The sequence below is a fragment of the Pontivivens nitratireducens genome (assembly GCF_011290545.1).
Taxonomy (GTDB): Bacteria; Pseudomonadota; Alphaproteobacteria; order Rhodobacterales; family Rhodobacteraceae; genus Pontivivens; species Pontivivens nitratireducens.
Map to the genome: position 1 here is coordinate 2,591,399 of NZ_CP049811.1, position 55,260 is coordinate 2,646,658.

The 55,260-nt window shown below is 59.6% G+C and carries 59 protein-coding genes, 1 tRNA gene, 1 pseudogene, 1 riboswitch and 1 other annotated feature (2 of these 63 only partly in view); of the genes and pseudogenes, 14 read left to right on the forward strand and 47 right to left on the reverse strand.

What is annotated here, in order from left to right; translation table 11 throughout:
• Together G8E03_RS12715 and G8E03_RS12720 are read left to right on the forward strand one after the other, a co-directional pair.
• Positions 1 to 345, forward strand: partial view of an HlyD family secretion protein gene (locus G8E03_RS12715; RefSeq protein WP_240910353.1) — the end only. The gene continues 708 nt to the left of window position 1, outside the view; 345 of the gene's 1,053 nt are visible here — the last part of the coding sequence; its start codon lies beyond the left edge, outside the window; it ends in the stop codon at positions 343 to 345.
• Positions 332 to 1,882 (forward strand): DHA2 family efflux MFS transporter permease subunit, encoded by a 1,551-nt coding sequence (locus G8E03_RS12720; protein ID WP_240910354.1) that lies wholly within the window; start codon positions 332 to 334, stop codon positions 1,880 to 1,882. The genes G8E03_RS12715 and G8E03_RS12720 overlap by 14 nt, the downstream gene beginning before the upstream one ends.
• A 7-nt stretch (positions 1,883 to 1,889) precedes the next feature.
• Here the strand turns inward: G8E03_RS12720 and G8E03_RS12725 are convergent, their stop codons facing one another.
• Entirely contained in the window at positions 1,890 to 2,633 is a 744-nt protein-coding gene (locus G8E03_RS12725; protein ID WP_166192535.1) for an alpha/beta hydrolase, read from the reverse strand.
• A gap of 110 nt (positions 2,634 to 2,743) precedes the next feature.
• On the opposite strand from G8E03_RS12725, the gene G8E03_RS17340 reads away from it, so the two are divergent.
• The 5 genes from G8E03_RS17340 to G8E03_RS12740 all read left to right on the forward strand — a co-directional run bounded on the left by G8E03_RS17340 (position 2,744) and on the right by G8E03_RS12740 (position 5,187).
• On the forward strand, positions 2,744 to 3,010 hold the full coding sequence (locus G8E03_RS17340; RefSeq protein ID WP_205793116.1) for a hypothetical protein: 267 nt from the start codon (positions 2,744 to 2,746) through the stop codon (positions 3,008 to 3,010).
• A gap of 114 nt (positions 3,011 to 3,124) precedes the next feature.
• Complete coding sequence (locus G8E03_RS17595; protein WP_283811443.1) at positions 3,125 to 3,256, forward strand: hypothetical protein; 132 nt, start codon at positions 3,125 to 3,127, stop codon at positions 3,254 to 3,256.
• Positions 3,256 to 3,813 carry an ABC transporter substrate-binding protein gene (locus G8E03_RS17345; RefSeq protein WP_240910355.1) on the forward strand — a complete coding sequence of 186 codons (558 nt, stop codon included), beginning with the start codon at positions 3,256 to 3,258 and terminating at the stop codon, positions 3,811 to 3,813. Before G8E03_RS17595 ends, G8E03_RS17345 begins: the two co-directional genes overlap by 1 nt.
• The gene (locus G8E03_RS12735) at positions 3,701 to 4,561 is read left to right on the forward strand and encodes a FecCD family ABC transporter permease (RefSeq protein WP_240910356.1); all 861 of its coding nucleotides are present in this window, start codon (positions 3,701 to 3,703) and stop codon (positions 4,559 to 4,561) included. The genes G8E03_RS17345 and G8E03_RS12735 overlap by 113 nt, the downstream gene beginning before the upstream one ends.
• The gene (locus tag G8E03_RS12740) at positions 4,558 to 5,187 is read left to right on the forward strand and encodes an ABC transporter ATP-binding protein (RefSeq protein ID WP_205793126.1); all 630 of its coding nucleotides are present in this window, start codon (positions 4,558 to 4,560) and stop codon (positions 5,185 to 5,187) included. The genes G8E03_RS12735 and G8E03_RS12740 overlap by 4 nt, the downstream gene beginning before the upstream one ends.
• A 204-nt stretch (positions 5,188 to 5,391) precedes the next feature.
• On the opposite strand, the gene G8E03_RS12745 is transcribed toward G8E03_RS12740, so the two are convergent.
• The 29 genes from G8E03_RS12745 to G8E03_RS12885 form a co-directional block, all read right to left on the reverse strand.
• Positions 5,392 to 6,123 carry an ABC transporter permease gene (locus G8E03_RS12745; protein ID WP_166192538.1) on the reverse strand — a complete coding sequence of 244 codons (732 nt, stop codon included), beginning with the start codon at positions 6,121 to 6,123 and terminating at the stop codon, positions 5,392 to 5,394.
• Entirely contained in the window at positions 6,120 to 6,845 is a 726-nt protein-coding gene (locus tag G8E03_RS12750) for an ABC transporter ATP-binding protein (protein ID WP_166192541.1), read from the reverse strand. Before G8E03_RS12750 ends, G8E03_RS12745 begins: the two co-directional genes overlap by 4 nt.
• Positions 6,842 to 7,513, reverse strand: coding sequence for a thiaminase II (gene tenA, locus G8E03_RS12755; protein ID WP_166192544.1), 672 nt, complete (start codon positions 7,511 to 7,513; stop codon positions 6,842 to 6,844). Before tenA ends, G8E03_RS12750 begins: the two co-directional genes overlap by 4 nt.
• Entirely contained in the window at positions 7,510 to 8,445 is a 936-nt protein-coding gene (locus G8E03_RS12760; RefSeq protein WP_166192547.1) for an ABC transporter substrate-binding protein, read from the reverse strand. The genes tenA and G8E03_RS12760 overlap by 4 nt, the downstream gene beginning before the upstream one ends.
• Positions 8,442 to 9,425, reverse strand: a complete 984-nt coding sequence (locus G8E03_RS12765) for a HesA/MoeB/ThiF family protein (RefSeq protein WP_166192550.1) — start codon at positions 9,423 to 9,425, stop codon at positions 8,442 to 8,444. The genes G8E03_RS12760 and G8E03_RS12765 overlap by 4 nt, the downstream gene beginning before the upstream one ends.
• Positions 9,422 to 10,018 (reverse strand): thiamine phosphate synthase, encoded by a 597-nt coding sequence (locus G8E03_RS12770; RefSeq protein ID WP_166192553.1) that lies wholly within the window; start codon positions 10,016 to 10,018, stop codon positions 9,422 to 9,424. The genes G8E03_RS12765 and G8E03_RS12770 overlap by 4 nt, the downstream gene beginning before the upstream one ends.
• Positions 10,015 to 10,785: a thiazole synthase gene (locus tag G8E03_RS12775; protein WP_166192556.1), complete on the reverse strand. Its 771-nt coding sequence runs from the start codon at positions 10,783 to 10,785 to the stop codon at positions 10,015 to 10,017. The genes G8E03_RS12770 and G8E03_RS12775 overlap by 4 nt, the downstream gene beginning before the upstream one ends.
• 1 nt (position 10,786) lies before the next feature.
• Positions 10,787 to 10,984 carry a sulfur carrier protein ThiS gene (gene thiS / locus G8E03_RS12780; RefSeq protein WP_166192559.1) on the reverse strand — a complete coding sequence of 66 codons (198 nt, stop codon included), beginning with the start codon at positions 10,982 to 10,984 and terminating at the stop codon, positions 10,787 to 10,789.
• Positions 10,968 to 11,942 carry an FAD-dependent oxidoreductase gene (locus tag G8E03_RS12785; RefSeq protein WP_166192562.1) on the reverse strand — a complete coding sequence of 325 codons (975 nt, stop codon included), beginning with the start codon at positions 11,940 to 11,942 and terminating at the stop codon, positions 10,968 to 10,970. Before G8E03_RS12785 ends, thiS begins: the two co-directional genes overlap by 17 nt.
• The gene (gene thiD / locus G8E03_RS12790) at positions 11,942 to 12,742 is read right to left on the reverse strand and encodes a bifunctional hydroxymethylpyrimidine kinase/phosphomethylpyrimidine kinase (RefSeq protein ID WP_166192565.1); all 801 of its coding nucleotides are present in this window, start codon (positions 12,740 to 12,742) and stop codon (positions 11,942 to 11,944) included. The genes G8E03_RS12785 and thiD overlap by 1 nt, the downstream gene beginning before the upstream one ends.
• A 59-nt stretch (positions 12,743 to 12,801) precedes the next feature.
• Positions 12,802 to 12,902, reverse strand: a riboswitch (TPP riboswitch).
• A gap of 498 nt (positions 12,903 to 13,400) precedes the next feature.
• Complete coding sequence (locus tag G8E03_RS12795; RefSeq protein ID WP_166192568.1) at positions 13,401 to 14,048, reverse strand: TetR/AcrR family transcriptional regulator; 648 nt, start codon at positions 14,046 to 14,048, stop codon at positions 13,401 to 13,403.
• Positions 14,049 to 14,151: 103 nt separating this feature from the next.
• Positions 14,152 to 15,240 carry a CaiB/BaiF CoA transferase family protein gene (locus G8E03_RS12800; RefSeq protein ID WP_166192571.1) on the reverse strand — a complete coding sequence of 363 codons (1,089 nt, stop codon included), beginning with the start codon at positions 15,238 to 15,240 and terminating at the stop codon, positions 14,152 to 14,154.
• A 124-nt stretch (positions 15,241 to 15,364) separates the two neighbouring features.
• A complete protein-coding gene (fabG, locus tag G8E03_RS12805) occupies positions 15,365 to 16,138 on the reverse strand; it encodes a 3-oxoacyl-ACP reductase FabG (RefSeq protein WP_166192574.1) in 774 nt (257 codons plus the stop codon).
• On the reverse strand, positions 16,135 to 17,085 hold the full coding sequence (locus G8E03_RS12810; protein ID WP_205793128.1) for a branched-chain amino acid ABC transporter permease: 951 nt from the start codon (positions 17,083 to 17,085) through the stop codon (positions 16,135 to 16,137). The genes fabG and G8E03_RS12810 overlap by 4 nt, the downstream gene beginning before the upstream one ends.
• Before the next feature lie 23 nt (positions 17,086 to 17,108).
• Entirely contained in the window at positions 17,109 to 17,969 is an 861-nt protein-coding gene (locus G8E03_RS12815) for a branched-chain amino acid ABC transporter permease (RefSeq protein ID WP_166192580.1), read from the reverse strand.
• A gap of 18 nt (positions 17,970 to 17,987) precedes the next feature.
• Positions 17,988 to 18,692, reverse strand: a complete 705-nt coding sequence (locus G8E03_RS12820; RefSeq protein WP_166192583.1) for an ABC transporter ATP-binding protein — start codon at positions 18,690 to 18,692, stop codon at positions 17,988 to 17,990.
• Complete coding sequence (locus G8E03_RS12825) at positions 18,685 to 19,419, reverse strand: ABC transporter ATP-binding protein (RefSeq protein WP_166192586.1); 735 nt, start codon at positions 19,417 to 19,419, stop codon at positions 18,685 to 18,687. The genes G8E03_RS12820 and G8E03_RS12825 overlap by 8 nt, the downstream gene beginning before the upstream one ends.
• A 91-nt stretch (positions 19,420 to 19,510) precedes the next feature.
• Positions 19,511 to 20,806, reverse strand: a complete 1,296-nt coding sequence (locus tag G8E03_RS12830; RefSeq protein WP_166192590.1) for an ABC transporter substrate-binding protein — start codon at positions 20,804 to 20,806, stop codon at positions 19,511 to 19,513.
• Between the two features lie 37 nt (positions 20,807 to 20,843).
• A complete protein-coding gene (locus G8E03_RS12835) occupies positions 20,844 to 21,986 on the reverse strand; it encodes an acyl-CoA dehydrogenase family protein (RefSeq protein ID WP_166192593.1) in 1,143 nt (380 codons plus the stop codon).
• Positions 21,987 to 21,992: 6 nt separating this feature from the next.
• Positions 21,993 to 23,189, reverse strand: a complete 1,197-nt coding sequence (locus G8E03_RS12840) for an acyl-CoA dehydrogenase family protein (RefSeq protein ID WP_166192596.1) — start codon at positions 23,187 to 23,189, stop codon at positions 21,993 to 21,995.
• On the reverse strand, positions 23,179 to 23,970 hold the full coding sequence (locus tag G8E03_RS12845) for an enoyl-CoA hydratase/isomerase family protein (protein WP_166192599.1): 792 nt from the start codon (positions 23,968 to 23,970) through the stop codon (positions 23,179 to 23,181). Before G8E03_RS12845 ends, G8E03_RS12840 begins: the two co-directional genes overlap by 11 nt.
• A gap of 12 nt (positions 23,971 to 23,982) precedes the next feature.
• Entirely contained in the window at positions 23,983 to 25,047 is a 1,065-nt protein-coding gene (locus G8E03_RS12850; RefSeq protein WP_166192602.1) for an acyl-CoA dehydrogenase family protein, read from the reverse strand.
• Positions 25,044 to 26,204, reverse strand: a complete 1,161-nt coding sequence (locus tag G8E03_RS12855; protein ID WP_166192605.1) for an acyl-CoA dehydrogenase family protein — start codon at positions 26,202 to 26,204, stop codon at positions 25,044 to 25,046. Before G8E03_RS12855 ends, G8E03_RS12850 begins: the two co-directional genes overlap by 4 nt.
• A gap of 61 nt (positions 26,205 to 26,265) precedes the next feature.
• Positions 26,266 to 27,348 (reverse strand): acyl-CoA dehydrogenase family protein, encoded by a 1,083-nt coding sequence (locus G8E03_RS12860; protein ID WP_166192608.1) that lies wholly within the window; start codon positions 27,346 to 27,348, stop codon positions 26,266 to 26,268.
• Between the two features lie 10 nt (positions 27,349 to 27,358).
• Positions 27,359 to 28,540: an acyl-CoA dehydrogenase family protein gene (locus G8E03_RS12865; protein WP_166192611.1), complete on the reverse strand. Its 1,182-nt coding sequence runs from the start codon at positions 28,538 to 28,540 to the stop codon at positions 27,359 to 27,361.
• An 11-nt stretch (positions 28,541 to 28,551) separates the two neighbouring features.
• Positions 28,552 to 29,349: an enoyl-CoA hydratase-related protein gene (locus G8E03_RS12870; RefSeq protein ID WP_166192614.1), complete on the reverse strand. Its 798-nt coding sequence runs from the start codon at positions 29,347 to 29,349 to the stop codon at positions 28,552 to 28,554.
• A gap of 34 nt (positions 29,350 to 29,383) precedes the next feature.
• A complete protein-coding gene (locus G8E03_RS12875) occupies positions 29,384 to 31,069 on the reverse strand; it encodes an AMP-binding protein (protein WP_166192617.1) in 1,686 nt (561 codons plus the stop codon).
• A 30-nt stretch (positions 31,070 to 31,099) separates the two neighbouring features.
• The gene (locus G8E03_RS12880) at positions 31,100 to 31,879 is read right to left on the reverse strand and encodes an SDR family NAD(P)-dependent oxidoreductase (RefSeq protein ID WP_166192620.1); all 780 of its coding nucleotides are present in this window, start codon (positions 31,877 to 31,879) and stop codon (positions 31,100 to 31,102) included.
• A gap of 169 nt (positions 31,880 to 32,048) precedes the next feature.
• Complete coding sequence (locus tag G8E03_RS12885; RefSeq protein ID WP_166192623.1) at positions 32,049 to 32,495, reverse strand: MaoC/PaaZ C-terminal domain-containing protein; 447 nt, start codon at positions 32,493 to 32,495, stop codon at positions 32,049 to 32,051.
• A gap of 278 nt (positions 32,496 to 32,773) precedes the next feature.
• Between G8E03_RS12885 and G8E03_RS12890 the strand changes: the two genes are divergently transcribed.
• Positions 32,774 to 33,625 carry an IclR family transcriptional regulator gene (locus G8E03_RS12890; protein WP_166192626.1) on the forward strand — a complete coding sequence of 284 codons (852 nt, stop codon included), beginning with the start codon at positions 32,774 to 32,776 and terminating at the stop codon, positions 33,623 to 33,625.
• Positions 33,626 to 33,757: 132 nt separating this feature from the next.
• On the opposite strand, the gene G8E03_RS12895 is transcribed toward G8E03_RS12890, so the two are convergent.
• The 3 genes from G8E03_RS12895 to G8E03_RS12905 form a co-directional block, all read right to left on the reverse strand.
• Positions 33,758 to 34,084 (reverse strand): PaaI family thioesterase, encoded by a 327-nt coding sequence (locus G8E03_RS12895; protein WP_240910357.1) that lies wholly within the window; start codon positions 34,082 to 34,084, stop codon positions 33,758 to 33,760.
• 207 nt (positions 34,085 to 34,291) lie between these two features.
• Entirely contained in the window at positions 34,292 to 35,494 is a 1,203-nt protein-coding gene (locus tag G8E03_RS12900) for an acetyl-CoA C-acyltransferase (protein ID WP_166192631.1), read from the reverse strand.
• A gap of 469 nt (positions 35,495 to 35,963) precedes the next feature.
• On the reverse strand, positions 35,964 to 36,827 hold the full coding sequence (locus G8E03_RS12905; RefSeq protein ID WP_240910358.1) for a MaoC family dehydratase: 864 nt from the start codon (positions 36,825 to 36,827) through the stop codon (positions 35,964 to 35,966).
• Between the two features lie 348 nt (positions 36,828 to 37,175).
• Here G8E03_RS12905 and G8E03_RS12910 point away from each other — a divergent pair.
• A pseudogene (locus G8E03_RS12910) lies at positions 37,176 to 38,430 on the forward strand (IS3 family transposase).
• Positions 37,505 to 37,611: a sequence feature (AL1L pseudoknot), on the forward strand. Its footprint overlaps the pseudogene before it by 107 nt.
• A gap of 306 nt (positions 38,431 to 38,736) precedes the next feature.
• A complete protein-coding gene (locus G8E03_RS12915; protein ID WP_240910359.1) occupies positions 38,737 to 39,618 on the forward strand; it encodes an SDR family NAD(P)-dependent oxidoreductase in 882 nt (293 codons plus the stop codon).
• A gap of 196 nt (positions 39,619 to 39,814) precedes the next feature.
• On the opposite strand, the gene G8E03_RS12920 is transcribed toward G8E03_RS12915, so the two are convergent.
• Positions 39,815 to 39,889: transfer RNA gene (locus G8E03_RS12920), tRNA-Asn, on the reverse strand.
• Positions 39,890 to 39,969: 80 nt separating this feature from the next.
• The gene (locus tag G8E03_RS12925; RefSeq protein WP_166192635.1) at positions 39,970 to 40,770 is read right to left on the reverse strand and encodes an IclR family transcriptional regulator; all 801 of its coding nucleotides are present in this window, start codon (positions 40,768 to 40,770) and stop codon (positions 39,970 to 39,972) included.
• A 100-nt stretch (positions 40,771 to 40,870) separates the two neighbouring features.
• Between G8E03_RS12925 and G8E03_RS12930 the strand changes: the two genes are divergently transcribed.
• The 4 genes from G8E03_RS12930 to G8E03_RS12945 are packed head-to-tail and all read left to right on the forward strand — an operon-like array spanning position 40,871 to position 44,118.
• The gene (locus G8E03_RS12930; protein ID WP_166192637.1) at positions 40,871 to 41,671 is read left to right on the forward strand and encodes an alpha/beta fold hydrolase; all 801 of its coding nucleotides are present in this window, start codon (positions 40,871 to 40,873) and stop codon (positions 41,669 to 41,671) included.
• A complete protein-coding gene (locus G8E03_RS12935) occupies positions 41,671 to 43,005 on the forward strand; it encodes a lyase family protein (RefSeq protein WP_166192639.1) in 1,335 nt (444 codons plus the stop codon). Before G8E03_RS12930 ends, G8E03_RS12935 begins: the two co-directional genes overlap by 1 nt.
• Entirely contained in the window at positions 42,992 to 43,438 is a 447-nt protein-coding gene (locus tag G8E03_RS12940; RefSeq protein WP_166192641.1) for a cupin domain-containing protein, read from the forward strand. Before G8E03_RS12935 ends, G8E03_RS12940 begins: the two co-directional genes overlap by 14 nt.
• A gap of 50 nt (positions 43,439 to 43,488) precedes the next feature.
• Positions 43,489 to 44,118 carry a thiamine phosphate synthase gene (locus G8E03_RS12945; RefSeq protein WP_166192643.1) on the forward strand — a complete coding sequence of 210 codons (630 nt, stop codon included), beginning with the start codon at positions 43,489 to 43,491 and terminating at the stop codon, positions 44,116 to 44,118.
• A gap of 3 nt (positions 44,119 to 44,121) precedes the next feature.
• Here G8E03_RS12945 and G8E03_RS12950 read toward each other — a convergent pair whose 3' ends face one another.
• From G8E03_RS12950 to glcF, 12 genes are all read right to left on the reverse strand, one after another.
• A complete protein-coding gene (locus tag G8E03_RS12950; protein ID WP_166192645.1) occupies positions 44,122 to 45,327 on the reverse strand; it encodes a phenylacetate--CoA ligase family protein in 1,206 nt (401 codons plus the stop codon).
• A 15-nt stretch (positions 45,328 to 45,342) separates the two neighbouring features.
• A complete protein-coding gene (locus tag G8E03_RS12955; RefSeq protein ID WP_166192647.1) occupies positions 45,343 to 45,579 on the reverse strand; it encodes a hypothetical protein in 237 nt (78 codons plus the stop codon).
• A gap of 60 nt (positions 45,580 to 45,639) precedes the next feature.
• The gene (locus tag G8E03_RS12960) at positions 45,640 to 46,458 is read right to left on the reverse strand and encodes an ABC transporter ATP-binding protein (protein ID WP_166192650.1); all 819 of its coding nucleotides are present in this window, start codon (positions 46,456 to 46,458) and stop codon (positions 45,640 to 45,642) included.
• 56 nt (positions 46,459 to 46,514) lie between these two features.
• Positions 46,515 to 47,804, reverse strand: a complete 1,290-nt coding sequence (locus G8E03_RS12965) for an ABC transporter substrate-binding protein (RefSeq protein WP_166192653.1) — start codon at positions 47,802 to 47,804, stop codon at positions 46,515 to 46,517.
• 61 nt (positions 47,805 to 47,865) lie between these two features.
• Positions 47,866 to 48,942 (reverse strand): branched-chain amino acid ABC transporter permease, encoded by a 1,077-nt coding sequence (locus tag G8E03_RS12970; protein ID WP_166192656.1) that lies wholly within the window; start codon positions 48,940 to 48,942, stop codon positions 47,866 to 47,868.
• A 1-nt stretch (position 48,943) separates the two neighbouring features.
• Positions 48,944 to 49,171 carry a hypothetical protein gene (locus G8E03_RS12975; protein WP_205793130.1) on the reverse strand — a complete coding sequence of 76 codons (228 nt, stop codon included), beginning with the start codon at positions 49,169 to 49,171 and terminating at the stop codon, positions 48,944 to 48,946.
• An 11-nt stretch (positions 49,172 to 49,182) separates the two neighbouring features.
• The gene (locus G8E03_RS12980; protein ID WP_166192662.1) at positions 49,183 to 50,187 is read right to left on the reverse strand and encodes a branched-chain amino acid ABC transporter permease; all 1,005 of its coding nucleotides are present in this window, start codon (positions 50,185 to 50,187) and stop codon (positions 49,183 to 49,185) included.
• Between the two features lie 189 nt (positions 50,188 to 50,376).
• Complete coding sequence (locus tag G8E03_RS12985) at positions 50,377 to 51,201, reverse strand: ABC transporter ATP-binding protein (protein ID WP_166194236.1); 825 nt, start codon at positions 51,199 to 51,201, stop codon at positions 50,377 to 50,379.
• 85 nt (positions 51,202 to 51,286) lie between these two features.
• Positions 51,287 to 53,254, reverse strand: coding sequence for an AMP-binding protein (locus G8E03_RS12990; RefSeq protein WP_166192665.1), 1,968 nt, complete (start codon positions 53,252 to 53,254; stop codon positions 51,287 to 51,289).
• A gap of 368 nt (positions 53,255 to 53,622) precedes the next feature.
• Positions 53,623 to 54,072: an Hsp20 family protein gene (locus G8E03_RS12995; RefSeq protein WP_166192668.1), complete on the reverse strand. Its 450-nt coding sequence runs from the start codon at positions 54,070 to 54,072 to the stop codon at positions 53,623 to 53,625.
• A 133-nt stretch (positions 54,073 to 54,205) separates the two neighbouring features.
• Positions 54,206 to 54,973 carry a trypsin-like serine peptidase gene (locus G8E03_RS13000; RefSeq protein WP_166192672.1) on the reverse strand — a complete coding sequence of 256 codons (768 nt, stop codon included), beginning with the start codon at positions 54,971 to 54,973 and terminating at the stop codon, positions 54,206 to 54,208.
• 42 nt (positions 54,974 to 55,015) lie between these two features.
• Positions 55,016 to 55,260 carry the 3' end of a glycolate oxidase subunit GlcF gene (gene glcF / locus G8E03_RS13005; protein ID WP_166192676.1) on the reverse strand. It continues 1,045 nt past the right edge of the window, so the window shows 245 of its 1,290 coding nt (coding positions 1,046–1,290); its start codon lies beyond the right edge, outside the window; its stop codon occupies positions 55,016 to 55,018.

Sequence of the window (55,260 nt, forward strand, 5' to 3'; positions counted from 1 at the left end):
GATGTCGGTGAGTATGTGACGCCCGGCACGCGCATCGCGATGTATCACGCGCCGAATGACGTCTGGATCGACGCAAACGTCAAGGAGACCGATTACGGCAGGATCCATGTCGGATCGCCCGCGACCATCACCGTTGATGCCATTCCAGACCGGACATTCGAGGGGGAGGTGATCGGCATGGGCGGCGCGGCGACGAGCCAGCTTGCGCTTCTGCCCAGCCCCAACCCCTCGGGCAACTTCACGAAAGTGACCCAGCGCCTGCCGATCCGTGTGTCGATCGACGCTGACGGCATCGAACTCAGGCCCGGCATGATGGTTGAGGTCTATGTCGATGTCACAGATTGATCGTTACTTCGAACGTTACGGCTCCGCCTACAAGTGGTTCGCGACCGGAACGATCATGATCGCAACCATCTCGGTCGTGCTGTCCACCACGATCGTCAACGTCGCCATTCCGGCTGTCATGGGGGCATTCGGCATCAGCGCGGTACAGGCGCAATGGATCTCCACCGGTTTTCTGGCCGCCATGACCGCCACGATGCTGCTGGCCGATTGGGCCAACCGTGCCTTCGGAATGCGGCTGACGTTGAGCGCGTCGATGGGCGTGTTTCTGGCGGGGTCCGTCCTTGGGGGCGTCGCGCCGAACGAGACGGTTTTGACGCTGGCGCGCGTGGTGCAGGGGGCTGCGGCGGGTGTCGTTCAACCGTTGGCCATGATCATGCTGTTCAAGGTCTTTCCGCCTGACAAGCGCGGCGCAGCCATGGGGATCTACGGCGTTGGCGTCGTTCTGGCACCGGCGCTGGGTCCGTGGATCGGGGGCGTGCTTATGGATGCGTTCGATTGGCGTTTCGTCTTCTACCTTGGCCTGCCCTTCGCCGGCCTGGCCATCTTGCTGTCAAACATATTCCTGCCCACGCGTGAGGAAAGCGGGCCGATGCCGCCCTTCGACTTTGTCGGGGTGTCGATCCTGTCGATCTTTCTGGCGGTGCTGCTCAGCACGCTGACGAACGCTCAGCGTCTGGGATGGGATTCCAATGTCATCCTGTCCGGCTTCACGATTTCCGTGGTTTCGGCCATCTCCTTCATCGCCTGGGAGATGTATACCGCCAAGCCGATGCTCGACATGCGGCTTTTCAAGAATTTCGCCTTCTCCTCCGCTTCGGTCATTGCCTTTATTATGGGGGCGGGGCTGTTCGGGTCCACCTATCTGCTGCCGGTCTTCGTACAGCAGATTCAGGGCATGACACCGACGCAGGCGGGCCTTCTTCTGATGCCCTCGGGCTTTGCGATGCTGCTGGTTTTCCCGATTGCGGGCCGGTTGTCAGACAAGGTGTCTGCGCCGATCATGATCGCTATCGGGATGGCGGTCTTTGCCGGGTCCTCCTGGTTGATGGCAAGCGCAAATGTCCATACGGCGTTCTGGACGCTGGCGTGGTGGACGGTCCTGTCGCGGGTGGGGCTGGGGCTGGTGTTTCCCGCCATTTCGTCAGGCGCGCTCAAGGTTTTGCCGGTGCATCTTCTGGGTCAGGGTTCGGGGGCGTCCAACTTCATCCGGCAACTTGGCGGTGCCTTCGGGGTGAACCTTCTGAGCGTGTTCATCGAACGGCGCACGATCATGCACGCGGATGCCTTTGCCGCGACCCAGACCAGCGACAACTTCACGACGATGGAGCTGTTGGGCAAGGTGGCCGGTCTCCTTCACACCTCGGGATTGCCGGACTCCCAGCTTATGCCGGCCGCGGCATCGTTCCTGGGCCAGACGGTGATGATCCAGTCCTCGAACGCGGCATTCCAGGACGGATTCCTGGTCGTATGCGGTATATTCCTGCTCGCGCTGATCCCGACATGGTTCATGTGGCGCGCGCCTTCCTCCGGCGGATAGCTGCGATTCAAGGGTTTTCGATGAACCTTGCGACCTCCTCCGACAGCGACATCAGATAGGTGGAACGGTCAGGATGCGTGTCCACCATACCCGGCGGAAGTTCATTCATGTACGTGAAGTGCCCGGCTTCATCATCAATGTGGACGTTAATAGCCACCTGACCGTTCAACGCCGACTTCAGGAACAGCGCCTGGTCGGGTGGCGTAATGGTATCCTTCGCACCGATCCATACCTCAATCGGTGTGCGGACATCATGAACCGCGCCAGGTCTGCGGAAAAAGTCCGTTGGCGGTGCAAACAGCGCTAGGCCACGAAACGCGACCAGTCGTTTTGCCGCAAACCGTTCACCGGCGAGCGTTTCCCCCCTGCCCCCGGCCATGGCGAGCAAGACCACAGCCCCTATGGAGTGACCAATTCCCATGAGAGGAAGCGTTCCGAGAGCATGACGCTGGATCGCGGCATCCATAATCTCGATCCGCGCGTCCAGCTCCGCCTTGCCGGGCACAGCAGTCTTGAGCATTTCAAAATGAGGCGCGACAATCCTGTTTCCACGACGGGCCAGAGCGGTCAAGAAAGGCAGGTGGCGCATCGGATGACCACCGCGCCCGGCCGCGAACATAACTATGCTCTTTGGATTATCCGCCTCAATGACGGTCGCGATCGGACTGTTTTGCATCGGCGGATCAATCTTCAATCTTTCAGAATGATAGAAGTCGAACCGGCTTGGCACAACACAGCCATCGGTCAACATTTGCGTAGCATCGTTCAGACGGGGCCTGCACTTCTTTAGTTGACTAAATTTGTCAGGTAACAGACACAGACGTGGTTGCGACATGCAACATTGAACAATAGGAGAGACCCATGCAGCTCATCAAGCGCGCACAGGGCCTCTGCCTCGCCTCCGCAGCCATCGCGATCGCTATCGCGTCAGCAACGCCCGCCACAGCAGAGACCATCAGCGTAACCGACGTAGCCGGACGCAAAGTCACAGTTGAAAGCAATCCCGAACGGATCGTTCTGGGTGAAGGGCGGATGATCTATTCGCTGGCACTGCTGGACAGTGAAAACCCATTTGAACGGGTCGTCGGCTGGAAAGACGACATGATCAACTATGACCCGGATGCCTAGCGTAAATACGAAGCTGCTTTCCCGGAAGCCGCCGATATCGCCCGTCTGGGCAGCCCCTACGCGGATGAATGGAACCTGGAATCGGTTATTTCGCTTGGAACCGAGGTGGTCTTCATGAATCTTGGCAACCTGTTGAAAGCACAGGAAAGTGGCATCATCGGCAAGCTGGATGAGGCCGGTATCGCAACGGTTTCATCGATTTCCGTCAGGATCCAACGGCAAATACCGTGCCCAGCCTGCAATTGATGGGCCGTATTCTGGATCGGCGTGACGAAGCAGACGAATTTACGGATTTCTACACCGCGCAGATGGCCAGCATCTATCAAGTCGTTGACCAAATCCCCATCGAAGACCGCCCAGTCGTCTTTATCGAACGTGCAGCTGGATACAGTCCGAACGAGTGCTGCAATACCTTTGGTGCCACGAATCTCGGACGACTTGTCGATCTGGCGGGTGGGCTGAACTGGGGCTCGCAAAGATTCCCCGGCTTCGGAGGCGATGTCAGCCTCGAAGCGGTTTTCGCAGAGGATCCCGATGTAATCATCGGTACCGGCGCGAACTGGGCCGAGGCGAACCCGGCAACCCAGGCTGTTCTGTTCGGCTATGATGCGACACCCGAAGCGGTTCAGGAGCGGCTGGCGGCCCTTGCAGCCCGTCCCGGTTGGCCCGAATTATCGGCGGTGAAGAAAGGTGATTATCTGGGACTACCGTCTGCCTGTTGCCCTGACCGCCGTGATCGTCGGCGGACTGCTGGCCGTGGCGGGGGCGCAGATGCAAACCATCCTGAACAACCCGCTTGCTGAACCGTTCACGCTGGGCGTGTCATCCGCCGCCAGCTTCGGTGCCGCGCTGGCCATCGTGTTGGGGTGGAGCATCCTGCCGGTTGTCGGATCGCTCGTGGTTACCGCAAACGCATTCATGTTTGCACTGATGACCTGCGGCATCATTCTGTTCGCAACCCGGCTCAAGGGCGTGGGGTCTGAAACCATGATTCTGTTCGGGATAGCGATCTTCTTCTCGTTTTCGGCGTTGCTCGGCCTGATGCAATACATGGCGCCGGAGGATCAGATCTCGCGGATCGTGTTTTGGATGATGGGATCATTGGGCCGCGCAAGTTGGGAGAAAATCGCCTTGGGTGCGCTGTTGCTGGCGGTTGTCATCCCGTTCGGCCTGATTCGCAGCTGGCAGATGACCGCGCTACGCATGGGCGAGGATACGGCCCGCAGCATGGGCGTTGATGTCGCGCGCCTGCGGATCGAAATGCTGGTCATGGTGTCTATATTGGCCGCAACCGCAGTGGCTTTCGTCGGCACCGTGGGTTTCGTCGGGCTGGTCGGACCCCATATCGCCCGCATGATCGTGGGAGAGGACCAACGGTTCTTCCTGCCGCTTTCCGCGATGGTCGGCGCGCTGGTGTTGTCACTGACATCAATCATATCGAAATCCATCACGCCTGGGGTGATTTACCCTATCGGCATCATTACCGCGCTGATCGGGGTGCCGGTGTTCCTGTCGATCATCCTGTCAACACACAAGAGGAGCCTGTCATGAGACTGATAATAGAGAACATATCCGCAGGGTACGGGCGCGTTGAGGTATTGCATGACGTGACTGTGGCGCCGATTCCACCGGGTCAGTTTGTCGGATTGATCGGCCCGAATGCGTCAGGAAAATCGACCCTGTTCAAGGCGCTGGCCGGGGTGCTGCGGCCCAGCGCCGGCACGATCCGTTTTGATGGTATCGACCTTTGCAGCCTAAACCGACGCGACCGTGCCCGTCAGATCGCGTACATGCCGCAAGCCTACGGATGCAACGCCATCCTGACAGTCTATGAAAGCGTGCTGCTGGCCTTCAAACAAACGACGGGCTGGCGCGTGCACGCTGATAACCTCGATCGCGTTTCGCACACATTGTCGGTCCTGAACCTGTCGCATCTGGCAAGCCGGGGTCTGAGAAATCTAAGCGGTGGACAGGCCCAGATGGTTGCGGTGGCCCAGACCCTCGTTCGAGATCCCGACATCGTGCTGCTGACGAACCCACAAGCGCGCTTGATCTGCATCATCAGCTTTCCATTCTGTCTTCGGTGCGGCACGAAATGCAGCGGCGTGGCACCATCGTCATGGCGGCGTTGCATGACCTCAACCTTGCCGCTGAGTTCTGTGATCGTATCATCCTGATCCGCAACGGCAAAATCGTGGCTGACTGCGCTCCATGTGAAATTCTTGCGTTGCCCGAGATCGGACAGACCTACAGAGTTGAAACCACATTGGAGCATACGAACCGCGGCTCTCTATATGTGGATGCCATGCTTGCCGACCAGATCGAAGTCTGCGACCGTTGAACAGATCTTTGCTACAGAATAGCAGCCATGCGGGCGGGTTTCATCCATCCCAAAGCCGCCGGCAAGCGGTATCGACGGCTGCGTGCAGCGCCAGCGTCAACACCGCCAGGACAATCAGCGCGGCGAACATCAGGTCGATTTTCGCACGTCCGTTCGCCAACAGCATCAGATAGCCCAGCCCTTGGGATGCCCCGACCCATTCGCCGATGATCGCGCCGATGGGGGCATAGACAGCGGCGAGCCGCAGACCCGAGGCGAAGCCCGGCATCGCCGCAGGCACACGGACACGCCAGAGTATACGACCCGGCGTGGCGTTCATCACATGGGCAAGCTCCAGCCAGCCGCGCGGCGTTCGCATCAGCGCATCAAAGAAAGCCGAGGTGACCGGAAAATAAATGATGAGGAGCGCCATCGCGACCTTGGACCAGAGTCCGTAGCCCAGCCACAACGTCAGGATCGGGGCGAGAGCGAAGACCGGTATCGCCTGACTGAAGACGAGCATCGGGCGCAGCAGGGACCGCGCCAGCGGTGAGGCCGCCAGCGCGATAGCCGAGGCAAAGCCAGCCGCTGCACCCAGCCCGAGGCCGAGGAGAACCTCGATGGCCGTGACGATCGCGTGCTCGGCAATCAGCGCGCGGCTGGTCCACAACGTCGAAAAGACGAGACGCGGGCCGGGCAGGATGAACCGGGGCAGTTCACCCCACGTGACGACGGCCTGCCAACCCGCCAATGCCAATAGCGTTACCGCCAGAATGCGAAGGGTTGATTTCACTCTGCCTCCATCAGCATTCGCAGCAGACGCCCCTGAAATTCGAGTGTTTCTGGCGCGTCGTAGCGGCGCGGGATCGGACTGTCCGGCGGGGGTACGGAGGCGACGCCGCCCCGCGTCATCAGCAGCACATGATGGCCAAGGCGCGCGGCCTCGGCTGTGTCGTGGGTGACGTGAAGGACAGTGCGCCCAGCCAGCACTTCGGCAGACAGGTCCTGCATAAGGGCCCGCGATCTGGCGTCGAGAGACGAGAACGGCTCATCCAGCAGCACGACCGGGCGATCCTCCATCAGCGTGCGGGCCAGCGCCACACGCTGCCGCTGTCCCCCCGATAGCGCATTCGGCCGCTTGCCCGCGTGACCGGCCAGCCCGACGCGTTCCAGCACCTGCCGCGCGCGATCCTGCTGAGTTTTTTGCCCTCGCAAGCGCGTGCCTAAAGTGACATTTGCGGTGAGGTCCAGCCACGGCATCAGCAAGTCGCTCTGCGCCATCAATGCCACGCGGCCAGACAACGGTGCACCGTCACCGGCTGAGGCCTCACCCAGAAAGAGGAGCTCATCGCCAAGTCCCGCGAGCAAACGCAAGACGGTCGATTTTCCCACGCCCGAGGGGCCGAGCAGGCAGGTCCATTCCCCGGCAGGCGCCACGAACGAAAGCGGCCCGAAGATCGCCGTGCCGTCGATCGTTGCGCGACCGGCCATGTTCAGCGCGGGCGCGGTGCTCATGCGCTGAGGCCCATGCCCCAGAAATCGACCTCAAGCCGGGTCGCCATCTCGAAACGAGCGCACAGCCGGGGCCAGCGCGGACTGCTTTCCGGCTCCTCCCCCAGACGCCGCGCGGTCGCCGCGTCGATCAGCGCACCCACCTCGCGGCACGTGTGCTGATATTCGGCGCCCGCATAGGTCGTGATCCAGTCGGCATACGGGGTCTCGCCCGCCTGCGCCGCCAGCCGCGTGCCGATCTCGCCATATCCCAGCACGCACACAGCCAGCGCCGCCATCAGGTCGAGGAAATCGCCCGAATGGCCGGCATCGAGCACATAGCGTGTATAGGCCAGGTTCTGCGGTGCCTCGCGGGCTGCGAAAAGCTGGGCCTCAGAGATACCCTCGGCTGCGCAAGTCTCGATATGCAGCTGCAATTCCCCGTCCAGCAGCGCGTGAACCGTGGCGGCGCAAGCCCGCATTTCCTCCGGCGTCTCCGCCTTGGTCACGGCCAGCGCCCACGCGCGGGAGAAGTGGATGAGGAACAGGTAATCCTGCACCAGATAGCGCAGGAACGCCTCACGCGGAAGCGTGCCGTTCCCCAACCCCTTCACAAAGGCATGGCGGGTGTAATCGTCCCATGTCTGGCCCGCCGCCGCGCGCCAGAGGGGAAAAATCGCACCGTAACTCATTGCGCGCCCAGATCGATCGCCAGATCGGAGACGGGGCGCGTGCCCTCAATCAGGCCAGCCTCAGCCAGGAAGGCCTCAAAGCGGGCATAACGCCCCGCGTCCAGCGCCTCGGGGCGCAGGGCAAAGCGGGGCAGCGTGTCGCCCCAGGCCCGCTCGTTCAACTCGTCCTGCAATTCGGCCGAGGTCGAGGAGAAGACCTCCCAGCTTTCCTGCGGATAATTGACGATAAACTGCGTCGCCTTCTCCGTCGCGGCGAGGAAACGGCGGATCATTTCCGCATCCATCGTGTCAGGGTTGGCGACATAGATCAGCTCATCATAGGTCGGCACGCCTTCGGATTCGGGATAGAAGCAACGACCCGACACACCCTCGATATCCATCTGATTGAGCTCGAAATTGCGAAACGCACCGATCACCGCATCGACCTGACCCGACATAAGCGCGGGTGAGAGCGACCAGTTGACGTTGATCAGTTCGACATCGTCCATCCCGAGGTCCGCCTGCCCCAGCATCGTCGACAGCAGCGCCTCCTCAAACCCCGAGACGGAGAATCCGATCTTGCGACCTTCGAGATTCGCGATCTGCTCGATGGGGCCGTCCTCCAGCACCAGAAGACAGTTGAGCGGTGTCGCGACCAGAGTGCCCACCCGGATCAGCGGCATGCCCTCGGCCACCTGAAGGTGCAGTTGCGGCTGATAGGAAATGGCGAGGTCGGCGGCACCGGCTGCAACCATCTTGGGCGGATCGGCGGGGTTGGCGGGGGCGATGATCTCGACCTCCAGCCCCATATCGTCAAAGTAGCCACGTTCCTGCGCGACGACGATAGGCCCGTGATCGGGGTTCACGAACCAGTCGAGCATGACGGTCATCCGGTCCTGCGCGACCGTCGGCGTGGCCGCAAGAAGGAGGAGAGTGGTCAGTAAGGTCTTCATGGAGTTTCTCCGGTAGGGTCGCCAAGGGCGACAAGGCATATTTCTCCGTCCCAGACGGAGGCGAGCCGTTCGGCGGCAGCCCAGGCTCGCAGGCCCGAACGGCAGCACAGCACCGCGCGTTGGCCGACGGCGGGAACAGGCCCGCCCGCGCCCAGAGCGGTTGTGGTCAGGCGATGGGCGGCGGGGCGAACCAGCGGGGCCTCCTCCTCGGAACGCAGGTCAACGAGGAAATCGCCCTCGGCAATCTCGGACGGGGCGAGAAAACGCGGCTGTCGATCCGGCTCAGGCGCGCCGGAAAACTGAAAGCCGCCGAAGCGGAACGAGCGTGCGTCGAAGGTGACGAGCCTGCCCAGGGGCGCGGGTTCCATACGCCCCAAAAGCGCCAGCGCCATCTGCGCCTGAAGCCCGCCGATAACCCCCACGATTGGGCCCAGCACACCGTCCTCGGCGCAGGAACCCATGTGTCGCGGCATATCCGGGAAGACGGCACGCAAGCTGGGCGCCCCCCCGCAAAAGGCACCGGCATAGCCATCCAGACCGATCACCGATCCGCTGACCAACGGCAACCCGGAGGCGTGGCACCTGTCGGACAGGATATAGCTCGCCGCAAAATTGTCGGCGCAGTCGATAACCAGATCGACACCCTCGCAAAGCATGCCGTCATTGGCCGGATCCAGCGTCGTGACGATCGGCTCGACAACGCAATCCGGATTGAGCGCCCTGACCGCCGCCGCCGCCGCATCGGCCTTGGGCCGGCCGATATCGGATTGCGCAAACAGCGTCTGCCGGTGCAGGTTCGTCACCTCCACCCGGTCGGGATCGACCAGACGAATGCGCCCGACACCAGCACCGCCGAGATATTGCAGCACGGGCGCGGCCAACCCCCCGGCCCCTATGATCAGCACGTGCGCCTGCCGCAGGAGGCTGTCACCCCCCTTGCCGAGTTCGGGGACCGCGATCTGACGGGCATAACGGCTCATCTTGTCGCCTCGATCCACTGCCGCAGGCGGCGCTCGGGATCCTTGTTCAGGGTGATGTCCGTGACCGCCGAGACGATGTCGGCGCCCGCCTTGTAGGCACCCGCCGTTCGCTCAACACTCATCCCGCCGATGGCCACGAGGGGCAGATCACCGATACGGCGCTTCCATTCCGTGACGCGGTCCAGGCCCTGACGCTCCCACTTCATCTTCTTGAGGATCGTCGGATAGACCGGGCCGAGCGCGATATAATTGGGCTCCAATGAAAGCGCGCGGTCGAGTTCGGCATGATCATGCGTGCTGATGCCCAGCTTCAGCCCGGCCCGGCGGATGGCGGGAAGATCGGCAATATCGAGATCTTCCTGCCCCAGATGCACCCAGTCGCAGCCTTCGTCGATGGCAAGTCGCCAATGGTCGTTGACCACCATCACCGCGCCATGTGCCCGGCACAGCGCCTGCGACCGCGCCAATGCGGCCCTCAGATCAGGCTCCGCCATGTCCTTGATCCGCAGTTGCACCAACTTCACGCCGAGCGGCAACATGCGCTCCAGCCAGTCGGGGCCATCGAAAATCGGGTAAAAACGGTCGAGTGTCATTCCAGAAACGCCATTCCAATCACCGGGGTTGAAGGTGCCGCCATGTCGCGCGGCTCCATCGGGTCGGCCTCGAACGCCAGCCGTCCGGCCTGAACCGCGCGGGCGAACCCCTCCGCCATACGGGCGGGATCGCCGGCCTTGGCGACCGCAGTGTTCAACAACACCGCGTCGAACCCCATCTCCATCGCCATCGCCGCCTGGCTGGGCAGGCCGAGGCCCGCGTCCACGACCATCGGCACTTGCGGAAACTGGGCACGAAGCGTGCGCAGACCGTAGATATTGGTCAGCCCCAGACCGGTGCCGATCGGTGCGCCCCAGGGCATCAACACCTCGCACCCCGCGTCGAGCAGGCGCCCAGCGAGCACCACATCCTCGGTCGTGTAGGGAAAGACCTGGAATCCCTCATCGGTCAGGATGCGCGCAGCCTCGACCAGTCCGAACGGGTCGGGTTGAAGCGTGTCGGCGTGGCCGATCACCTCAAGCTTGATCCAAGGCGTATCGAACAGTTCGCGCGCCATCTGCGCCGTTGTGACGGCCTCTCGCACGGAATGGCAACCTGCGGTGTTCGGCAAAAGCGTCACCCCCAAATCGCGCACCAGATCCCAGAAGGCCGCGCCCGCCCTTTCGTGCCCCGCCTCACGCCGAACAGAAACGGTCGCGATCCCGGCGGCGGAGCGGCGGAACGCCTCCGTCAGAACGGCGGGTGAGGGATACTGCGCGGTGCCCAGCATCAGGCGCGACGCGATCTCGGTTTCATAAAGTCGCATTTCAGCCCCCCTGCCGGGGTGTGACGATCTCCACCCGGTCGCCGGGTGCCAGCGCCGTTTGCCCACGCAGCGAGGCTGGAACGAAATCCTCGTTGACGGCTGTTGCCACCTTGGCATCGCCAAAGCCGAGTTCCTCCAGAACCGCGTCAAGCATCTCTGCCCGCGTCTCGGTCGGTGTGCCGTTAATCATGATCTTCATGCCAGAACTCCGGTTTGCTGCCGTCACAGGCTGCCTCCACCGCTTCGCGCGCCAATTCGGGGGCGAGCAGAAAGCCGTGTCGGAACAGACCGTTGACGTAAATCGTCTCACCCCGCCGCACCAGGCGAGGCAGGTTGTCAGGAAAGGCGGGGCGAGCATCAACGCCGACTTCGACCAGCTCAGCCTCACCGAAGGCCGGATGCAACGCATAGGCCGCCGATAACAGTTCGAGGGTCGAGCGCACGGTCCGCCTTACGTCGTCGCTTTCGATCTGGGTGGCGCCCAGCATGAACAGGCCGTCCGCGCGAGGCACTACATAAAGCGGATAGCGCGGATGCAGCAGCCGGACCGGGCGCGTCAAGCGAATATCGGCGCTGCGCAGAACGGCCATTTCACCCTTTACCCCGCGCAGATCCTTGAGGTTATCGCGCGCGGCGAGGCCGCGACAATCGAAGGTCAGCCCTTTCGCGTGGCCCGGCTCAGCCACGAAGGCAACGCCAGCGTGCTCCAACCGGGCGCGAAGATGGCGCAACGCCGCGCGCGGGTCGAGATGCGCCTCATCCGCCACGTGCAAGGCGCGATCGAAGCGTCCCTCAAGGTCAGGTTCCAGCGCTGCCAGCCCGGCGCTGTCGAGCGTCTCATGCTGCGCCACGCGCCGGGCGAAGCGGTCCAGTTCCCGCCGATCGCGCCGCAGGGTCAGCACCAGCGTGCCCCGCCGCTCCACGCTCACGCCCTGCCGCGCCCACCAATCCGCCGCGCTCTGGCCGAGGCGCACGACAGGCTCCTCGGCGGTTTCACCCTCGCAGAAAGGGGCCAGCATTCCCCCTGCCCACCACGAACAGGCATGTGGCCCGGGCCGTGGCGAAGGGTCGAAGACCGTCACCTCGCAACCGCGCGCGACCAGTTCCGTCGCGACGCAAAGCCCTGCAACCCCGGCACCGATGACACGCGCCTGCATCACGGCCAGACCTCATGGAAATGATGCACAGGGCCGTGGCCACTGCCAATATCCAGTCGGTCAGCCGCGCGGATCGCGCCATGGAGCCAGACCTGAGCCCGCCGCACGGCGGCCTCGACATTCGCCCCCTTTGCCAGTTCGGCCGCAATCGCCGACGACAGGCTGCATCCTGTCCCGTGCGTGTTGCGGGTCATGCAGCGCGGCTGCTCCATCGTGATGACCCCCGATGCGGTCACCAGCCGGTCGATGCAGGTCGCCCCCTCGGCATGGCCGCCCTTCATCACCACCGCCCGCGCGCCAAGGTCAAGCAGCGCCCTGCCCTGACGCACCACCTCCGCCGCGTCCTGCGCGGGGGCGCTGCCCAGCAGACGCGCGGCCTCGGGCAGGTTCGGCGTCAGAACATCCGCACGTGGAAGCAGCAGCTCAACCAGCGCCGCCTCCCCCTCTTGGGACAAAAGCGCGTCCCCCGACTTCGCAACCATGACGGGATCGAGGATGACAGGGCCATCATAGCCTTCGATCGCGGCGGCAACGGCGGCCACAATGTCCGGCGATCCGAGCATCCCGATCTTGATCGCCATCGGCGGAATGTCGTCGAGCACGGCGGCGATCTGCGCCGAAACCGTCCGGGGGGAAACAGGCTCGATAGCGATGACACCGCGCGTATTCTGTGCCGTGATCGCGGTTATGGCGCTGGTCCCGTAAACCCCGAGGGCGCAAAACGTCTTGAGGTCGGCCTGAATCCCGGCGCCTCCACCACTGTCGGAGCCTGCTATCGTCATTGCGGATGGGTGTGACATCTTCATTACCTCCACAGCGACAGGTGGAGGAAGATCTAGAGGCAACGGTATCGTGCCGCGTCAGATCATGCTCCGTTCCCTACGCCGGTATTGTCCGGATCAGGTTCGATGGGTCAGCTTGCGCCTCTCAGCCCTGAACAGGGCACCCCAACGGATTTGTCTGAATGCTAACAGCCGACGGGTCGCCCTGCAAGCCGCGGCGGCAGACATCCTAAATCGCCTCGGGTTTTCGGAGGCTCCGGATTGAGGAAGAATTGGAGCCATAGAAAGAGCCAACAGAGCGAACCGCTATACGCTGTTTTTTTGAGAGTTTACCAGTCCTGTAAAACCTCTTCACAATACAGCGGTAAAAAGTCAGATTTTACCTCTGAGAATCTTCATAATTAGATCGCATCATCCGGCTGATGCCACCCCGCAAGCGCCACTCAGCCTTCGATGCCGAGAGTTACAAACAGCGCAACCAAGTTGATAGGTTCTTTTGAAAACTCAAACACTTCCGCGTTTTGGCCACGCTATACGACAAACGCGACGACACCTTCCTCGCCTTCGTGCAGCTCGCATCACTACGCATCTGGTTTCGGAATTATCAGTCGGTGACCTGGATGGCAGACTTACAGTGGGGCAACTCAGAGCTGCCTGATCCTCAAGCTCTTACCACTCACTTCCATATACCACTGGTCATTATCTTGATAATGCCGAACAATTCGTCGATGTTACCGCGTTTCGCGTCATACCAATCCATTGTATGGTTCAAGGCACCCAGGATAAGCGGGCGCAGTAGCGAGAGGTTCAGATTCTCGTGGATCGCCCCATCTTCCTGGGCCTCGCGAAGCAACTCCAGCCAAAAATCACTGTATTTTTGCCTGAGCGGCTGCACCGTTATATGCACGGTAGCAGGAATTTGCCCGCTGTAACGGCCATTCGTGGAGGTATATTCGATGTGGTCGTGCAGAGCCTGCAGATGCGCACGCAATGCGGCCTCTATCTTCATGCGCGGATTGGTTCCCTCGGGCAGCGCGGCCACTGTCTCTCGGACTTCGCTGGCAGTGGTGCTTATGGCAAAGACCAAGATCTCCTGCAGGATCGCGTTCTTTGAGCGGAAATGATAGTAAAGGCTGCCAGATTCCATATCCGCGTGTTCAGCGATCTGGCGAATGGTGGTGCCGGAAAATCCCTGGTCTGAAAACAGCCGTGCTGCGGCATCCAGAATAGCCTGCCGTCGCGGGGTTACATCTGATGTTTCGGATTGATCCACGTTCGGCTCTACGTTCTTCGAGCGCTGCGCTGACAGCAATGTGTCAGACATGCCGTTGCCCAGTTATATTGTACTCTTCCTGCTGAATACCCATTCCAACGGACTAGAAGTTGGACATTTCCGCAAAAAACGCAGGATAGACAGCCGCGCTCGCCTAACATCTCCTCAAACCTTTTACAAGCGGAACGGGCAGTGCGGAAAACGTTCCGTCAGCGACAGCTTCCAGTTTTTGTTGAAAGACTGCACGGGCACCGAAATGTGCATCATTCAGCACCTCGCTCATGCCTCGCACAGGCTCCACGCACACATCCTTGCCCTGGAAGAGCGTCACCCACTCTGCGCAAGTCTTGCGGCCAAGAATTTCCGAGATTTCGGATATGAGGTCCGCGCCTTCGCCAAGCTCAGCGATGCGCTCCGAATCCAATCCGATCGTTGCGCAGAAGGTTTTCCAGAACTTCTCTTCCAGTGGCGCTACTGAAAGGAAGCGGCCATCGGCGGTTTCATAAATCCGGTATCTCGGCGAACCGCCGAACAGGCGGCCTTCTCCTGGGCCAGGTTCAGGCACGCCGCTCAACGCGCGCGCAAAGCTGCCATGCGTCCAGCCGAGAACATTTTCAGCCATCGCCACATCCAGATGGGCACCCTTGCCGGTACGTTCGCGCTGCACAACAGCTGCCAGAATATTCAGTACGGCGGGAAGCGCCCCGCCGCCAATATCGGCGATCTGCGTTGGTGGCATCGCCGGGCGCCCCTGGTCATCGCCACTTAGCGACAAGATACCGGCGCGCGCCAGATAGTTTAGATCGTGTCCCGCAAGCTGCGCATCCGGGCCATCCTGGCCATAGCCGGTGATCGAACAATAGATCAAATCGGGTTTGCGCGCGCTCATTGCGGCATAGTCCAGACCGAGGCGGGCCATGACACCGGGACGAAACTGTTCCACCACGATATCGGCCTGCAAGATCAACTGCTCGGCTCGGGCCTGCTGATCTTTGCTTTTCAAGTCAAGGCTCAGACAGGTTTTGCCGCGATTCAGCAAAGCAAACGAAACCGGAGTACCTTGCACATGCGGGGGGTTAGCGCGCAGCGGATCGCCTGCCGGTGCCTCAATCTTGGTAACATGCGCACCCGCTTCAGCGAGGATCAACGTCGCAAGTGGACCAGGCAGCAGGGTGGTGAAATCAACAACGCGAAGCCCCTCCAGAGCGCCACCGAACGGGCGCGATTGTGCTGCAGCACTCATTCCGGAATCTCGGTCTTCATGGCTGCATCTATCCGATTAGCATGACTGCAACATTCGACCGTAATGCGCCCCTGTTTGGATTTCTTGGTGTGGCCGATTGATCGTCTTGTCATTATTACTCTCCTTACCGCCGCGTTTCAGGACCGCCACAGGCGTATATAATCTGTCCGGAGACATAGGATGCGCGATCCGAGCACAGGAATTGCACCAACGCTGCAATGTCCTCTGGCTCACCCGCCCGCCGGATCGGGATTGTGGCGGCGCGCTCTGCCTTGTACGCCTCGGGGTCCTTTCCCAGACGCCGGGCAACGGCGCGCGTCATTTCGGTATCCACGTAACCGGGCGCCACGGCGTTTACGTTGATATTGAAGGGCCCCAGCTCAAGCGCCAACGTGCGGGTCAGTCCTTGAAGTCCGGCCTTGGCAGTCGAATAGTTTGCTTGCCCGCGATTGCCGAGCGCCGACGTCGAGGACAGATTTACGATCTTGCCGTAATGCTGTTCCACCATATAGCGCTGCGCTGCGCGTGAGCAAAGGTAGGCACCCTTCAGATGCACCCCGATCACGTCGTCCCATTCGTCTTCTTCAAGCTTGAACAGCAGGTTATCTCGCGTGATGCCGGCATTGTTAATCAGCACATCGATTGAGCCGAATGCGCTCGCCGCCTCAGCCAGCGCCGTTTCGACACTTTCGCGCGCGGTGACATCGCAGGCCATCGCAAGCGTGCCACCTCCGTACTCAGCCTGGATCCTTTCGGCCTGGACGCGCGCATTTTCGACATTCACGTCCAGCAGCACCACATGATCGCCGGTCCGGGCCAATTCTCGTGCAATGGCAACACCGATGCCACCTGACGCACCGGTTATCACCGATACGCGCGGTTTTGTATTATGGGTCATTGTCTTTTCTCCCGCATCTTCAGTTTCGACGTCTGATGCGCGAGCCTCTTGCCTCCCCAACTCACGACACCATCTTTGAGAACCACGAGCACGACGATAATGATGACCCCATAGACCACCTGGCCGAGTCCGGAAATATTCACGAACTCCGCATTGAGGTAGCGAATGAGCACGACCATGGCGAGCGGCCCGAGGACCGGCCCCCAAACCGTGCCCATGCCGCCGATCGCGGTAAACAGGATAATCTCGACCGCAAGATGTGAACCGGCGACCGTTGGATCGATCACAAAGAGATACTGCGCGTAGAAGGTTCCGCCAAAAGCACCAAGCGCGGCAGAAATCGCGCTATACGTCGCCACCATCTTCAACTGGTCGATGCCCAGCATTGCCGCCGCGTCTTCGTTGTCGCGCAGTGCCGTTAGCTTGAACCCCGTCATGGAGCGGCTGAACCAAGTAACGAAAACAAGCACAAGACAAGTCGCTGCGAGAATGATCCAGAAGTAAACCTGCTTGTTAAAGAAGCGGAACGTCAGCGGGTCGTTGCCTCGTGGCAAGAATATTCCTTCACTGCCACCCAGGAAATGCGATGAACGCAGCACGATGATTGCAACAAAGGTGATTGCCAACGTGATCAGTGCGTACGTCAGATGCGGCAGACGGCGTCGGTAATTGATCCACCCAAGAAGTATTGCAAGGAGCGCCGCAAGTACCATTCCGGCAAACATCCCCAGCCAAGGGCTGAGCCCGAGATGGATGAACAGCAGTGATGATGTATAGCCGCCAATGGCTACAAAGACCGGGTGTGCGAAGGTGAACTGGCCCCCAAACCCCCCAATGATATTCCAGGTCACGCACAGATACGCATACCAAAGTGCGAACACCATAATGTCCAGCCAATAGTTATCGGCGACCATTGAGAAGATGATACCGCAAACGAAGAAAACCATAATAGGTATGTATTTTTTCATGATTAACGGCCCAATACGCCAGAAGGACGAACAAGAAGGAACAGGATGAAGATTCCATAGGGCAGGATGCCGGCAAACTCGGGCGGATTCATATACAATCCACCCAAGGCTTCGGCGAGCCCGATGATAACCCCTGCAACGAATGTTCCGATGAAGTTGGTCACGCCACCGAGGATCAAGACGATGAAGGCGACCAATGTGAGATGCAAACCAAGCGTTGGTTCGACGATGAACACTGGCGCGACCAGCGGTCCCACGATCCCGAGCGTCCCCAGTGCGCCAGCAAACACAATCATCTGCACCCAACGCACGCTGATCCCGCACAGCGATGCCGCGGTCGGGTCTTCGGCCACGGCCCGCACCTTGCGACCAAAAGTCGTCCGGTTCAGCATCCAGAAGAACAACAGGGCCATCATTACCGAGACCACGAAAGCGACAAGAAACGTCGCCTGAAACACAATCTGCCCGAGCACGATCTTCTTGCCCGTCAGGAACGATTGTACGGTCTGGTAGTTGGCTGAAAAGATCATCAGAAGTGCGCTCTGGATGACAAAGCCCAGCCCAAGCGTGACTTGTACCACCAGCAGCACATGCGCTCGCAGCACCCGTTCGAAGATTAGGTGGAACAACACCATTCCAAATCCGAACATCAACGGTGCAATGACCAGAATGGACAAATAGGGATCAACTCCCAGCCATCTCACCCCGGTCAGCGCAAGATACATGGCAATGACCATCAGATCGCCATGCGCAAAATTCAACAGGCGGGTAACGGAATAAACAGCCGTTAATGCCATCGTGATCAGCCCGTAGATGCCGCCGATCGCTAGGCCCTGCACCAGTCCTTGAATAAAAGTATCCATAGTGGTTTCCGTCCTACCCTACATGCCCAGATATGCTTTGCGGATCCCGTCGTCCTTGCGCATCGCTTCGGCGGTGTCGCTGACGGTGATTGAGCCATCCTCAAGTACATAGCCGCGCTCACAAGCCGCGAGCGCAATTGAAACATTCTGCTCGACCACGAGAATTGCGAGCGGCTCTTTGTTCAGAACGCGAAGCGCCTCAAAAACCTGATGCGTCAGCGCAGGAGCAAGACCCAGAGACGGCTCATCGAGCATCAGCAGCTTTGGAGCCGCCATCAACGCGCGACCAATGGCCACCATCTGCTGCTCTCCTCCCGAAAGAGTTCCTGCCGCCTGCAATCGCCGCAATGCCAGAACCGGGAACAACTCGAAAACCTTATCGAGCAATTCCTTTCTTCTCGGCAGCGCGTGGCGCACAGTGTTGCCGATCAAAAGATTGTCCTGCACTGACATGCCATTGAACAACCGCCGCCCTTCCGGGACCAGAACCAACCCCGCCTCGACGATGTCCTCGGGCGAGGTGCGGGAAATCTCGCGCCCCTCGAATTTGATCGAGCCCTCCGTAGAGCGCAAAAGCCCGCTGATCGTTTTCATCACGGTTGATTTTCCGACGCCATTGCTGCCAAGCAAGGCGACCATCTCGGTGGCGCCTACTGTCAGAGACACGTCGTGTAGAATGCGCACCCCGCCATAGCCAGCGACCAAACCTTTGAGTTCAAGCATGTTCGATTGCCTCCGCACCAAGATAGGCTTCGATGACCTCCGGGTCGCGCGTCACCTCGATCGGCGTCCCCGATTTTGCGAGCCTTCCATAGAGCAGAACATGGACGTGATCGCACAAGGCCATCACTGCGCGCATCCTGTGTTCGATGATCAGAAACGACGTCCCCTGATCCGCAAAACGACGGATCAGTTGCGTGACGTGCTCGATTTCCGAGGGATTAAGCCCCGCGAACACCTCGTCCAGCAGCACGAAGCTCGCGCCGGTGGCAAGCACCTTGACGAGTTCAAGCGAGTGAAGGTCTGTTGTGGTCAGCTCGCCCGGATACAGATCAAGCTTGTCGCCCAGCCCTGCTTCACGCGCGATGCTTGCAGGGTCCGAATGACCGGTCTTGGGATTTGCCCGCGAAGCAAGTTCGATGGTCTGTCTGACGGTCATCGAGGCAAACGGCTTGGGGATCTGGAACGTCCGCCCGATGCCATGCGCCGCCATCTGGTGCGGCGCGAGGCGGGTAATGTCGTCACCATTAGCGTAAATGTGTCCGGCAGTTGGTTTGATGAACCCGCTGATAATGTTGAACATCGTAGTTTTGCCGGAACCATTCGGGCCAATAAGCCCGGTGATCCGGTTTCTCTCCGAGGTGAAGCTGACATCGTCCAGTGCCAGCAATCCCCCAAATCGCTGCGTCACATGTTCGACGCGAAGGCCGTCTGTTTTTTCTGGCAGCATGGCTTGTTACCTCCCGACCTGCATATGTTCCGTTGTTATTGAAAGCGCAGCGAAACTATACTGCGCTTCCAAAGGCACACGTCGTCTCGGACTAAAGTTTCACTTCCGCCGCTGCGATATCCGGCGGATAAACCATCTTCATTTCGGTGTCCTGCCACTGGATATACGGAACAACCTGGTTCAGCGGTCGACCGGTTTCTTCCCAGGAAAGTTCTGGGTCATAGAATGGAACGATCAACTCATCCGATCCGCGCGGGATCTGGATCGACAGAAGTGTATCGTTGATGTCCTTGCCGTCGCGACTTGCTGCCGCTTCCAGCACTGCTTTGTAAATGAACAGAGCTTGCGCGCCGAGCACGAACCAATTCACGTCCAGTCCGTCCGAACCGAAAGTGTAACCTTCGGCCCGCGCCCGGTCCAGGAAGGCCTGTAGCGGCTCATAGGGAACCAGATCCGAGACGGCGACCGGCCCGAAAACTGGTGCCCCCAGAGTGCGCTCGGCGATTGCGCTGCCCAAGCTGCCCGGCAGACGAGCATCCGAAAAGCCAGACGCACAGCCTACAAAGGGGACCCGGAAATCGAGCGAATCCATCGCGCGCAGCAACAAAACCGTTTCCTGGTAATACTGTGCTGCCATCAGCACCTCGCAACCGCTATCACGCAAGCGCAATACCTGCGGAACGAAATCGGTAATCGGCGCAGTGTAGGGAAGGTCCTGGACAACAGTGTACTCGCTACCCTCGAGGTTCTCCTTGATAAGGTCGGCCACGCCGCGGCCATATTCACTGCCGTCGTAGATGAGTCCGACCTTCTTGGCATTCATGCCTTTCTCATCGTTTAGATACTTCAGCATCGATACACCGCCCGTCGCGAAGGACTCACCGGTGAGGTTGAATGTCCGCGAATAGGTCGACCCAATGGTGAACGCCTTTGCGGTAGTCCACGCCGGAGACAGGAACGGAATTTCGTATTGGTCTGCCATAGTGCCGATCGACACCGCCTCGGTGCTCGAGAAAACGCCGATCAATCCCGAAATCTTCTCGCGCGCAACCAGTCGCTCAATCTCGGAACTGGCAAGCTTGGCATCTCCTTGGTCGTCACCGCGGAACACTTCAATCGGGGCACCGCCAAGGCTCTGTATGCCACCGCTTTCGTTGATCATTTTCATAGCCAGGTCCACGCCAGGCCCTGCGGATTCACCATAGGATGCGAGCCGCCCGGTGAATGGGAACACAAACCCGATCTTCACCGGATCGCTGCTCTGCGGCATTGCGGGGCGGATACCCAGTGCTGCTGCAGCCATTCCGGTCGCCGAACCGGCCAGCACAGCTCTTCGCGAAATTCCTCCCGTGTTAAAATGCCATCCACTTTTTTTGTAGTTAGTCATTTCGTTTCCTCCCTTGTTTTTGGCTATTTTCGGCTTTTCATGTTGTGCCGAGTTTTCCGGCGATTTCTGCCAGATGATAGGTACGGTCGCCTAATCGCACCCCCATAGATTCTAGAGACCTGAAGTAATGTCCGACTTCGAGTTCTTCCGTTGTGCCGATGCCTCCATGTAACTGCACTGCAGTTTGCCCCACCATCCTACCGGCAACGGCACACTCCGCCTTCGCCACAGCAATGCTGCGCCGCGTATGTTGAGTATTGCTCACCCCTGCCAATGCATTTGCAGCAAGCCATGCGGCCGAACGTGCGCGCTCGGTCCAGATCGCCATATCAGCAAGCTTGTGACGAAGGATCTGGAACTCTGATAAAGGCTGACCAAACTGTTCCCGAGTCTTGAGATATTGCCCGGTCTGCTCAACAAGTGCGGTCATTGAACCGACCGACATTCCCAGCATGCCCAAAATGGCGCGATGACGCGCCGCTTCCAGGATGGGCGCCGCCGCACCTGCCGCTCCAATCCGTGCCGAAACTGGAATATCAACTCCGTCGAGCACCAAGTCGCTCGCCCACGTGCCATCTATCAGCGGAGTTGCGGGATTGACGATGGTTACCCGATCCGAAGGAACCACAAACAAGCTGATCCCCTGAGCGTCGCGCGGCCCACCGGTTTCCCGCGCAGAAACGATAAAGGTATCTGCAATCTGGGCGTGGGCGATCCGGTTCTTGCGCCCGGACAGCCGTATACTCCCGCCCTTTTCGGTCGCGGATGCTTCTACGTGATGTGGATGAAATCGTGCATCTGCTTCGGTATGAGCAAGCAGAACGATGCTATCACCCGCGATGATTGGCTTAATAAGCGCCGCTGCGTGTTCGGGCGCTGCGCCCGTCTCGATAAGCGTTCCGGCTTCGATCACCGCCTCCAGAAAGGGTTCCAGAACCAAGGCGCGGCCCATTTCCTCGGCCAGAGCCAAGATTGAGACGGCCCCAAGCCCGATTCCTCCGTAATCATTAGCGAAGGCAAGCCCCAGCCAACCGAACTCGGCAAAGCTGCGCCACACCTTCGGATCGTGCCCGCCATCTGCCTGCCGTGTGCGTCGCCGCTCAAAACTGTATTCAGTTTGCAGGTAGCGTCGCGCCTGATCCGCCAGCATCATCTCTTCGTCTTTGTATGAAAGCTGCATGCCCGTTCAGTCCTTCAACACTGTTTTCGAGATAATATTGCGCTGGATCTCGTTGGATCCTCCGTAGATCGATGCCTTGCGCCAGTCGAAGTAGAAGGAAGAAACGTAGGCAGAGTCTTCCTCTGGCAATGGTCCGTCCGCCGCTGCCAGATCAAGGCTCGCGGGTCCCGCTGCCTCAAACAGAAGTTCAGTTATGCGCTGTTGAGTTTCTGTAGCGATCACCTTGAGAACCGACGCTTCGCTACCATTGCCACGGTTGTTGGCTACGGCTTCCAAAACGCGCAGGTTGGTCCACTCCAATATCTCGATGTCGGCAGAAAGCGCAGCAAGCTTTTGCGCGAAAACCGGATCGTCCAGAAGCCGTTTGCCTGTGATATCAAGCCGCGAACTGATCTGGGTCAGCAAAGCGAACTGTTTCTTGCAGAACCCGACCCGAGCGATCCCTGTTCGCTCATGGCCTAGAAGAGCTTTGGCGACAGCCCAGCCTTCACCTTCCTCACCAACCCGATCCTTGGCTGGAACCCGGACATTGTCGAAAAACACCTCGTTCACGACATGCTGTCCGTTGATGCCTGTGATCGGGCGCACTGACACGCCGGGCGAACGCATGTCGAGTAATAGAAAAGTTATTCCCTGCTGTTTCCGGCCACTGGAATCGGTGCGCACAAGTGCGAACATTCGATCCGCGTAATGGGCGTAAGTGGTCCAGATCTTGCTTCCGGTGACGACGTATTCATCCCCTTCGCGCACGGCCCGCGTCTTCAACGACGCCAAATCCGAACCGGCACCGGGTTCGGAATAACCCTGACACCACCACTCTTCAGCCGACAGTATCTTCGGCAGATAGCGCTTGCGCTGCTCGTCGGTTCCACGACTGATCAGGATCGGCCCCAGCATCCCGACGCCGAATTGCGGCAACCGGGGCGCAGAATGTTCGGCACAAATCTCCTCGAAAGCTAGACGCTGTTCTAGGGACCAGTCTGTGCCGCCGTATTCCACGGGCCAGGATGGGGCAGCCCATCCCTTGCTATGCAGGATCTTATGCCAGCGGACATAATCATCCTTATTGAGCGGCGCATTGATATCAACCTTTCGTGCGATGTCAGCGGGCAAGTTCGCAGAAACGAACTGCGCCACCTCATCGTGGAAAGCCTGGTCAATACCGCCGAAGCCTTTATCTTCTGTGTTGGATTCAGCGACCATGGAACACCGGTGCGCGCTTTTCGACAAAAGCGCGCACTGCCTCCCCATGATCTTCGCTGGTGGCTACGACACCGATGTTCGACGAAGCCAGATCAAGCGCGCTTCGAAGTTCCATATTTGCGCATTGATACACCATGCGCTTGGTCATGCGGACCGCCAGGGTAGGCCCTGCGGCGACCCGCTCGGCGAATGTATAAGTTTCGGACATCAGATCCGCGTCCGGATACACCCGGTTGACGATTCCCAGCCGCAGTGCCTCGTCGGCGTCAATCAAGTCGCCGGTCCAGAACATTTCCAACGCCTTTGGAATACCCACCAGGCGCGGCAAATAGTAAGCCCCGCCATCACCGGGCACCAGCCCGACCTTGACGTAGGTTTCACCAAAACGGGCGCTTTGCGCGGCAAAACGGATATCGCCCATCAGCGCCATATCCATGCCGGCACCGGTCGCCGCCCCGTTCACCGCGACGATATAGGGCTTGTCAATCGTCTCAAGCAGCATCGGGATTTGAAGGATGTGGTCGTACAGCTTGGACTTACGCCCCACCGCCGTTGAATCCCGCGGGTCACGCATGCGCCCGACATCGCCTCCCGAACAGAATGCCCTGTCGCCGGTCCCGGTCATTACGATCACATGGATGCGGTCGTCGTCGCGGCAGACCTGAAGCGCCTCAAGCCATTCGTCAATCATTTCCACCGTGAACGCGTTGCGCGTTTCAGGGGCGTTCAGTTGGATCGTAGCGATCGGCCCGTCAGTACGAAAAATCAGTTTATCGTTCATTGCCAGCACCTCCTAGAGTGATGTCACAAGCGGCCACAGCTCGTGCCGTTCAACATTCAAGGCCTGCGTGCCCAGTCGTTGCGCCCAGTCATTTCCGGAGCCGTAATCGTCGCGCCAAGCGAACAGGCGCCGCGTCAGATCGTGCAACGCGTATTCCTGGGTGAAACCGATGGCACCGTGCACTTGATGTGTGATACGGGCGATTTCATCGCTCATCAGACGAATGCGCGCGCATGCAGCGTCAGCAAGCCCGGTCCACTCACCGCGCCGCATTATCTCGGATACCGCCGCATCCGTTATCGCAGCAGAGGCCGCTGTTTCGGCGGCAAGCACCGATAGATTCTGCTGTACTGCCTGGAACTTACTGATCGGGCGACCGAATTGCTGCCGGTCTGCGGAATAGGCGACCGACATGCTGACGATGCGCTCCGCGGCGCCAACCATCATCATGCTTCGCAGCAACGCCAGCATCCTGGGTGCATCTTCGCAGGCGACGATATCGCCCTTGGGAAGATCAACCCACTGCTGCGCCGCCACCCCGTCCAGACATACCGATGACAGCGGCTCGCTGGCGATCGACTTGCGATCCTTGCGCATTTCTTCGGTAATATTTACCTGTGCAGCTACCGGGCCCTTGTCGGTTTGCGCCAACACCACTGCCGACGTGGTAGCAGATAGCCAGGGAACCCGCTGTTCGCTGCCGCCAAGCACCAGTGTTGCCCCTTTGCGCTGTGCCGTGAGACGTGTGTCGGGTCGGGTCGGCAAAACCGCCACCGCGCCTCCGTCGAGATCAAAGTCGCAGGCACCCGCGATCCAGCGCGCTACCATCGTTTCGGCCACCGGCGCGGGAATGGCATGCCCCCCAGCCGAGCGCAGCACGGTGCAGGCATCGCCAAGACCCGAAAAACGGCCATCCTCGCCGCTTGCAAGCGCATCAAGCATCCCAGCTTCGTCAAGAGCCTGCCACAGTTTTTCGTGCCAGCCACCAGCCTCGACCTTGCGGCGAGCTGAATCGTCCAGGTGATCCGTGAAAATACGCTCGACCGTGGTTTCAATCATGTCAGATAAATCGGTCATCTCAAACCCAGCCCCCGAGCTATGATACCGCGCAGGATCTCCGTCGTACCCCCGCGAATGGTGAATGCCGGCGACCAGAGAATGGCATGTTCCAGCAGATCCCGGACAGTATTGTCCTGATCATCGTAGTCCGACCTGGCGCTCAGAAGCTGGTGCGCGACGCGTGGAATGCGCTGCTCGAAACGGGTGCCGATTTCTTTGACAACCGCAGCCTGAACTGTTGGCTCTTGCCCGGCCTCAAGCATCCCCGCGACCGAAAGCGACATCTGCCGAAGTGTCACCAGATCGACCAGCAATTCGCCGATCTGGGTGCGGATATCTTCGGACACGTCTGGCCCTAGCGTCTCTACCAACCGCGCCAATAGATGGTAGGTAGAAAGCCAACGCTCAGGTCCGCTGCGCTCATAGGCCAGTTCAGCGCTGGCCTGCCGCCAGCCCATATGCAGCGTGCCAACAAGGCTGTCGTCGGGTATTTCGACACCGTCGAAATGCACCTCGTTGAAATCGTGCTCGCCAGCCAGATTCAAAACTGGGCGGACCTCGATACCGGGCGTGCTCAGATCGACAATGAACTGGCTCAGTCCGCTGCGGCGGTTCTCTGGGGTGGCAGGGGCTGTGCGGAACAGCGCCAGCATATAATGCGCACGATGCGCGTTGCTGGTCCACAGCTTGGTGCCGGTGATCCGGAATCCGCCATCTATCTTTTCCGCGCGGCACCGCAGAGACGCAAGGTCCGAGCCTGAATCTGGCTCGCTGAGTCCGATGCAGAAGAAGCATTCGCCCGCAGCGACCCGCGGTAAATAGTTCTGCTTCTGCGCCTCACTTCCGAACGTCAACAGAACCGGGCCGGACTGGCGGTCAGCCACCCAATGGGCGCGCACCGGGGCACCTGCGGCAAGCAGCTCCTCAGTGATGACATAACGTTCCAGCGCCGTACCCTCATGGCCACCATAAGCCTTCGGCCAACGCCAGCCCAGCCAACCGCGCTCTCCGAGGCTTCGGCTGAAGTCGGCCGAATAATCCATACCGACCCGGGTCGGCACTTCTGGAATTATCCCTGCTTTGCGCTGCTGGGTGAGAAAGTCACGTACTTCGCCGCGCAGCGTCTCACAACGCTCGCTGAGAACAATTGGTGTGAAACGCACATCCCAACTCATCGCGGGCACTCCATCTCTGGGCGATAGCCCTTTGCGGGCAGTTGTTGCGGGGCCGAATTTTTCATGCCGACTCCGCCAGTCTTTGCTCAAGAAGGTCGGTGTGGTGGCTCGGCGGCCCCCAGATCATCCGGTCAAGTTGTGCTCGCTTCACGTAAAGATGAGCGTCGATATCGGTGGTAAAGCCGCTGCCCCCGTGAACCTGAATGTTCTCGCTCGCTATTTGCAACACGACCTTATCGGCGACCCCCTTTGCAGTAACGGCCGCAAGCAGTGCTTCCTCGGGGGCGTGATCGATAGACCAAAGCGCGTACCAGACGATTGAACGCAGCCCTTCAAGTGCTACAAGCTGGTCGGCCAGCATATGCTTGATCGCCTGGAAGGTGCCGATGGGCCGACCGAACTGGATGCGCTCCTTGGCATAGCTCGTGGCCATGTCCATCGCGCGCGCCGCGCCCCCCATCATCTCACCGGCAGCTCCCGCAGCCAGAATAGCCCCGAGCCGCGCCTGACCAGCGGGATCAAGCGGCTTTTCAAGGCGTTCACCAACGGTTCCCGTCAATTTTAACGCCCCAAAACGGCGGGTGCTGTCCATGGTGGGGAATTCCTCAACCATGGCATCGGCGTTGCTGTTTTCCAGAACAGCTACCTGTGCATTGGCCCCCCCGTCGTTCAGCACAACAAGCAGTAAATCAGCGCCCGCCGCGTTCACGACCGGAGCCCAGTTGCCCTGAATCTGTCCATCGCCGGAAACAGACGCCGCCTCGGGCCAACCGGCGACCGCGACACTGATTTGCCCCGCGGCGATCTTAGGAAGCCATTGCGCCTTCTGCGCTTCGCTGCCCAGGCGGCCGATAAGATCAGCGGCTGCCACAGCAGTTGAAAGATAGGGCACCGATGCCAACGCGCCTCCCAGCACCTCCAGCACGATCCCGGCTTCAAGCATCCCCAGATCCGACCCGCCATGGGCTTCGGGGATCAAAGCGCCGAGAAAGCCCGCACCCGCCAGGTCCTGCCAGAGTCTGTCCGAGTAAGCAGCTTCCGACTGTCCGAAAGCCCGGACTTCAGATATCGGGCAAGCCCTTGCAACGAGTTCCAGGACCGATTGCCGGATCATTTCTTGATCTTCAGTGAACGAAAATTGCATCTGGAACTCCTCAGCGTGGCAGTCCGAGCAGACGCTCGGAGATAATGTTGCGCTGTATCTGCGAGGTGCCGCCCGCGATGGTCATGCCGAAGGACGTGAGATATTCACGCTCCCATGATGAAAAGCTTTTTCGAACCTGCGGATTTGTAAGATCGGCCCTGCCGATCAGATCCAACGCCAACGCGTGCATGGTCTTGTTCAGTTCGGTAGTGTGTAGCTTCTGCACCGAGGTTTCCGGCCCCGGCACGCTGCCTTCGCTGTGCATTGCCGCGAAGCGATGATTGTTCAGAACCGCTATACGCGCCTGCACTCCTACCCTTGCGATGTTTTCGCGCACGTCGGGAAGATCTATCAGGTTCTGATCCCCATCCCGTGTGCGAGTGACGCGGGCCAAGGCGATCAGCTTCTCGTACAAACGCCGACACCCGAAACCGAGCACCGAGATGCCGCGCCTTTCGAAGTCAAGCATGGTCATGGCTACCTTCCAGCCACCGTCGAGCTCACCCACCAGAGCTTCCTCGCCGATTTCGACATCGTCAAAGAAGATCTCGTTGAAATCCTGTTGGCCGTTCATCTGGCGCAGCGGCCGGATATCGATCCCCTTGGTCGTCAGCGGCACGACGAAGGTTGAAAGCCCTTTGTGCGGTGGTGCGTTCTGGTTGGTGCGGGCCAGCAGAAGGCAATAATCGGCCAAGTGGCCATAGGTGTTCCACACTTTCTGGCCGTTGATCACGAACTTATCGCCCTTACGGACTGCCCGTGTTGTCAGCGCCGAAAGATCTGATCCGAAGGCCGGTTCGGAAAAACCCTGCGACCACAGATCGCGCCCGTCGGCAATGCGCGGTACATAAGTTTCACGCTGATCGGCGCGGGCCAGTTTCATCAGCATTGGCGCGATGATCCGCACCCCGATGCGAAAGACATCCGGAGGTGCATCATGGTTTGCGAGTTCCTCGAACACGATCAGATCTTCTGTCAACGGAGCGTCTTTGCCCCCGTAAGCATTGGGCCAGGATCGCACAGCAAGGCCGGCCTCGTAGAGCTGGCCTTGCCATTTTCTCAGAAAATCAATGCGCTCGCGGCCTTCCAGCGAGGCATAGTCTTGCCGCCACTGATCGGTTAGGTTTTCGCCAAGCCAAGTTCGAACGTAAGCTCGAAAGGTGGCCTCTTCACTGGAATCCCTAAGGCGCATGAATCTTCTCCTTAACGACGGAATTGCATGAAATCGGGAGCACGCTTCTCGAAGAAGGCTTCGGCACCCTCTTTGGATTCTTCCGATTCATAAAAATCTGGTGCCATCATCTTCTGAAAATGGTTTGGCGAAGGATCACGCAGATAGTCGATATCCGCGTCGAACGACGCCTTGACGATCTTCAGGCACGTCGGGCTGAGCGAGTTGATCTCCGCACACCACCGATCAACCTCGGCTTCGAGATCGGCCAGCGGTACAACGACGTTGCACAGACCCATCTCCAGCGCTTGTTCGGCGGTGTAGCGCCGGCAAAGCATCCACATTTCGCGTGCTTTCTTCACACCGACAACACGCTGCGCATACGTCACCAACCAGCCTTCTGCCGGGCTGCCGACACGCGGGCCGTTCTGGCCGAAGATTGCATTGTCGGCGGCAATGGTCACGTCACAGAAATAGGCGAGGTGGTTACCCATACCAATCGCATAGCCCTTGACGACCGCGATAACCGGCTTGCCGCAATGGCGGATAGCCTCATGCACTGCACGCGGGTTGACGCCCACATGCCTGTCCTTCAAGCCACCTTCCTTTTCCCACTTCACGTCACCGCCCGAAGAAAAGGCCCGGTCACCGGCGCCAGTCAGCACGATCACCCCGACAGAGGCGTCATTGCCAGCACGCTCGATTGCCCTGGTCAGTTCGACCATGGTCACACCGCTAAGCGCATTCAGCGATTTTGGCCGATTGATCGTGATGCGGGCGACGCCATTGCCAGCTTCATACAAAATGTCTTCGTATTCTTGTGTGCTCATGAGAAGATTTCCTTTCCTTTTTCCAATTCTTAGATCATCGCAGTTCTGAGGCTGGGGATTTTGCGAGCTTCTCGAACTCTTCAGACAATTTAAGCTTGTCGATCTTACCGCCGGCGTTGCGCGGAAGATCACTGATAGCCAGAAGGTATTCGGGCTGGCACCATTTCGGCAGCCCGGCGTCCACGACAAACCGGGTAAGATCGCCCAGTTGCGGCACCGACTTGCCCGGAGCAGCGACGATCGCCGCGCCAATCTGCTCGCCCAGCACCGCATCTCGAACCGCAACGATCGCCGCTTCGGTCACGTCTGGGTGCCGGACCAGAACCTCTTCGATTTGCGCCGGGTTGATGTTGCGGCCGCCGCGAATGATCATATCCTTCTTGCGGCCGACGATGGTCAGGTAGCCATCAGCATCAAGCGTGCCCAGATCGCCACTGTGAAACCAACCTTCAGAGTCCCAGGCCTTGTCCATTTCCGAGTTCCCGGTCAGATAGCCGTAACTGGAATTCGCCCCGCGCCACAGCACTTCGCCAGCCTCCCCATCCGGGGCGGCAGAGCCGTCTTCGCGCATTATTTTGAGCTCTTCCCCCGGCAACACATGCCCGGCGGTGCGGCGCTTTTCGGCCGGATCGGCCGTCCGTGTCATGGTTGGCACACCAGAATCCGTTGCGCAGTAGATGGTCTGGACCGGGCAGCTGAAAATCTCTTCTGCCGTTTCCGCGTCCGATGACTCCAGCTTCGCCCCTGCATTGGAAATGAAACGCAGACTGCTCAGATCGTATTCCCCGACCAATGGCGAGCGGATCATTTTCACCAACTGGGTGGGAATGACTACGGCGAAGGTGCAACGGTGCTTTTCGATCAGCGCGAACGACTCTTCGGGATGTTTGCCATTCCAGTGTTCCAGCAATACCGTAGAGCCGCCGTGCAGAAGAGGCGCGATGATCGGATAGTTGTAGCCCGTGGCACCGGTGCCAGCCGGTGCGATCGCCGCACCAATGTCTTTGTCGGTCATCTGCGTCGCAACACTGCCATACTGGCTCAACAGCTTGAAGGCCATACAGTTGTCGCTGTAAATACTGCACTTCGGGATGGAAGTGGTTCCGGAGGAAACCATAATCTGAAGCGGCGTATTCGCGGACACCTGGTGCTGACGCAGCCAAGCCTGGCCCTTGTCATCACGCCAGGCATCGTCGCTACAAAGCGCATCGAAAGACAACTCGGTTCCGCGCGGTTCGCCCCGCAGAACAATACGGTGCTGCAACGCAGGCAGATCTGGGGCAATACTGTCTACCAATGCACGATAGTCAAAGTCGCGATAAGTAGTAGGCAGGATCAGCGCAACGGCCTTTGACGCACCGAGAACAAGAGTCATCTCCTCGCTACGGAAACCGTCGTGGATTGGCAGAAAAACTGCCCCGATACGGTCAAGCGCAAGATGGGCGATCGGAAGTTCGGCCCAGTTCGGCGACTGAACCGCTACTACATCGCCAGTCTTTATGCCGAGCTTCAGCAATGCTGCGGCAAGATTCTCGGTTTTTTGGACCAGCTGACTGTAGGTCAAGCTACTGCGGTTGTCAGCGATGGCCACTTTATCCGGAACGTTTCCAGCGTGTTCATCAATATAATCGATCAACAGGCGGTCTTTCCAATATCCTAGCTGCCGATATTCGGCCGCCCGACTGTCCATTTGTTCACTTCCGAACGACATCTCGCTCATTCCTCCCTGAGCATTGCAATCAGACTTGTGTCATGCATGCATATAACGACCACCGCTTACGCAGTGCGTTTCGCCGGTGATAAAACTACCGTCTTCGCTACACAGGAATACCGCCAAGCCGGTCACATCCTCGGGGCGCCCCATACGGCCCAGGACCGTTTCTGCGGCCTTTTCGGCAAACCATGGTTTGTCATAGATGCGTTCAAGAAACGGGTTGTAGATCAGGCCGGGTGCGATCGCGTTGACACGCACACCATGCTGCCCAACTTCGGCAGCTGTGGCGCGGGTCAATCCCATTACGCCAGCCTTGGCGGCCGCGTAGGCTGCCTGACCGCCACCGCCGGTATCTGAATGCCATCCGGCTATCGACGCAATATTAATAATGACGCCTTGTTTGCGCGCGATCATGTGCGGCAATACGGCACGTGAGAAGCGAAAGCAGCCGCCTAAGCAGATATCCTGCACCAGCTGCCAATCTTCATCGGCCAACTCCCAGACCGGTGCCAGCTTGTTGATCCCGGCGTTATTGTAAAGGATGTCGATTTTACCATGCTGATCTAACGTGGCCTGAACACAGGCTTCCATTTCTTCTTTATTGCGTACATCAACGCGCATCCCGAGCACTTTGCGCCCGAACTCGTCCGAAAGCTTCTCGGCGGTTTCTGCCACGCGCTTTTCATGGGCGTCGGTAACAACTATTTCCGCGCCTTCTTGGGCAAAACGTTGGGCAACGGCTTGACCCATTCCCGCACCTGCAGCGGCACTGACAATTGCGACCTTGTCTTTCAATCTGTTCGCTCTGTCGTCCATTTAATTTTGATCTCCATGATAGTGGCAACTGCTTGCAATCGTTCCGAATAGGCATTGCTCCATGGACGGATCCCGGGCTGCCAGATCGAATTCACCAAATTGGCTGGACACCATTCTGCACGCAGACACTGTCGAACTTGGGACAGCGGACCCCAGCCTGAAGAAATGCTCAGTCTTTCGGTCGCTTGCGGATCATGACCGTGATTTTGCCAGTCTGAACCACTTCTTCATGTTGATTGAGAATTTCATAGTCGCGCACCACGATGCCACGATCACCCTTCTTGGACTCGCGCAAGCTACCAATCGTCATCCGCAAATAAATGGTGTCGTTTATCTTGACGGGACCTTTGAAGTCCCACTCCAACCCAAGCAGGGCAATTGCCGAACCATCGAAAATACCCATTCGCTGAGTAAGGCCAGTCGCGATACCAAGTATCAGAACGCCATGCGCGATACGGGTGCCGAAGTTTGATTTTTTGGCAAATTCGTCATCCGTGTGTAGCTGATTGAAGTCACCGGAAATGCCCGCGAAAGTCATCACGTCATGATCAGTGACCGTACGGCCAACACTTTCAAACACTTGGCCAACGTGCAGATCTTCGTAGAACAGCACCATTGTTACAAACCTCCCTGATTTTCGAATTCTGCAAAGATTGCATTCATTCCGCCAACCGATTCTATCAATCGCTTGGTATTTATCCCCTGAACGTGCCCAACCTGTCAAGCGTTCGATATGTACCCATGTGGTCCCAAAAAATGCCCTCAAACTTTCAGAGGAAAGTTGCCATCTGCCAGTGACATCACGCGCCCTCACATCGCCCCCGTCAAAGCTTGACTAAGTACTGTTGCGCTCTCAGAAACAGGCAGGCGCGGGGTTACACGTAAGGGCGACAGATGGCGGTAAGTGCGAAAAGCAGAGCTCTGGAGGTGTTCAAGAGGGCAAGCAGCAGCGTCGACCGGGCCCTGGCAATTTTGGAATTTTTCACCAGCCAACAACCGATCTGGTCCACCGAAATGCTGATGACCGAACTAGGGCTGACCCGAGCAACAACCTATCGGTATATCAAATCGCTTTCGGATGCTGGTTATCTTGTTGCAACGGCGGGAGGTGGTTATACGCTTGGCCCGCGCTTCATTGAGATGGATCGCCGTATCCGCCTTGGCGACCCGCTCTTGCGCGTTGCCCCGCCGATCATGAATGAACTGCCCAAACCCTTTGTCGGTGCCCAGATTCTCAGTGGATTCTATGGTAATCGCGCTGTTACCATCTACGTCGATCAGGCGGATAAAGAACTGACACTGCAAATGGAGCGCGGGCGTTCGTTTCCGCTACTTGCCGGACCACCATCGCGGATTATCCTGGCCCATCTTCCAACGTATCAGTTGCGAAATTTACTTCTCAGCAACCCGCTTGGAATTGCCAAGGCAGGTCTTGGGGAGAACTGGCATGAGTTTTCCCAAAACCTGAAAGCCATCCGCAAAACCGGTTACGATGCAGCAGCCGATTTTGACCAGAGAGTGATAGCGATCGCAGCACCGATCTTCCGCTCGTCAAATGCAGTCATCGCCAGCCTTTGCCTGGTGCGACGCAAGGCGATTTCCAAGCCCGAGGACATGTCCACGCTGATCGAATTGGCAACGACGACCGGCGAAAAAATATCGAAGAAGTTACAGGAATTGCATTACAGCACCAGTCAGGCCGCACCTCAGTTCCCTGCAGCCCGCCTGGGAAAGAAATCCTCGTAATCTTGACGACCCCATCTCCTGGTAACCTCTCACTATAATGTAGAGCACGCTCACCCAAGCGGGGATACTTTGGGTAGCACAGCAATCTACGATCAGCCTTCGACGAGTACAGCGCTGGAGGCCCCATCGCACCTACTCGGATACCTCCGGAACGAGTGTCGAAGTGATCTTGTATATGCCATTCATGCGCGCGATGATCCCGCCGTCGACCGAGATATTTGCCGCGACAAACAGCAATTTGTTCGTTTTCTTCACTAAAACCGGAGCGCTTTCTATCCAGTTTTTCTCCCGAGCGGGGGCAATGTAGTCAACGGTCAGGTTGATCGTCGGCGTAACGAAGCAATCAACCTCCGTTCCGATTTTCAGGATGGCGCTCTGCGCGTCAGCAAAGGCGGAAATCACACCGCCATGACATACCCCATTCCGATTCAAGTGGTGGCTTTTTACACGGAAACCCATGGCGCGATGGCCATCCTGTATACGCCAATAGTATGGCCCAAGAACGCTTTCGGCATTGCCGCGTCTTGAGAACAAGATAAAGCCCTCCGGTGGAGCATCCGATTCACCTAGTGACAACTTAATCCCTCCGCTATTCAAACAGTTCATGCCCCTTTGACCCGTCGCTGGCCGGTGCCCGGAAGTGGCAGTAGTGTTGCGGACCGCAACTCAGGCAACTTCGAACAAGCCCGCCGCGCCCATGCCGCCACCAACGCACATCGTAATTACGACGAAGCGCACACCTCTCCGCTTGCCTTCGATCAGCGCATGTGCGGTCAGACGCGAGCCAGTCATGCCGTAGGGATGTCCCACTGAAATGGCGCCGCCGTTGACATTCAGCCGTTCGTTGGGAATCCCCAGCCGATCGCGACAGTAGATCGCTTGCGATGCGAACGCTTCGTTCAGTTCCCAAAGGCCAATGTCGTCCATTTTCAGACCATGGGCACGCAACAACTTGGGCACAGCAAAAACCGGGCCAATCCCCATTTCTTCGGGTTCGCATCCGGCCACCGCTATCCCACGGTAGATCCCCAGCGGCTCAAGATTGCGGCGCTCCGCCTCGCGTGCTTCCATCAGCACACACGCCGACGCACCATCAGAAAGCTGACTGGAATTACCCGCAGTGATGAACTTGCCCTGCGGAACCTGCTGTCCGTCCGAAAAGACCGGCTGTAAGGCAGCCAGTCCTTCTGCCGTGGCACCAGGCCGATTGCATTCATCCTTATCCAAAGTCACTTCGCGAACAGAGCTTTCGCCGGTAACCTTGTCTTTGACGATCATTGAGGTGGTCATCGGCACGATTTCTTTGTCGAACCGCCCTGCCGCCTGGGCCGCGGCCGTGCGCTTTTGTGATTGCAGCGAAAAAGCATCCTGCGCCTCGCGCGACACACCGTAACGATCCGCAACGATCTCGGCCGTTTCGATCATACTCATGTAAACAGCCGGCAGGCGGGCCGCCAGTTCAGGATCCTGCGCCCGGTATTTGATGGCGTGTTTGTTCTGAGTGAGAGAAATGGCCTCGAGTCCACCGCCGACAATAGTGGTCATACCGTCACCGGTGATCTGCTTGGCCGCAGTGGCGATGGCCATCAAACCGGAGGAGCATTTGCGGTCCACACTCATGCCGGGGACGCTGACGGGCAAACCCGCACGCAACGCACTCTGCCGTGCAATGTTGCTGCCGGTGGCGCCATACTGATGCGCTGCGCCCAGCACTACATCGTCGATTTCGGCCGGATCAACGCCAGCACGAGCAACGGCAGCCGCAATCACATGACCTCCGAGAGCTTGAGATTGAGTGTCATTGAATGCGCCCCGGTACGCTTTGCCGATTGCGGTGCGGGCAGTGGAAACGATAACGGCGCTTCTCATGATAACATTTATCCTCTCTGTCTGAGTTTGATTATCTATGCCATGGTCGCCAGGTCCCGGTCATGATGTGCAAGATGCCAATATAAATTGGTCTGCATGGCAATAATTTCCAACCTTTTCTCGAACAGTGATCTGCCCAAAATGATCGCAATTTGACAAGATATGTTAAGAGCTCCGTTCGTGAGCAAAAATAGCTGGTTCTTTGTTAGTGTTCTGTAATTCATACCTCGGGTAGTGTCCGATTTCATCGGCCTTGTTCTTGGTGCGCGTTCGGACAGTACAATTAGAGCGCCAAACCCTCCCGCGTCGGAGACAATCGCTGCAAATTCGCACACCCAATCCAAATCGTGCCACCCGGGATGTCCGAATTCTGGATGTGGAGCCTTTTGTTCACACAGGTTTTCATTCTGCCCCTCCAGATTGAAAGAATAGGTAAATCCACAAGGTCCACTGCCTCCGCAGCACAGGATCAGGTGTCGTATTCTAAGTAGCCATGCCCGACGGCGACCACATCCCGGTCGATACAGCGGACCTGAAAGCTTGCAACGCCCTCCTCGTCTTGCCAGATTTCGGTACGAAGAATTTCTCCTGGGAAAACCGGCGCTGTGAAGCGCGCGCCGATGCGCCGAAATCGTTCCGGCTGATAATCGCATAGCACTTTCAGCAGCGCATGCCCCGCCACGCCAAACGTGGCCAGCCCATGCAAAATGGGCTTGGGAAAACCCGCCTTGATAGCCACCGCGGGGTCGGCATGCAGAGGATTTAGATCGCCCGAAAGTCGGTAGAGAAGCGCGCCCTGCGTCGAAGTCGGCAGCTCGCAAATCAGATCAGGCGCGCGGTCCGGCACCTGATGCGGCTTTGGCTGCTGGCGTGCTGGTCCGCCAAAACCACCATCACCGCGGCAGAAAGTCGATTGCCGGATCGTTGCGATTTCTTTCCCGCTCTCCTTGTCGGTCAGAATGCGCTGCGATTGGACCACAGCACCTCGCCCCTCCCCCTTGTCGAAGACATCGATCACTTTACTGTGGCCCGTCACGGTACCACCGGGCGGAAGCGGCGCGGTCAGCGTCAGGTCGAATTCTCCTGCAACCAGCCGCACCCAGTCTATGCCCGTATCGAGATCGCGCATCCAGAACCCAGGATGGGCCAGAACCACAGCCTGGGTGGGCAGCACCTTCTGCCCCTCTTCGTAGACGAAAGTCAGTTCCTCGGGATCACTCGGATCAAGGCCCAGTCCAAGCCCAAGAGCGTACATAATGGAATCTTTCCATGTGTAGCTCTGTTCGGAATCAGGAATGCTTAGGTTCAAGAGTTCATCATAAACAATCGCCACGGGACCTCCTGTCTGTTCCTGCTGCTGAAGTGCGCGCGCAGTTACACTAGAGGAAGGTAGGTTCGATCCGCCCCCGAAACAAGGTAAAAGTCGCGCATTGTGCGACAGTTGCTAAATTTCATTGGTGCCACAGGGAGGAAAATCTAGAAACTGACCCTCAGAGCCTGCATGCCTTCGCAGATGAGGGTTATGCCGGACCGAAACTCCGCAACGCACTGAAGGGACGCGGCGGCTGGGCCATCGAACTGGGCCATCGAAATTGTCAAACGCTCCGATGTCCTCAAAGGCTTTGAGATGAACCGCGCCGGGTTTGCCGGAGGCTCCACCCCCTGAGTAGGATGGAGCATCATGAGCAAGACAACGAACGAGTATTCCCCCCAAGTGCGCGAGCGCGCCGTTCGCCTGGTTCTGGACAATCAAGGACAGCATGAGAGCCGCTGGTCGGCGATCCTGTCGATTTCGTCGAAGATCGGCTGTGCGCCGCAGAGGCTGAACGAATGGGTCAAGAAGGCCGAGGTGGCCGAGAAGAGCGAGCCTTTGTCCGCCATTGCTCCGAGGACAATGGCGAGCGTGCTGGAACGCAAGAACCGCGAGCTGAAGCAGGCCAATGAGATCCTGCGAAAGGCGTCTGCATATTTTGCCCCCCTCTCGGGACCTTGCTCCGCAAGGCCCTTCCGGGCAACGGGACGCAGCTCGACCGCCGGTCCAGGACATGATCGCCTTTATCGAAGAGAATAGGGATATCGGGGTCGAGCCGATCTGCAAGCACCTGCCGATTGCCCCATCCACGTTCTACGATCACATGGCCAAGCGGGCGAACCCGGACCTGTTGTCGGATCAGGCTAAACGCGACAAGACGCTGCGACCCAAGATCGACCGCGTCTGGGAGCAGAACTACAAGGTCCACGACGTGAGCAAAGTCTGACACCAGATGCGCCGGGAAGGCTTTGATGTCGCCAGATGCATGGTGGCACGGCTGATGAAGGACTTCGGCATCGAAGGCATCATTCGCGGGAAGAACGCCAGGACGACAATACCCGACAAGGCCCTGCCATGCCCGCTGGACAAGGTGAACCGCCAGTTCCGGGTGCCTGGGCATGCTCTGGGTCAGCGACTTCACCTATGTGGCGACGTGGCAGGGCTTCGTCTACGTTGCGTTTGTCATCGCTGCCTTCGCCCGCCGCATCGTCGGTTGGCGGGTGAGCCGGGCCGCACATGCCGGGTTCGTGCTCGATGCTCTCGAACAGGCCGTTCATCAGCGACAGCCAGGCTCTGGGCTGGTGCATCACTCGGATCGCGGGTCGCAATATCTGTCGACAAATACAGCGAACGCCTCGCCGAGGCGGGCATTGAACCGTCGGTCGGCAGCGTCGGTGATAGCTACGACAATGCTTTGACCGAGACGATCAACGGTCTGTTCAAGGCTGAGGTCATTCATCGCCGTGGGCCATGGCGCAGCTTCGGCGCCGTGGAATATGCCACACTCGAATGGGTCGATTGGTTCAACAACCGCCGCCTGCTGGAACCCATCGGTAACATCCCGCCAGCAGAGGCCGAGGCAAACTTCTACGCAGCTCCGGAAACATCAGACATGGCCGCGTAGCTTAAACAATTCAGCCTCCGGCAAACCCGGCGCGGTTCAGTTCGACATATGACAGATCACTCCACGCAACGCCGGCGGCGGTTCATTATGGCTCCCGCAACGCCCGCGGTACATCCGACCATCGCCCCGAACTAGAACTGACGGACTGTGCACAGCGAATATAACGCTTTGAACTTCGTGGTGGAGGGGAGATGACTCGCCTCGCAATTCGGCTGTTTTGGTGTTTAGGGAGGAGGCTAGAAAACACGCAAATCCTTGAAATTTTCTGAATAGTTTTTACCCCCATATCGACATGTCTGTTCCATCTTGAACGCTTCGATTCCGTTTGCCGATCACGTTTTTACCAACGCGGTCTGGGCATGGAACTACGGCAAGGTGCGGTTCGTTATTTTAATGATTCATCTTAGGAAACGGAGGTCGGACATGGGACGCCTGGATAACAAAAGAGTGGTCATAACCGGGGGTGCAGGTGGCATCGGAGCGGAAACCGCCAAGCTATTCCTCAAGGAAGGTGCGGAGGTTGCGCTGGTTGATCTGGATCAGGATGCACTGAATGACGTTGCTAAAACGCTTGAAGAACACGGCAAGGTCGTGGTCATCGCCGCCGACGTGTCGAACGAAGCGGATGTGGAGCGATACGTTCAAGAGGCCAAGGACAAGTTGGGCGGTATTGACGTTTTCTTCAACAACGCCGGCATCGAAGGAACCGTCGCACCGTTGATCGAACAGAAGGTAGAGGATTTTGACAAGGTCATGGCTGTAAATGTGCGGGGCATATTTCTGGGCCTAAAACATGTTATGAAGGCTATGAGCGAAAGCGGCGGAAGCATCATCAATACGTCATCGGTAGCGGGCCTATCTGCCGGTCCGGGCCTGACGCCCTATGTCACGTCCAAACATGCGGTGGTCGGCCTCACACGTAACGGGTCCGCCGAGGGTGCTGGTCAGAATATTCGCGTGAATTCGGTGCATCCCGCACCTGTGAACACGCGCATGATGCGCTCTATCGAAAAGGGCTCGAAACCCGAGGATGCCGCGGCTGCAAAGGCGGAGTATGAAAAGCGGGTTCCGCTCGGCCGCTATGGCGAACCCGACGATGTTGCGAAGCTTGTACTATTCCTAGCCTCCGACGAATCGAGCTTTATCACAGGTGCCCAATATGTTGTCGATGGGGGCATGACCACCTGATCTGATACCAAAATCTTCGGGCGCGTGGGCTAACACGCCGACTTCATTGTCAGGGCGATACTAACGAATACTGTCAATGAGGGCGTCAATCGAAAGCTGGCGAGCCCGAAAGCCCCGAACAAGCAGTGTCATTTGTACAGAAGGTCGTAAGTATAATTAGGGTCACGCCAAATCCTTCAATAAAATCAAAGATATTTGGCTCCGGCGGTAGGGATCGAACCTACGACCAATTGATTAACAGTCAACTGCTCTACCGCTGAGCTACGCCGGACCACGTCTTTCGACTTGGCGGGGTGTAGCAAAGGCATGGGGGGGCGGCAAGCGCAATCTAGCGCAATTCCGGCAAAAAAATTACGGGGCGCGTCCGCCATATTCCTGCGTGACTTCCAGCGCGATCTTCCGGACTTCGTGACCGAGTTCCGCCATCCTCTCCCCGCCCAACCGCGACTGGGGGCCGGAGACGGAAATTGCGGCGATCGGGTCGCCTGTCTCACCGAAAATGACCGACGCTGCACAGCGCAATCCTTCGGCATGTTCCCCATCGTCCGTGGCGTATCCGGCTGCTTGAGCTGCGTTCAAGGCGGTGTTCAGCAGGCTCCGGTCGGTGATCGTGGCGTTCGTCAACTTGATCAGGTCGTCGGATGACAGGGCGCGTTCGCGGCGGTCCTTCGGCATCATTGACAACAGGGCCTTGCCGGAACCCGATGCGTGCATGGGCAACCGGCCGCCGACTTGGGTGATCGCGCGCATCGCATGTCTGCTTTCGACCTGATCCAGACAGACCACCTGCCCGCCGCTTTCCACGAAAATGTTGGCTGTCTCGCCTGTCGTCTCAACCAGACGCCGCAGGAACGGCTTGGCCACGTGCAACAGATTGCGGGTTCGAACGAAGGCAGACCCGGTGACGAAGGCGGTAACCCCGATCTGCCAGATGCCCGCGTTCATGTCGTATCTGACGAAACGCTCGCTCTCCATCGTGGTCAGCAATCTATGCGTGGTCGAGGGCGGCAGATTCGCGCGCTCCGCCACCTCTGTCAGCGTCAGACCGCTATCGGAGGCCGCGATCTCTCGCAGCAAGGTCATCGCGCGTATAACCGCCCGCACCTGACCGGCGCGTTCGTTCGGAACCGTCTCGTTGCTGTTGCTGCTCATGCGAGGTACGTAGTTCGGGCATTTCGACTGACGAGGGGGAACACGGCAGTTTGAACTGCTCAGGAGCATTGTTTCGCCATTTGACCCGAGGTTTTGGAAGATGATCCATTTGCCAGACAGCCCCAGCCTGCATGTCGAGGATCTGCACAGTGACAACGCCCCCACTGTGGTCCTGATACATGATTTCCGTCTGGATCGGCGCGTCTGGGGTGATGTGGCAAAACGTCTGCCCTCGCAGGTGCGATGCGTCATACCCGATTTACGTGGATACGGGCACAGCCCCGCCCCGGACGGCCAGTGGTCGATGCGCGATGTGGTCTATGACCTCGCGAACACTCTGTTTTCGCTGAATATACGCGATGCGGTCGTTGTCGGCTCGGGAACTGGCGGCATGATTGCGCAGGCCCTGGCCGCCGAGGTGCCCCAGACCGTGCGCGCACTGGTTCTGATCGGAACCGGGGCCAAGCTGGAGACGGAGGACAGATGGCTGCATCGGGCGCAGGTTCTGAGCGACCTGCCCGACACGGCGCGCGTCCGGCAGTTGCTGGACGCCGCGACTTATCGCGCACCTGACCCGCATCTGTGCGAAATCGCGGCCTCGATCCGGCCGGACACCTTGCGGCGGATGTGCGAGGCGGTGGCCCACACCGATCTGCGCCGCTCGACCGATGCGCTGCGCTTGCCTACTTTAGGCTTGGTCGGGCGTAACGATCGCATCACGCCGCCGGATCTGATGCGTGAAATGATCGACGGCATTCCCGGTGCCTCGCTGGAGTTGTTGCCGCGCTGCGGTCATATCACGGCGTATGACGCGCCTGAGGCGACGGCGGATGCGATCAACGGATTTCTGGACCGCACCGGGCATCTTCTACCCGATTTCGACAGCAAGGACCCCTCCTGATGAGTTTCACCCCTTTCGACAGCCCGCTTTATCGTGAATTGATCTCGGATACGGAACTTGCCGTGCTGTTCAGCGATGCCGCGGAAATCCGCGCAATGTTGCTGTTTGAGGGGGCATTGGCCGATGCGCAGGGTGAGTTGGGCATCATTCCGCTGGAAAGCGCGCTGTTCATCTCTCGCAGCGCGCGGGAGGTTCAACTCGACCCCTCCGCGTTGGCCAAGGGGCTGGCTGCCGCCGGTGTCGCGGGCCCTGCCCTCGTTGCCGCCTTCCGGGCGGAGATGAAGGCCCCCGAGCACGCGCAGTGGGCGCATCATGGTGCCTCCTCGCAGGACCTTGTCGATACGGGGCTGGTGATCCGTCTGCGGCGTGCCGCCGATATCCTGCAACAGCGGATCGAGGTGCTGGCCGAAACGCTCGGAGCGCAGGCGAACCAGCACGCGCATGTCGTGATGGCCGCGCGCACCCGGCATCAGATCGCGACGCCGACGACATTCGGCGCGCGGGTCGCGACATGGCACGCCCCCCTGCCCCGCCACCTGCAACGGCTGTCGCAATTGCGACCCCGGGTGGAGGTCGTCAGTCTGGCAGGCGCGTCCGGGACCTCCGCCGCGCTCGGGCCGCAAGCCGTTGAGGTGGAGGCCCGTGTCGCCGCCGCGCTGGGTTTGGCAGCCTCGCACCATCCGTGGAATGCGACCCGCGACGGCTTGGCGGAATTCGCCGGTTGGCTGGCCCTGGTCAGCGGCTCGATGGGCAAGATCGCGACCGATGTCCTGCAACTGATACAGGCCGAGCCGCCGCAGATCGGGGTTTCCTCGGGCGGTGGATCCTCGACCATGCCGCACAAGGCGAACCCCGTCGCGGCGGAAACCATCGTCGCCCTGGCGCGCCATGTCGCGACCCTGTCGTCCTCGCTGATGCATTCCCAGCTTACCGAAAGCGACCGCGACGGGGCCGCGTGGGTGCAGGAATGGCTTTCCCTGCCGCAGTTGTTCTGCGCCACGGGGGCCGCGCTGCGGCATACGCAGCAGATGATCGAAGGGATCGTGCCCGATGCGGATGCGATGCGCGCGACGATCGAGGCCACCCACGGCACGATGTTCGCGGAACCTGTGACCTTTGCCCTGGCCGAACATATGCCACGACCCGAGGCCGCCGCGCTGGTCAAGGAGGCTTGCACACGCGCCGGTCCCGACCGATCATTGCGCACGATCCTCGAAGCGGAAAGCCCGGTGGTGCTCGACTGGGAGGCGCTGTTCGATCCGGTGGCGCAATGTGGCCGTGCGGTTGCCCTCGCCCGCGCCCCTGCGAAAGGTGGCGATGATGACCGCAAATGAGATTATCGCGATGCTGGACCTCGCCCCGCACCCCGAGGGCGGCTGGTACCGCGAAACATGGCGCGCGCCGACCAAAGGCGATGCGCGGGCCAGTGGCACCTCGATCTATTTCCTGCTGGCAGCGGAGCAGTTTTCCCACTGGCACCGCGTCGATGCTGCGGAGATCTGGCACTGGTATGCCGGCGCGCCGCTGGTCCTGTCGTTGAGCGAGAATGGCCACGATGCCGAGGCGGCGATCCTGGGCCCCGAACTGACCGCCGGCCAAAGACCCCAGCGCATCGTTCCGGCAGGATGGTGGCAATCCGCCACCTCGCTGGGCGCGTGGACGCTGGTGGGTTGCACCGTCAGCCCCGGCTTTCAGTTCGCGGGGTTCGAACTGGCCCCACCGGACTGGCGCCCCACACGTCGGGGGAGCACGCCGCGAGGGGATTGAGGACGTCGCCACGAACCGCTAGACGTTTGCCAACTATGCAGGAGCGCACAATGGCCGATACCATCGTCGAAAACCCCCAGATCTATCTGATCACTCCGGCCAAATTCGAATTGGCGACGTTCAGCGAAACCCTGCAAAGGGTGCTGGATACGCGTGAGATCGGCTGTGTCCGCCTCGACATGCCGGGGGCCGAGGCTGGCGACATCGCACAGGCCGCCGATCTGTTGCGCGACATCTGCCATCAGCGCGACGTGGCGCTGGTGATCGCGGATCATTTCCGCATGGTCGGCGTGCACGGTCTGGACGGGGTGCATCTCAGCGATCCACGGGCTGTGCGCGATGTGCGCCGCGACTTGGGGGCGGACGCCATTGTCGGCGCATTCTGCGGCAGTTCGCGTCATGTCGGCATGAACGCCGGGGAGGGCGGTGCGGATTACGTCACCTTCGGTCCCACCAGCCCCGATCCCCTGCTGGGTGACGGGTCCGTCGTCGATCTGGATCTGTTCGACTGGTGGTCAAAGGTTGTCGAGGTTCCCGTCGTGGCCGAGGGCGGCCTGACGCCGGAACTGGTCGCCAAGCTGACCCCGCTGGTCGATTTCTTCGCCGTCGGGCGCGAAATCTGGTCAGAGGAAGACCCCGTCGCCGCGATGCAGACACTGGGCCTGCCGCGCGGCGACTGATCCTCAGCTATAGTCGCGCTGATCGTCGATGACCTTGCCGTCGTTGGGCAGGCTTCCCTTCGCCACGACTTCGACCTTTCCGCCCAGTTTGAGGATGTCGCGCACGCTGCCCGACACTGCCTCTACGTTGACATCATCCGCTTCGACCTGAACCAGCATCTGATCCCGCTCATCCTGGCGGGTGGCGGTAACACGGGCGCGGGCGATCTCGGGGTGGCGTGCGACCAGAGTTGCGACCTGCTCTGGCCGGACGAACATGCCCTTGATCTTCGCGGTCTGATCGGCGCGGCCCATCCAGCCCTTGATGCGCATATTCGTTCTGCCACACGGGCTTTGCCCCGGCAGGATCGCGCTCAAATCGCCGGTCGCGAACCGCACCAGAGGGTAATCGCGGTTCAGCGAGGTAACCAGGACTTCGCCCACCTCGCCCTCCGCCACAGGATCGCCGGTGCCGGGGCGCACGATTTCCACGATCACGCCTTCATCGACGATCATCCCCTCCATCGCCGGGCTTTCATAGGCGATGTTGCCCAGATCGGCGGTCGCATAGCATTGCAGGCAGTCGATGCCACGATCCGCATATTCAGCCCGCAGCGACGGAAACAGCGCGCCGCCACCGACGACAGCACGGGTGATGGCCAACGACAGGCCAAGCTCGTCCGCCTTTTCCAGAATGGCCTTGAGGTAATCGGGCGTACCGGCATAGGCTGTGACCCCCAGATGCGCCGCCGCCTGGGCCTGAAGCTCCGTCTGTCCGGTTCCGGCGGGAAAGACCCGCGCGCCGACAGCCGCCGCGCCGCTCTCGAACATCATGCCGGCAGGTGTGAAATGATAGGAGAAGCAGTTTTGCACCAGATCGGCTCCGCTGAGGCCCGCCGCATGTGCAAACCTGCCCATCCGATACCAGTCATCGCCCGTGCCCCCCGGTTCGTAGATCGGTCCGGGCGATTGAAACGCATGTTGCAAACGCCCGACGGCGAACCCTCCGAAGGGCGGGTTGGCCTTTTGCGCAGGTCCCAGATCGGATTTGCGCAGCACGGGCAAGGTCGCCAGCGCCTCACGCGAGTCCACCCTGCCCGGCTGGCCCAGATGTGCCGCCATACCGGGGGCATAGCTGACCGCGTGGTCGATCAGCGCGGCGAGCGCGGCGCTCTGATCCTCCTCCCGCTGCTCAGGGGTTCTGGTCTCAAGCGCATCGAAATGGGTCATATGAGGTCCGTAAGGTTAGGAGGGTAATTTATAGGTCGTGGGGTCGTCGCTCTTGTCCAGGACGATCTCATCGTTGGATAGCATCTTCTTGGCCACACGTTCCACCGTCTGTTCCCAATTCTCGACGGGCTCACGCTCATCCGGCAGGACGGCCACGGCAGATGCCAGTTCCTCCTGCGGGACGGGTCCGCTTTCCAGCAGTTCCAGGATGCGGGCGTGGATGGCCTGCGCGGTTTCTTCGGTTACGGTCATATCAGCCTCCGATGACAGTTCATCGGTACAAGCTAGATCGCCCTGCGCCGACTGCCAGCATCAGTTCAACCAACGCTTGCGACGCCGGTACGAACGCACATCGCGAAAGCTCTTGCGGCCCTCATCACCAACGCCGAGGTAGAATTCCTTCACGTCGGGGTTTTCACGCAGATCGGCGGCGTCACCGTCCATCACGATCCGTCCGGATTCCAGAATGTAGCCGTAATGCGCGTAGCGCAGCGCAACATTGGTGTTCTGTTCAGCCAGCAGGAAGGACACGCCCTCTTGCTCGTTCAGGTTCTTCACGATGCTGAAGATTTCCTCGACCAATTGCGGTGCAAGCCCCATCGACGGCTCATCCAGCAGCACGGTTTCCGGTTTTGACATAAGCGCGCGCCCGATGGCGCACATCTGCTGTTCCCCGCCCGAGGTATATCCGGCCTGCGACTTGCGCCGCTCACGCAGTCGCGGAAAATAGGTGTAGACCATCTCCAACCCGGCCTTCGCCTCGGCGGCGGATCGGGTATAGGCGCCGGTCATCAGGTTTTCCTCGATGGTCAGGTGCTCAAAGCAATGGCGCCCCTCCATCACCTGGATGATACCGCCACGCACCAGATCGTTGGGTGAGCGGTTTTGCGTGCTCTCCCCGTGATACTGGATCGAACCCTTGGTGATCTCGCCCCGTTCGGAGGCGAGCAACCCGGATATCGCCTTGAGTGTCGTGCTCTTGCCCGCGCCGTTGCCCCCCAACAACGCGGTGATGCCGCCCTTGGGCACCTTCAGGCTGACACCCTTCAACACCAGGATGACGTGGTTGTAGATCACCTCGATGTTGTTCACTTCGAGCAATGTATCGTCGGCTTTGGCAGTGTCCAGCATCGGGCTCCCCTCTATGGAATGCCCCCGGCGACTTGCGCCGGGGGCGGTGTTTCAGATCACTCGCAACGCGTCTCGGGGATGTTGTTCTCCGCCGCGTAGGCATTCGAATCTTCCAACACCAGACGGTCGATCAGTTCCTTGTCGGGCTCCGCGAAGTCCGAGATCATCGTCCAGGATTGCCTATCCGCATCCCATTCCGCAATCGCGGAACTGCCCGGCCCGCCATGATCCGCGCAGGAGACGGAGAATTCCGGACCGAAGCCCGGCAGACCCAACGCCTCCATCCTCGCCTCGTCGATCACCAGAGCTTCCATTCCGTCGCGCATCATCACCGCGTCGATATCGGACACACCATGGATTTCCTGGGCGGTGCGCACAGCCTCTGCCGCCAGCATCGCCGCGTACATACCACGGTTGTACAGGACCGTACCGACCTGATCGCCCGCACCCGCAGCGAGGCCCGCATCCAGAACATATTCCTGAATGTCGTCATAGACCGGGTAATCGCTGCCGACACCGTGGAACATCACAGCGCGATAGCCATCGGCCCCTGCCCCAGCCGGGATCACGTCATTCTCGGACACGGACCACCAGGCGCCATAGAAGTTGTTCATCGGGTAGCGAATGTTGACCGCCTCCTGAATGGCGACGGAGTTCTGCACACCCCAGCCCCACATGATGACGAAGTCGGGACGCTCGCGGCGCACTTCGAGCCAGGTGGACCGCTGCTCGTTTCCGGGAGGGCTGACAGCCTTGAGCGACAGCTCGAAACCGTGCTTCTCGCTCAACATCTGCAAGGTGCGGATCGGCTCCGTGCCGAACGAACTGTCGTGGTAGACCAGCGCGATGCTCTTGCCCTCCAGATCGCCGTCGTTCTCCTCCAGCAGAAAATTCACGATCCCGGACGCCGCGTCCCAATAGTTCGCGGGGTAGTTGAACACGTGGCTGAAAACCTCACCGTTTGCGGCGGATGTCCGGCCATAGCCCAGCGAGTGAATCGGAATATCGTCCGCCGTCGCCTTGGGGATCAGCTGGTAGGTGATGCCGGTGGACAGGGGCTGATAGACCAGCGCGCCCTCTCCCTTGGTGGATTCGTAGCATTCCACGCCACGCTCGGTGTTGTAGCCGGTTTCGCAAGGCACGAGGCGGATCGGCTCCCCTCCGATGCCGCCGTCACGCTCCTGCAGCAGCGTCATGTAATCGGCGTAGCCGTCCGCGAAGGGAATGCCACCCGGGCCGTAGGGGCCAGTACGGTAGTCCAGCGTCGGGAACACCAATTCGGCGGCGGCCGGACCGGCGACGATTGCCGTCGTGCAGACGGCGAGTGCGAGAGTCTTGAGCTTCATTCTTGATTTCCTCCGGTTGATTGACACGCCCCGGTTTCCCCCGGGGTCGCAGATTGAAAGTTTAGTGAGGGAACGGCCACAGCCGCAGTTTTTCCTTTACGGTGCGCCATAGCGCGGCGAGGCCGTGTGGCTCCACGATCAGGAACATCACGATCAGACCACCCGACACCAGAAAGTTGATATGCGCCGCGATATCCGTCGGCCATCCCAGCATGTCCACGAAGAACAGCTTCAGGAACACCGGCAGCAGCACCATGAACGCCGCGCCCGCGAACGATCCGAAGACCGACCCCAGTCCGCCGATAATGACCATGAACAGCACGAGGAAGGATTTCTGGATGCCGAAGGCCTCACCCACCTCAGCCGCGCCCAGATAGACGGAGAAGAACAGCGCACCCGAAATGCCGATGAAGAAGGAAGAGACCGCGAATGCGCTCAACTTGGTGCGCAACGGGTTCACGCCGATGATCTCCGCCGCGATGTCCATGTCGCGGATCGCCATCCACGACCGGCCGATCCGGCCCCGTGTCAGATTGCGCGTCAACCAGGCCAGCGCAAACACGAAGACGAGGCAGAACAGATAAGCCACCCAAGGCTCCGCGTTCGCACCCGTGACCGCCTGGCCAAAGATCGTCCGCTCCGGCGCGTTGATCTGGCCCGAGGCGGAGTAGTTGTAGAACCACGGCACCTTGTTGAACAACCATACGAGGAAGAACTGCGCCGCCAACGTTGCCACGGCCAGATAGAACCCCTTGATCCGCAGTGAGGGCAGCCCGAACAGCACGCCGACCGCAGCCGTGATAACACCGGAGATGATCACGATGAAGAAGATGTTCAGATCCGGGAACGCCGTCATCAGCTTGTAGGTCGCATAGGCCCCCACCGCCATGAACCCGCCGGTGCCCAGCGAGAGCTGACCGCAATATCCGGTCAGGATGTTCAACCCCAGCGCCGCGATCGAGAAGATCAGGAACGGCAGCATGATCGCGTTGACAGTGTAATCCGTCAAAACGAACGGCACGACGAAGAACGCCACGAACGTCACCGCGTAGTACCACCAGCGATCCAGCTTGATCGGGAAGGTCTGGGCATCGTCGCTATAGGACGTCTTGTAATCGCCTGCTTCACGATAGAGCATCTCAGGCCTCCTTCACTTCGGGAACGTAACGCTTGAGCAGGAGCGGCACGAAATACATCATGGACAACGACAGGAAGAACCAAGCGACGGGGTATCCCATCGCCCCGATCAACTGGAAAGGGCCCGCTCCGATATGCGCATAGTTGAGCAGCTGGGTCGCACTGCCAATGACCGAGATCGCGGCCAGAAAAGTGTAGAGCACCAGAGCGATCACTGTGATCTTGTACATCGTTCGTGCCATCACACCCTCTCGATGATCTTGTCGCCGAACAGGCCCTGCGGCCGGAAGACGAGGAACAGGAGGGCCAGCACATAGGCGAACCAGTTTTCCGTCGCACCGCCCAGGAACGGCACCCCGATCAGGAACTCGAACAGCTTCTCACCCATTCCGATGATCAGACCGCCGACGATGGCGCCGGGGATGGATGTGAAGCCGCCCAGCATCAGCACCGGCAAGGCCTTGAGCGCGATAAGGCTGAGCGAGAATTGCACGCCCGACTTGGTGCCCCACATGATGCCCGCGACCAGCGCAACGAAGCCTGCGATGGACCAGACCATGATCCAGATCCGGTTCAGCGAAATACCCACCGACAGCGCCGCCTGATGGTCATCCGCCACCGCGCGCATCGCCCGGCCCGGCTTTGTGTACTGGGCGAAGATGGTCAGACCGGCCACCAGGAACACCGCGATCACCGTTGCCCAGATGTCGAGCGTATCGACATACATGCCCCAGTAATCCTCACCCTGGGCGGCCCATTGCGCGGTCACGTCCTCGATCCAGAACGATCCGCCCGAAGGCAGGCCCACATCGAGGTTCTTCAATTCCGCCCCCCACATCAGGTCGCCGAAACCCTCCATGAAATAGGCCAGACCGATGGTCGCCATGAACAGGATGATCGGCTCCTGATTGACCAGGCGCACCATGATGACCTTCACCACCACCCACGCAAAGACCACCATGACCAGTGTGGTCAGCAAGATGGCCAGAAGCGACGGCACATCGAACCCGAACCGTGCGATATGCCCCCCGGTGATCGCGTTGATCAGATGCGCGAACGGCACCTGCCCGGTCTGAATCCCCACCAGCGTTTGCGCCGCGAACAGCGCCATCACGCCCTGGGCGTAGTTGAACACGCCCGAGGATTTGAAAATCAGCACGAAGCCCAACGCGACGAGGGAATACAAAACCCCCGTCATCAACCCGTTGATCGAGACTTCCAGCGTATTGAGCAGCCAGATCGGCATCAGTTCTCTCCCAAAGCGGTGTTGGACCAGCAGCCCGCAGGCAGGTGCTTGGCGTTGAGTGCGGTGGCGAAACAATCGTCATCGGGACCGTACGGATCCGGTGTTTGCTGCGCATAATGCGGCATGCTTGCGGCGAGAGCCCGCACACCGCCATTTGTGAATGGCGCAGGGGGCGTCAGTGCAACACAATCAGTCATGGGCGACACCGAGATAGGCGTCGATGACCTCGGGGTTGGCAATGACCTCCGCCGGGGTGCCGTCTCCGATCTTGCGCCCGTAATCCAGCACCACGACCCGGTCGGAAATATCCATGACCACGCCCATGTCGTGCTCGATCAAGGCGATGGTCGTGCCGAATTCGTCGTTCACGTCGAGGATGAAGCGGGACATGTCCTCCTTCTCCTCGACATTCATGCCCGCCATCGGCTCATCCAGCAGCAACAGCTTTGGCTCCGCCGCCAGAGCCCTGCCCAGTTCGACCCGCTTTTGCAGACCGTAGGGCAGCCTGCCCACAGGCGTCTTGCGGATTGCCTGAATTTCCAGAAAATCAATGATCCTCTCGACGAAGGCGCGGTTCTCGATTTCTTCGCGCTCAGCCTCACCACGCCAGATCGCCTGCTTCCAGACCGGCGCCTTCATATGGGTGAAACGGCCCGTCATGATGTTGTCGAGCGTGCTCATCCCCTTGAACAGCGCGATGTTCTGAAATGTCCGCGCGATGCCCTGCTGGGCGATCTGGAACGGCTTCATCGGGCCGCGCTTCTCACCGCGGAACAAGATGTCACCCTCCTGCGGATGGTAGAAGCCGTTGATTACGTTGAGCATCGAGGATTTCCCCGCGCCGTTCGGGCCGATGATCGCGCGAATCTCCCCCTCACGGATGTCGAAGGAGATATCCTTGATTGCCACCACGCCGCCAAAGCGCAGGGTGATGTTCTTGACCTCCAGCATCACCGGGCCGATCGTGCGCCCATCGGGAGTGGTGTAGCTGTCCGTGTCGTTGGGTGGGCTCATATCGTTCATCGCATAACCTCGGACGGGATCGTCTGGCAGAGACATGCGCCTCCGGCGGGGATATTTCGGGAAAGTGAAGGGGCTGTCATTCCGCCGCCACACGCTGCGTCGTGACGGGAACCGTGGCTGCGTCGCGGATGACAAGCTGACCCTTCACCCGGCCCTTGCGACCGTCCTCATATGTGACTTCTGTATCGGCAAAAACCTCGGTCGAGCCGTCATAGAGCGCGTCGATAAGGTCGCCGTAGCGTTCCTCGATGATCCGGCGGCGCACCTTTTGCGTGCGCGTCAGCTCACCGTCGTCAGCGTCCAGCTGTTTGTGCAGGATCAGGAAGCGGTGGACCTGGCAGCCCGACAGCATCTCATCCTGCGCAACGGAACGGTTGACCTCCTCTACATGCTCCTGAAGCGTGGAGAGCACCTGCGGGTGCTGCGCCAGTTCCTGATAGGAGCCATAGGCGATGTTGTTGCGCTCCGCCCAGTTGCCGACGGAGCCGAGGTCGATGTTCAGGAACGCGGTGCAGTAGTCACGCCCGTTGCCGAAGACCACGGCCTCCAGGATATTGGGGAAGAACTTCAGCTTGTTCTCGACATATTTCGGGGCGAACAGCGATCCGTCGGCCATCTGGCCCACGTCCTTCGCCCGGTCGATGATGCGCAGGTGGCCGCTGTCCTTCTCGATGAACCCGGCATCACCGGTGGCGACCCAACCCTCCGGATCCTTGGTGGAGGCGGTGCTTTCGGGGTTCTTGTAGTATTCGACAAAGGTGCCCGGCGAGCGATAGAAGACCTCACCATTCTCAGCGATCCGCAGTTCCACATCGGGCGATGGGACGCCGACGGTATCCGCGCGCACCTCCCCGTCGGGTTGCTGCGTGATGAAGACCGACGCCTCCGTCTGACCGTAGAGCTGCTTGAGGTTGATCCCCAGCGATCGGTAGAACTCGAAGATTTCCGGGCCGATCGCTTCTCCGGCGGTGTAGCCGAGCCGCACCCGCGTCATCCCCAATGTGTTTCTCAGCGGGGCATAGACCAGTGCGTTGCCGATGGCGTACTGGATCCGCTCCCCCAAACTGACCGGTTTGCCGTCCAGAATTCGGGGGCCGACCGACTTGGCCACGGCCATGTATTTGTGAAACAGCTTCTGCTTGATCTTCGAGGCGTCCTCCATCCGGATCATGACGGTGGTCAGCAACCCCTCGTAGAAACGGGGCGGGGCGAAGAAATAGGTGGGTCCAACCTCGCGCAGGTCGGTCTGCATCGTATGCTCCGCCTCGGGACAGCAGACACAAAAGCCGGTCCAATGCGCCTGTCCCATCGAGAAGATGAAGTCGCCAACCCATGCCATCGGCAGATAAGCCAGCACGCTGTCGGTCTGCCGCAGGCCGTCGAATTCCGAGGTATTTTTGGCTGTAACCAGGATGTTGCGGTTCGACAGGACCACGCCCTTGGGCCGCCCCGTCGTGCCGGAGGTGTAGAGCATCACGCAGGTATCGTCGATTCCCTTCGCGGCGATGGTGGCGTCCAGCTGAGCGTTCCGATCGGATGCGCGTGACTTGCCGAGTTCGATGACGGATTCGAGCGAATGCAGGTGGCTGTGATCGTATTTGCGCAGGCCGCCCGGATCGCGATAGACGATCTCACGCAGATCGGGCAGCTGGTCGCGCACTTCGAGCACCTTGTCCACCTGCTCCTGATCGTCGCAGATCACCAGCTTTGCGGAACAATGGTCCAGAACGTAGGCGATCTCCTCCGCCACGCCGTCCTGATAGATCGGCACGGCAACACCGCCGGCCGCGCTGACGGCAGTCATCGTGATGTACAATTCTGGCCGGTTCGTGCCGATAATGGCGACGTGGTCGCCCGGCTGCAATCCCAGCTCCAGCAGACCGATGGCTGTGGCGCGCATGTCGGCATGCGCCTCGGCCCACGTCCAGCTTTGCCAGATGCCGTATTCCTTGACCCGGTATGCGGGCGCATCACCGAACCGTTGCACGTTATGTGCCAACAGTTTCGGGAACGTGTTCAGGTCGCCGAGCACCGACTGGACCATGGTCTATTCCTCCCCCTATGGAGCAGGACTCGATGCTATCGCTCTTTTCGGCGACGGATAATTGCGCACAAAGTCCATTTGATGGCGCAAAACGTAGCAACAGATTTTCCGCCGGGTAAAGAGGCTAAATGAACTAGTGTTCAATTTTATTTGGGTAAGCTGCGTCTTGCCTTCATTCGCTGCGGCGCAGCAAAAATCGGTAAAGCCAGTACCTTATCGCCGTGCGGCCCTTGGGGGACCAGTATTTAACCCCTTTGCAAGATTGTCAGTACCGCACACGCGAAGAGAGTGAACAAGCTCGCCGTAATTCTCTGCACTCAAAAAAAGCCGCCCCGGAGGGCGGCTTCGCATTCTCGATCAAAAAGTGATCAGGCGTCCACAGGCTCGCTCGTCAGCGCCTTGTTTGACCGGATTTCGATCTGTCGGGGTTTCAGCGCCTCGGGGACTTCACGAACCAGATCAATGATGAGCAGACCGTTTTCGGTCCGCGCCCCGCTCGCCCGAACGTGGTCGGCCAGCTGGAACCGTTTTTCGAACGCGCGGGTCGCTATCCCGCGATGCAGGTAGCTGCGATCCTCATCGTCTGTCTCCTTCTTGCCCGATACGACAAGCTGTCCGTCACGCGCCTCGATCGACAGTTCATCCTCCGCAAATCCCGCGACGGCGACCGTGATCGCGTAAGTGTCGTCACCGGTTTTTTCGATATTGTAAGGGGGATAACCAGTCTGGCCGTTGTCGGACACGGTGTCGAGCAAGTTGAACAGGCGGTCGAACCCGACAGTGGAACGGTAGAATGGCGAAAAGTCAGTATTACGCATGATGCATCCTTTCATAAGCGATACTTTTGCTTGAGCCTTCCTTTTGCGGACAGGCCCGGTTCTGTGCGAGGCCCGGTCACCGGCACCTCACATCCCCTATTTGGGAAACCACCAATCGGTGTTCAAGAGGGCCTCACTCGCGTCCGAGTTGCTGCGCGATGCTTGAACCTGGGCGCCTGATGCCCCGATCCGCGTCCCCGTGCACCATGTCGGTCAGCACCGAATCGAGCGCCCCCTCGTCAATCGCGGCGCCATAGGCCACCTGCTGATCGCCGCCGCGCATCCCGATGGCCGACACAACCGACGATATCCGCGCGCGCCCGTTGCGCACGGTAAAGACCGGGCTGCCCGACGCGCCGAAGGTCACGTCGCAATCCATCACGACGAATCTGTCCTCGACAGCAATCGTGTCGCACGGTTCCTGGATCGAGGGGGCCTCGGGCCGGTCCGCCGCATAGGACACCACGACGATGGGATCGCCTGCGCGCGGGCGCAACTCCCGCTCGAACGGATGAACCTCGTTGATCGGGTCCATCAGTTCCAGCACCGCGATGTCGGATGTGATCTGTCGTTCGCTCAACTCGCGCAGGGGATCGTAACCGCGATGCACCATCACCCGTCGCACCCGGCGGTGCGCGATATAATCGCCGATATAGTATCCCGCGACGAAGTGGAGTGCATTTGGCCTGACCGGCAGGCGCGTCCGGTCGGAAAATACGCAATGGGCCGCCGTCAGCACCAGATCGGGCGCAATCAGCGTGGCGGTGCAGAACCCGCGCCCGTCGATGTTCAACCGCCCCACGGCACGCCAGTCCGCCGCCTCGGTTCGCGACAGCAGCCTGCGCCCCTCGGCCTGTGCGGCACCAGCCCACAGCAACACTATCAACAGCACGTATCGCATGGACCCTCCGCCGCGCGACCTTGGCAGGCTGCGCCGAGGGGATCAATCGTTCTTGATGAGCGCGGGCGGTTTCGGGCCGCCTGTTGCCCAGTCGAGCAGTTCGACCGTGTGCACTACAGGCACGCCCGCTGCGGACCCGATCTGCATCATGCAACCGATATTGCCCGCTGCGATCACATCGGGCTGCGTTGCCTGCAGGGTCGCAACCTTGCGCGCCTTCAACTCCCCCGAAATCGCGGGTTGCATCAGGTTGTACGTTCCGGCGGAACCGCAGCACAGATGCGGGT

Coding starts and splice junctions, on each gene's coding strand:
- G8E03_RS12965 (WP_166192653.1), bottom strand. CDS start 47,804: ATGAAGCTCAAGACTCTCGCACTCGCCGTCTGCACGACGGCAATCGTC.
- G8E03_RS12935 (WP_166192639.1), top strand. CDS start 41,671: ATGAGTTTCACCCCTTTCGACAGCCCGCTTTATCGTGAATTGATCTCG.
- G8E03_RS12930 (WP_166192637.1), top strand. CDS start 40,871: ATGATCCATTTGCCAGACAGCCCCAGCCTGCATGTCGAGGATCTGCAC.
- G8E03_RS12900 (WP_166192631.1), bottom strand. CDS start 35,494: ATGAGAAGCGCCGTTATCGTTTCCACTGCCCGCACCGCAATCGGCAAA.
- G8E03_RS12750 (WP_166192541.1), bottom strand. CDS start 6,845: ATGAGCACCGCGCCCGCGCTGAACATGGCCGGTCGCGCAACGATCGAC.
- G8E03_RS12955 (WP_166192647.1), bottom strand. CDS start 45,579: ATGACCGTAACCGAAGAAACCGCGCAGGCCATCCACGCCCGCATCCTG.
- G8E03_RS17595 (WP_283811443.1), top strand. CDS start 3,125: ATGAATCTTGGCAACCTGTTGAAAGCACAGGAAAGTGGCATCATCGGC.
- G8E03_RS12820 (WP_166192583.1), bottom strand. CDS start 18,692: ATGCTTGAACTCAAAGGTTTGGTCGCTGGCTATGGCGGGGTGCGCATT.
- G8E03_RS12845 (WP_166192599.1), bottom strand. CDS start 23,970: ATGAACGATAAACTGATTTTTCGTACTGACGGGCCGATCGCTACGATC.
- G8E03_RS12995 (WP_166192668.1), bottom strand. CDS start 54,072: ATGCGTAATACTGACTTTTCGCCATTCTACCGTTCCACTGTCGGGTTC.
- G8E03_RS12885 (WP_166192623.1), bottom strand. CDS start 32,495: ATGGTGCTGTTCTACGAAGATCTGCACGTTGGCCAAGTGTTTGAAAGT.
- G8E03_RS12990 (WP_166192665.1), bottom strand. CDS start 53,254: ATGGTCCAGTCGGTGCTCGGCGACCTGAACACGTTCCCGAAACTGTTG.
- G8E03_RS12960 (WP_166192650.1), bottom strand. CDS start 46,458: ATGCTGGACACTGCCAAAGCCGACGATACATTGCTCGAAGTGAACAAC.
- G8E03_RS12865 (WP_166192611.1), bottom strand. CDS start 28,540: ATGCGCCTTAGGGATTCCAGTGAAGAGGCCACCTTTCGAGCTTACGTT.
- G8E03_RS12835 (WP_166192593.1), bottom strand. CDS start 21,986: ATGCAGCTTTCATACAAAGACGAAGAGATGATGCTGGCGGATCAGGCG.
- G8E03_RS12880 (WP_166192620.1), bottom strand. CDS start 31,879: ATGGACGACAGAGCGAACAGATTGAAAGACAAGGTCGCAATTGTCAGT.
- G8E03_RS12760 (WP_166192547.1), bottom strand. CDS start 8,445: ATGAAGACCTTACTGACCACTCTCCTCCTTCTTGCGGCCACGCCGACG.
- G8E03_RS12720 (WP_240910354.1), top strand. CDS start 332: ATGTCACAGATTGATCGTTACTTCGAACGTTACGGCTCCGCCTACAAG.
- G8E03_RS12810 (WP_205793128.1), bottom strand. CDS start 17,085: ATGGTTTTCTTCGTTTGCGGTATCATCTTCTCAATGGTCGCCGATAAC.
- G8E03_RS12975 (WP_205793130.1), bottom strand. CDS start 49,171: ATGTACAAGATCACAGTGATCGCTCTGGTGCTCTACACTTTTCTGGCC.
- G8E03_RS12870 (WP_166192614.1), bottom strand. CDS start 29,349: ATGAGCACACAAGAATACGAAGACATTTTGTATGAAGCTGGCAATGGC.
- G8E03_RS12765 (WP_166192550.1), bottom strand. CDS start 9,425: ATGAGCCGTTATGCCCGTCAGATCGCGGTCCCCGAACTCGGCAAGGGG.
- G8E03_RS12890 (WP_166192626.1), top strand. CDS start 32,774: ATGGCGGTAAGTGCGAAAAGCAGAGCTCTGGAGGTGTTCAAGAGGGCA.
- G8E03_RS12925 (WP_166192635.1), bottom strand. CDS start 40,770: ATGAGCAGCAACAGCAACGAGACGGTTCCGAACGAACGCGCCGGTCAG.
- G8E03_RS12875 (WP_166192617.1), bottom strand. CDS start 31,069: ATGAGCGAGATGTCGTTCGGAAGTGAACAAATGGACAGTCGGGCGGCC.
- G8E03_RS12825 (WP_166192586.1), bottom strand. CDS start 19,419: ATGCTGCCAGAAAAAACAGACGGCCTTCGCGTCGAACATGTGACGCAG.
- thiD (WP_166192565.1), bottom strand. CDS start 12,742: ATGTCACACCCATCCGCAATGACGATAGCAGGCTCCGACAGTGGTGGA.
- fabG (WP_166192574.1), bottom strand. CDS start 16,138: ATGACCCATAATACAAAACCGCGCGTATCGGTGATAACCGGTGCGTCA.
- G8E03_RS12945 (WP_166192643.1), top strand. CDS start 43,489: ATGGCCGATACCATCGTCGAAAACCCCCAGATCTATCTGATCACTCCG.
- G8E03_RS12795 (WP_166192568.1), bottom strand. CDS start 14,048: ATGTCTGACACATTGCTGTCAGCGCAGCGCTCGAAGAACGTAGAGCCG.
- G8E03_RS13000 (WP_166192672.1), bottom strand. CDS start 54,973: ATGCGATACGTGCTGTTGATAGTGTTGCTGTGGGCTGGTGCCGCACAG.
- G8E03_RS12940 (WP_166192641.1), top strand. CDS start 42,992: ATGACCGCAAATGAGATTATCGCGATGCTGGACCTCGCCCCGCACCCC.
- G8E03_RS12725 (WP_166192535.1), bottom strand. CDS start 2,633: ATGTTGACCGATGGCTGTGTTGTGCCAAGCCGGTTCGACTTCTATCAT.
- G8E03_RS12785 (WP_166192562.1), bottom strand. CDS start 11,942: ATGCAGGCGCGTGTCATCGGTGCCGGGGTTGCAGGGCTTTGCGTCGCG.
- G8E03_RS12970 (WP_166192656.1), bottom strand. CDS start 48,942: ATGCTCTATCGTGAAGCAGGCGATTACAAGACGTCCTATAGCGACGAT.
- G8E03_RS12815 (WP_166192580.1), bottom strand. CDS start 17,969: ATGGATACTTTTATTCAAGGACTGGTGCAGGGCCTAGCGATCGGCGGC.
- G8E03_RS12770 (WP_166192553.1), bottom strand. CDS start 10,018: ATGACACTCGACCGTTTTTACCCGATTTTCGATGGCCCCGACTGGCTG.
- G8E03_RS12840 (WP_166192596.1), bottom strand. CDS start 23,189: ATGGTCGCTGAATCCAACACAGAAGATAAAGGCTTCGGCGGTATTGAC.
- G8E03_RS12860 (WP_166192608.1), bottom strand. CDS start 27,348: ATGCAATTTTCGTTCACTGAAGATCAAGAAATGATCCGGCAATCGGTC.
- G8E03_RS17340 (WP_205793116.1), top strand. CDS start 2,744: ATGCAGCTCATCAAGCGCGCACAGGGCCTCTGCCTCGCCTCCGCAGCC.
- G8E03_RS12740 (WP_205793126.1), top strand. CDS start 4,558: ATGAGACTGATAATAGAGAACATATCCGCAGGGTACGGGCGCGTTGAG.
- G8E03_RS12850 (WP_166192602.1), bottom strand. CDS start 25,047: ATGACCGATTTATCTGACATGATTGAAACCACGGTCGAGCGTATTTTC.
- G8E03_RS12980 (WP_166192662.1), bottom strand. CDS start 50,187: ATGCCGATCTGGCTGCTCAATACGCTGGAAGTCTCGATCAACGGGTTG.
- G8E03_RS12985 (WP_166194236.1), bottom strand. CDS start 51,201: ATGAGCCCACCCAACGACACGGACAGCTACACCACTCCCGATGGGCGC.
- G8E03_RS17345 (WP_240910355.1), top strand. CDS start 3,256: ATGGGCCGTATTCTGGATCGGCGTGACGAAGCAGACGAATTTACGGAT.
- G8E03_RS12895 (WP_240910357.1), bottom strand. CDS start 34,084: ATGGGTTTCCGTGTAAAAAGCCACCACTTGAATCGGAATGGGGTATGT.
- G8E03_RS12855 (WP_166192605.1), bottom strand. CDS start 26,204: ATGAGTTGGGATGTGCGTTTCACACCAATTGTTCTCAGCGAGCGTTGT.
- thiS (WP_166192559.1), bottom strand. CDS start 10,984: ATGAAGATCATGATTAACGGCACACCGACCGAGACGCGGGCAGAGATG.
- G8E03_RS12830 (WP_166192590.1), bottom strand. CDS start 20,806: ATGACTAACTACAAAAAAAGTGGATGGCATTTTAACACGGGAGGAATT.
- G8E03_RS12800 (WP_166192571.1), bottom strand. CDS start 15,240: ATGAGTGCTGCAGCACAATCGCGCCCGTTCGGTGGCGCTCTGGAGGGG.
- G8E03_RS12775 (WP_166192556.1), bottom strand. CDS start 10,785: ATGCGACTTTATGAAACCGAGATCGCGTCGCGCCTGATGCTGGGCACC.
- G8E03_RS12950 (WP_166192645.1), bottom strand. CDS start 45,327: ATGACCCATTTCGATGCGCTTGAGACCAGAACCCCTGAGCAGCGGGAG.
- tenA (WP_166192544.1), bottom strand. CDS start 7,513: ATGAGTTACGGTGCGATTTTTCCCCTCTGGCGCGCGGCGGCGGGCCAG.